General features: G+C 64.6%; 53 protein-coding genes, 1 tRNA gene and 1 pseudogene (2 of these 55 only partly in view). 32 read left to right on the top strand and 23 right to left on the bottom strand.

The window, feature by feature from the left end; genetic code table 11:
• The 3 genes from glmM to ACEN2S_RS16535 form a co-directional block, all read left to right on the top strand.
• Nucleotides 1–992 carry the 3' portion of a phosphoglucosamine mutase gene (gene glmM / locus ACEN2S_RS16545; protein WP_441867907.1) on the top strand. Its footprint begins 352 nt before the window's first position, so only the last 992 of its 1344 coding nucleotides appear in the window; its start codon lies off the left edge, out of view; the stop codon is at nt 990–992.
• A gap of 152 nt (nt 993–1144) precedes the next feature.
• Complete coding sequence (locus tag ACEN2S_RS16540) at nt 1145–1516, top strand: hypothetical protein (protein WP_441867905.1); 372 nt, start codon at nt 1145–1147, stop codon at nt 1514–1516.
• A gap of 58 nt (nt 1517–1574) precedes the next feature.
• On the top strand, nt 1575–2288 hold the full coding sequence (locus ACEN2S_RS16535; RefSeq protein ID WP_441867903.1) for a L,D-transpeptidase: 714 nt from the start codon (nt 1575–1577) through the stop codon (nt 2286–2288).
• Between the two features lie 72 nt (nt 2289–2360).
• Here ACEN2S_RS16535 and ACEN2S_RS16530 read toward each other — a convergent pair whose 3' ends face one another.
• Nucleotides 2361–2792, bottom strand: a complete 432-nt coding sequence (locus ACEN2S_RS16530) for a hypothetical protein (RefSeq protein WP_441867901.1) — start codon at nt 2790–2792, stop codon at nt 2361–2363.
• A 36-nt stretch (nt 2793–2828) separates the two neighbouring features.
• Complete coding sequence (locus ACEN2S_RS16525; RefSeq protein WP_441867899.1) at nt 2829–4031, bottom strand: pyridoxal phosphate-dependent aminotransferase; 1203 nt, start codon at nt 4029–4031, stop codon at nt 2829–2831.
• Between the two features lie 89 nt (nt 4032–4120).
• On the opposite strand from ACEN2S_RS16525, the gene ACEN2S_RS16520 reads away from it, so the two are divergent.
• The 3 genes from ACEN2S_RS16520 (at nt 4121) to ACEN2S_RS16510 (ending at nt 5539) form a co-directional block, all read left to right on the top strand.
• Nucleotides 4121–4597, top strand: a complete 477-nt coding sequence (locus tag ACEN2S_RS16520; protein ID WP_441867897.1) for a helix-turn-helix domain-containing protein — start codon at nt 4121–4123, stop codon at nt 4595–4597.
• A gap of 59 nt (nt 4598–4656) precedes the next feature.
• Complete coding sequence (locus ACEN2S_RS16515) at nt 4657–4899, top strand: succinate dehydrogenase assembly factor 2 (protein ID WP_441867895.1); 243 nt, start codon at nt 4657–4659, stop codon at nt 4897–4899.
• Between the two features lie 142 nt (nt 4900–5041).
• Nucleotides 5042–5539, top strand: a complete 498-nt coding sequence (locus ACEN2S_RS16510) for a MarR family winged helix-turn-helix transcriptional regulator (RefSeq protein WP_441867893.1) — start codon at nt 5042–5044, stop codon at nt 5537–5539.
• Nucleotides 5540–5678: 139 nt separating this feature from the next.
• Here the strand turns inward: ACEN2S_RS16510 and ACEN2S_RS16505 are convergent, their stop codons facing one another.
• The 6 genes from ACEN2S_RS16505 to ACEN2S_RS16480 all read right to left on the bottom strand — a co-directional run bounded on the left by ACEN2S_RS16505 (nt 5679) and on the right by ACEN2S_RS16480 (nt 11216).
• Nucleotides 5679–6107, bottom strand: a complete 429-nt coding sequence (locus tag ACEN2S_RS16505) for a VOC family protein (RefSeq protein WP_441867891.1) — start codon at nt 6105–6107, stop codon at nt 5679–5681.
• 120 nt (nt 6108–6227) lie between these two features.
• Nucleotides 6228–7613: a tetratricopeptide repeat protein gene (locus tag ACEN2S_RS16500; protein ID WP_441867889.1), complete on the bottom strand. Its 1386-nt coding sequence runs from the start codon at nt 7611–7613 to the stop codon at nt 6228–6230.
• A gap of 44 nt (nt 7614–7657) precedes the next feature.
• Complete coding sequence (locus tag ACEN2S_RS16495) at nt 7658–8629, bottom strand: thymidylate synthase (RefSeq protein ID WP_441867887.1); 972 nt, start codon at nt 8627–8629, stop codon at nt 7658–7660.
• 251 nt (nt 8630–8880) lie between these two features.
• The gene (locus tag ACEN2S_RS16490) at nt 8881–9852 is read right to left on the bottom strand and encodes a threonine ammonia-lyase (protein WP_441867885.1); all 972 of its coding nucleotides are present in this window, start codon (nt 9850–9852) and stop codon (nt 8881–8883) included.
• Nucleotides 9849–10673 (bottom strand): alpha/beta fold hydrolase, encoded by an 825-nt coding sequence (locus tag ACEN2S_RS16485; protein WP_441867883.1) that lies wholly within the window; start codon nt 10671–10673, stop codon nt 9849–9851. The genes ACEN2S_RS16490 and ACEN2S_RS16485 overlap by 4 nt, the downstream gene beginning before the upstream one ends.
• 111 nt (nt 10674–10784) lie before the next feature.
• Nucleotides 10785–11216: a VOC family protein gene (locus tag ACEN2S_RS16480; protein WP_441867881.1), complete on the bottom strand. Its 432-nt coding sequence runs from the start codon at nt 11214–11216 to the stop codon at nt 10785–10787.
• 98 nt (nt 11217–11314) lie between these two features.
• Here ACEN2S_RS16480 and ACEN2S_RS16475 point away from each other — a divergent pair, with 98 nt between their 5' ends.
• Nucleotides 11315–11977 (top strand): winged helix-turn-helix transcriptional regulator, encoded by a 663-nt coding sequence (locus tag ACEN2S_RS16475; RefSeq protein ID WP_441867879.1) that lies wholly within the window; start codon nt 11315–11317, stop codon nt 11975–11977.
• An 86-nt stretch (nt 11978–12063) separates the two neighbouring features.
• The gene (locus ACEN2S_RS16470; RefSeq protein WP_441867877.1) at nt 12064–12759 is read left to right on the top strand and encodes a DUF7662 domain-containing protein; all 696 of its coding nucleotides are present in this window, start codon (nt 12064–12066) and stop codon (nt 12757–12759) included.
• Nucleotides 12760–12854: 95 nt separating this feature from the next.
• Here ACEN2S_RS16470 and ACEN2S_RS16465 read toward each other — a convergent pair whose 3' ends face one another.
• From ACEN2S_RS16465 to fabA, 3 genes are read right to left on the bottom strand one after another with little or no spacing between them, the layout of a single operon-like run.
• On the bottom strand, nt 12855–13643 hold the full coding sequence (locus ACEN2S_RS16465; protein ID WP_441867875.1) for an enoyl-ACP reductase FabI: 789 nt from the start codon (nt 13641–13643) through the stop codon (nt 12855–12857).
• Between the two features lie 7 nt (nt 13644–13650).
• Entirely contained in the window at nt 13651–14880 is a 1230-nt protein-coding gene (gene fabB / locus ACEN2S_RS16460; protein ID WP_441867873.1) for a beta-ketoacyl-ACP synthase I, read from the bottom strand.
• A 25-nt stretch (nt 14881–14905) separates the two neighbouring features.
• Complete coding sequence (fabA, locus tag ACEN2S_RS16455; RefSeq protein ID WP_441867871.1) at nt 14906–15415, bottom strand: bifunctional 3-hydroxydecanoyl-ACP dehydratase/trans-2-decenoyl-ACP isomerase; 510 nt, start codon at nt 15413–15415, stop codon at nt 14906–14908.
• A gap of 231 nt (nt 15416–15646) precedes the next feature.
• Here fabA and irrA point away from each other — a divergent pair, with 231 nt between their 5' ends.
• Nucleotides 15647–16069, top strand: a complete 423-nt coding sequence (gene irrA / locus ACEN2S_RS16450; protein ID WP_441867869.1) for an iron response transcriptional regulator IrrA — start codon at nt 15647–15649, stop codon at nt 16067–16069.
• Nucleotides 16070–16290: 221 nt separating this feature from the next.
• Here irrA and pth read toward each other — a convergent pair whose 3' ends face one another.
• Together pth and ACEN2S_RS16440 are read right to left on the bottom strand one after the other, a co-directional pair.
• On the bottom strand, nt 16291–17019 hold the full coding sequence (gene pth / locus ACEN2S_RS16445; protein WP_441867867.1) for an aminoacyl-tRNA hydrolase: 729 nt from the start codon (nt 17017–17019) through the stop codon (nt 16291–16293).
• Nucleotides 17020–17320: 301 nt separating this feature from the next.
• Complete coding sequence (locus ACEN2S_RS16440) at nt 17321–17932, bottom strand: 50S ribosomal protein L25/general stress protein Ctc (RefSeq protein WP_441867865.1); 612 nt, start codon at nt 17930–17932, stop codon at nt 17321–17323.
• A 324-nt stretch (nt 17933–18256) separates the two neighbouring features.
• Here ACEN2S_RS16440 and ACEN2S_RS16435 point away from each other — a divergent pair, with 324 nt between their 5' ends.
• Nucleotides 18257–19393 (top strand): MFS transporter, encoded by a 1137-nt coding sequence (locus tag ACEN2S_RS16435; protein ID WP_441867863.1) that lies wholly within the window; start codon nt 18257–18259, stop codon nt 19391–19393.
• Between the two features lie 15 nt (nt 19394–19408).
• Here ACEN2S_RS16435 and ACEN2S_RS16430 read toward each other — a convergent pair whose 3' ends face one another.
• Complete coding sequence (locus ACEN2S_RS16430) at nt 19409–20572, bottom strand: alpha-hydroxy acid oxidase (protein WP_441867861.1); 1164 nt, start codon at nt 20570–20572, stop codon at nt 19409–19411.
• 223 nt (nt 20573–20795) lie between these two features.
• Entirely contained in the window at nt 20796–21587 is a 792-nt protein-coding gene (gene trpA / locus ACEN2S_RS16425; RefSeq protein ID WP_441867859.1) for a tryptophan synthase subunit alpha, read from the bottom strand.
• 270 nt (nt 21588–21857) lie between these two features.
• On the opposite strand from trpA, the gene ychF reads away from it, so the two are divergent.
• From ychF to ACEN2S_RS16395, 6 genes are all read left to right on the top strand, one after another.
• Nucleotides 21858–22955, top strand: a complete 1098-nt coding sequence (gene ychF / locus ACEN2S_RS16420) for a redox-regulated ATPase YchF (protein WP_441867857.1) — start codon at nt 21858–21860, stop codon at nt 22953–22955.
• Nucleotides 22956–23297: 342 nt separating this feature from the next.
• On the top strand, nt 23298–23651 hold the full coding sequence (locus ACEN2S_RS16415) for a hypothetical protein (protein ID WP_441867855.1): 354 nt from the start codon (nt 23298–23300) through the stop codon (nt 23649–23651).
• A 54-nt stretch (nt 23652–23705) separates the two neighbouring features.
• Entirely contained in the window at nt 23706–25229 is a 1524-nt protein-coding gene (locus ACEN2S_RS16410; RefSeq protein ID WP_441867853.1) for a multicopper oxidase family protein, read from the top strand.
• Between the two features lie 307 nt (nt 25230–25536).
• Nucleotides 25537–25794, top strand: coding sequence for a hypothetical protein (locus tag ACEN2S_RS16405; protein ID WP_441867851.1), 258 nt, complete (start codon nt 25537–25539; stop codon nt 25792–25794).
• 200 nt (nt 25795–25994) lie between these two features.
• Nucleotides 25995–26915, top strand: coding sequence for a hypothetical protein (locus tag ACEN2S_RS16400; RefSeq protein ID WP_441867849.1), 921 nt, complete (start codon nt 25995–25997; stop codon nt 26913–26915).
• A 55-nt stretch (nt 26916–26970) separates the two neighbouring features.
• Complete coding sequence (locus ACEN2S_RS16395) at nt 26971–27621, top strand: acetyltransferase (RefSeq protein WP_441867847.1); 651 nt, start codon at nt 26971–26973, stop codon at nt 27619–27621.
• On the opposite strand, the gene ACEN2S_RS16390 is transcribed toward ACEN2S_RS16395, so the two are convergent.
• Both ACEN2S_RS16390 and ACEN2S_RS16385 read right to left on the bottom strand, forming a co-directional pair.
• Nucleotides 27616–28635 (bottom strand): DegT/DnrJ/EryC1/StrS family aminotransferase, encoded by a 1020-nt coding sequence (locus ACEN2S_RS16390; protein WP_441867845.1) that lies wholly within the window; start codon nt 28633–28635, stop codon nt 27616–27618. The two genes, ACEN2S_RS16395 and ACEN2S_RS16390, sit on opposite strands and share 6 nt — an antisense overlap.
• Nucleotides 28636–29215: 580 nt before the next feature.
• A pseudogene (locus ACEN2S_RS16385) lies at nt 29216–29882 on the bottom strand (IS110 family transposase); the annotation flags it as partial.
• Between the two features lie 673 nt (nt 29883–30555).
• Between ACEN2S_RS16385 and ACEN2S_RS16380 the strand changes: the two are divergent.
• Both ACEN2S_RS16380 and ACEN2S_RS16375 read left to right on the top strand, forming a co-directional pair.
• A tRNA-Ser gene (locus ACEN2S_RS16380) sits at nt 30556–30645 on the top strand.
• A gap of 349 nt (nt 30646–30994) precedes the next feature.
• Nucleotides 30995–31831, top strand: a complete 837-nt coding sequence (locus ACEN2S_RS16375) for a DUF3883 domain-containing protein (RefSeq protein ID WP_441867843.1) — start codon at nt 30995–30997, stop codon at nt 31829–31831.
• A 176-nt stretch (nt 31832–32007) separates the two neighbouring features.
• Here the strand turns inward: ACEN2S_RS16375 and ACEN2S_RS16370 are convergent, their stop codons facing one another.
• Nucleotides 32008–33060, bottom strand: a complete 1053-nt coding sequence (locus tag ACEN2S_RS16370; protein WP_441867841.1) for an OmpA family protein — start codon at nt 33058–33060, stop codon at nt 32008–32010.
• 224 nt (nt 33061–33284) lie between these two features.
• On the opposite strand from ACEN2S_RS16370, the gene ACEN2S_RS16365 reads away from it, so the two are divergent.
• Nucleotides 33285–34616, top strand: coding sequence for a caspase family protein (locus ACEN2S_RS16365; protein WP_441867839.1), 1332 nt, complete (start codon nt 33285–33287; stop codon nt 34614–34616).
• 6 nt (nt 34617–34622) lie between these two features.
• Here the strand turns inward: ACEN2S_RS16365 and ACEN2S_RS16360 are convergent, their stop codons facing one another.
• The 5 genes from ACEN2S_RS16360 to ACEN2S_RS16340 form a co-directional block, all read right to left on the bottom strand.
• Nucleotides 34623–35984: a DUF4384 domain-containing protein gene (locus ACEN2S_RS16360; RefSeq protein ID WP_441867837.1), complete on the bottom strand. Its 1362-nt coding sequence runs from the start codon at nt 35982–35984 to the stop codon at nt 34623–34625.
• A gap of 38 nt (nt 35985–36022) precedes the next feature.
• Nucleotides 36023–36439: an ExbD/TolR family protein gene (locus tag ACEN2S_RS16355; protein ID WP_441867835.1), complete on the bottom strand. Its 417-nt coding sequence runs from the start codon at nt 36437–36439 to the stop codon at nt 36023–36025.
• 79 nt (nt 36440–36518) lie between these two features.
• On the bottom strand, nt 36519–37028 hold the full coding sequence (locus ACEN2S_RS16350; RefSeq protein WP_441867833.1) for an ExbD/TolR family protein: 510 nt from the start codon (nt 37026–37028) through the stop codon (nt 36519–36521).
• Nucleotides 37029–37033: 5 nt separating this feature from the next.
• Nucleotides 37034–37657, bottom strand: coding sequence for a MotA/TolQ/ExbB proton channel family protein (locus ACEN2S_RS16345; RefSeq protein WP_441867831.1), 624 nt, complete (start codon nt 37655–37657; stop codon nt 37034–37036).
• Between the two features lies 1 nt (nt 37658).
• Entirely contained in the window at nt 37659–38150 is a 492-nt protein-coding gene (locus tag ACEN2S_RS16340; protein WP_441867829.1) for a hypothetical protein, read from the bottom strand.
• A 492-nt stretch (nt 38151–38642) separates the two neighbouring features.
• Here ACEN2S_RS16340 and tssA point away from each other — a divergent pair, with 492 nt between their 5' ends.
• From tssA to ACEN2S_RS16275, 13 genes are all read left to right on the top strand, one after another.
• Complete coding sequence (tssA, locus tag ACEN2S_RS16335) at nt 38643–39683, top strand: type VI secretion system protein TssA (protein WP_441867827.1); 1041 nt, start codon at nt 38643–38645, stop codon at nt 39681–39683.
• 85 nt (nt 39684–39768) lie between these two features.
• Nucleotides 39769–40281, top strand: coding sequence for a type VI secretion system contractile sheath small subunit (gene tssB / locus ACEN2S_RS16330; protein WP_441867825.1), 513 nt, complete (start codon nt 39769–39771; stop codon nt 40279–40281).
• 3 nt (nt 40282–40284) lie between these two features.
• Nucleotides 40285–41778, top strand: coding sequence for a type VI secretion system contractile sheath large subunit (gene tssC / locus ACEN2S_RS16325; RefSeq protein WP_441867823.1), 1494 nt, complete (start codon nt 40285–40287; stop codon nt 41776–41778).
• 182 nt (nt 41779–41960) lie between these two features.
• Entirely contained in the window at nt 41961–42485 is a 525-nt protein-coding gene (locus ACEN2S_RS16320; RefSeq protein ID WP_441867821.1) for an Hcp family type VI secretion system effector, read from the top strand.
• Nucleotides 42486–42578: 93 nt separating this feature from the next.
• On the top strand, nt 42579–43409 hold the full coding sequence (locus ACEN2S_RS16315; protein WP_441867819.1) for a type VI secretion system accessory protein TagJ: 831 nt from the start codon (nt 42579–42581) through the stop codon (nt 43407–43409).
• Nucleotides 43399–43896 carry a type VI secretion system baseplate subunit TssE gene (gene tssE, locus ACEN2S_RS16310; protein WP_441867817.1) on the top strand — a complete coding sequence of 166 codons (498 nt, stop codon included), beginning with the start codon at nt 43399–43401 and terminating at the stop codon, nt 43894–43896. Before ACEN2S_RS16315 ends, tssE begins: the two co-directional genes overlap by 11 nt.
• A gap of 6 nt (nt 43897–43902) precedes the next feature.
• On the top strand, nt 43903–45780 hold the full coding sequence (gene tssF / locus ACEN2S_RS16305) for a type VI secretion system baseplate subunit TssF (protein WP_441867815.1): 1878 nt from the start codon (nt 43903–43905) through the stop codon (nt 45778–45780).
• Complete coding sequence (gene tssG, locus ACEN2S_RS16300; protein WP_441867813.1) at nt 45744–46805, top strand: type VI secretion system baseplate subunit TssG; 1062 nt, start codon at nt 45744–45746, stop codon at nt 46803–46805. Before tssF ends, tssG begins: the two co-directional genes overlap by 37 nt.
• Before the next feature lie 36 nt (nt 46806–46841).
• On the top strand, nt 46842–49559 hold the full coding sequence (gene tssH, locus ACEN2S_RS16295; RefSeq protein WP_441867811.1) for a type VI secretion system ATPase TssH: 2718 nt from the start codon (nt 46842–46844) through the stop codon (nt 49557–49559).
• Nucleotides 49560–49683: 124 nt separating this feature from the next.
• Nucleotides 49684–50922 carry a hypothetical protein gene (locus ACEN2S_RS16290; protein WP_441867809.1) on the top strand — a complete coding sequence of 413 codons (1239 nt, stop codon included), beginning with the start codon at nt 49684–49686 and terminating at the stop codon, nt 50920–50922.
• A gap of 45 nt (nt 50923–50967) precedes the next feature.
• Nucleotides 50968–51810, top strand: coding sequence for an ion transporter (locus ACEN2S_RS16285; RefSeq protein ID WP_441867807.1), 843 nt, complete (start codon nt 50968–50970; stop codon nt 51808–51810).
• 162 nt (nt 51811–51972) lie between these two features.
• Nucleotides 51973–53790 carry a type VI secretion system contractile sheath domain-containing protein gene (locus tag ACEN2S_RS16280; protein WP_441867805.1) on the top strand — a complete coding sequence of 606 codons (1818 nt, stop codon included), beginning with the start codon at nt 51973–51975 and terminating at the stop codon, nt 53788–53790.
• 55 nt (nt 53791–53845) lie between these two features.
• A protein-coding gene (locus ACEN2S_RS16275; protein WP_441867803.1) for a type VI secretion system Vgr family protein crosses the window boundary here: on the top strand, nt 53846–55435 show its 5' portion. It continues 495 nt past the right edge of the window; only the first 1590 of its 2085 coding nucleotides appear in the window; its start codon is at nt 53846–53848; its stop codon lies beyond the right edge, outside the window.

Below are 55435 nucleotides of genomic sequence, written 5' to 3'. Positions count from 1 at the left end.
ACGGGTTCAAACTCTCGGATGAGGCCGAAGCCGAGATCGAGGCGCTCCTCGGCACCGAGATCCGTCTGGCGCAGCCGCAGAATATTGGCCGCGCCAAGCGGATTGATGACGGGCGCGGGCGCTATGTCGAATATGCCAAGACCACTTTTCCGGGAAAGGGGCGCCTCTCGGGGCTGAAGGTCGTGCTCGATTGTGCTAATGGCGCCGCCTACAAGGCCGCGCCCGAGGTGCTGTGGGAGCTGGGCTGTGAGGTGATCCCGGTGGGCACCACGCCCAACGGCTTTAACATCAACGACAACTGCGGCTCGACCCATACCGACACCGCCGCCGCCGCCGTGGTCGCGCATGGGGCGGATCTGGGGATCAGCCTTGATGGCGACGCCGACCGGGTGATGATCCTTGATGAAACCGGCCGGGTGGCGGATGGCGATCAGATCATGGCGCTCTTTGCCGCACGCTGGGCCGCCGAAGGGCGGCTGAAGGGCGGCGCGCTGGTGGCCACGGTGATGTCGAACCTCGGGCTGGAGCGGTTCCTGACGGGCAAGGGGCTGCGGCTGGAGCGCACGGCGGTGGGTGACCGCTATGTGGTCGAGCGGATGCGCGAGGGCGGCTTTAACCTGGGCGGCGAGCAGTCGGGCCATATCGTGATGACCGATTATGCCACCACCGGCGACGGGCTGATCGCGGGCCTGCAGTTCCTGGCCGCGATGTCGGAATCGGCTGAGCCTGCCAGCGCGCTGGTGCAGCAGTTTGAGACCGTGCCGCAAATGCTCAAGAATGTGCGCTACGGCGAGGGGCAGGAGCCCCTGAAAGTGGCCGCCGTGCAGGCGGCGATTGCGCAGGCTGAGGCGGATCTGCGTGGCAACGGCCGGCTCCTCATCCGCAAATCGGGCACCGAACCGCTGATCCGGGTGATGGCGGAATCCGAGGATGCGCAGGTGCTCGAAACCGCTGTCGGCTCGATCGTCGCGGCGGTGGAAGCGGCGGTCTGATCGCGCCGGTGCAGGCCGTCGTGGCGGTGCTGCGGCGGCCCTGCGATGCCGGGGCTGCTCACGAAAAAGGGGCCTCGGTCTCACGAAGAGTTGCCCGTGGCCGCGGCCCTTGCGCCTCGACAGTGCCTGCCGCCTTTGGCACTAACGGGGACATGCGTGTCATCCGGTTGATCTTCACCACATTTTTGCTGCTGGCAGTGCTCCCCTGGGGGGCCTATGCCGCGCGTTTCCCTGTGAACCCGACGACCGTTGAGGCGCAAAACACGCTTTCTGGTGGGGCCTGCGGCGCGGTGGCCGCGACGGAATGCCTGTCTGCGGCGCGCGACGCCACCGTGATGCCGCCGCCGCGCCGTTGTCACGGTCCGGCCTTGCCGGGGGCGCCCTGCGGTCCCGATGCGGTGCTGGGGCAGGCGGCGGTGACGCCGCAGGCGCATCACACCACGGTGCCTGCGCCGCGCGACACCACGGTCGCGCTGAGCGGGCGGGCATTGCGCCCCAATCTGGGACCACCCCGGATCAGCTGATGGTGCCGCCGCAAGGGTTTGCGGCTGTTTTCCCTCAGCTTTTCCAAGGATCCCTGACATGATTTCCCGACGTTCCTTCGTCGCGGCCGCTGCGGTGGCCTCGCTTTCGGCCTGTTCGCGCCCGCTCGCCCCCGATCTGCGCCCCGACCTCAACACCGCAACCCCGCCGGTGCCAGAACCGATCCCGCCCTTGCCCGCCTTTTACGGCGCAGTGCTGGATGAACCCTTTCCGGTGCCCGCAATCCCGGAAGGGGTGGTGGCTCAAAGGCTCTGGCGGCAAGAGGTGCCCAACCCGTTCCCCGATCAGCCGCAGGGCACGATCATCGTGAACCCCGACGCCGCCAACCTGCACCTTGTGGGGGCGGATGGCACGGCGCTGCGGTACGGCGTCTGTGTGGGGGCGGATGGCTTTGCCTGGAACGGCGATGCGGTGGTGCAGTTCACCCGCGCCTGGCCGCGCTGGAAGGCGCCCGACAGCATGGTGGCGCGCTGGCCGCAGTTTGAGCCCTATTCGGTGGCGAATGGCGGCATGGCGCCGGGGCCGGGCAATCCTCTGGGCGCGCGGGCGCTTTACCTCTTTCAGGATGGCAAGGACACGCTCTACCGCATCCACGGCGCCTGTGAGCCCGAACATCTGGGGCAGGCGGCCTCCTCGGGCTGTATCCGCCTGCTGGATCAGGACATCATCGATCTGGAAAAGCGCACGCGGCATGCGGCCAAAGTGGTGGTGCTGCCCTCGGTGCGGCGCACGCAGGTGGCCAGCCTCTATTGACCGGGACTGCCGGATGAGAAAAGGGCCGCCCCCGCGCATAGGGACGGCCCCGGTCGCGCGGGCAGAGCGGCCCTAATCGTCGCTGTCGTCCGCGCCCTGCGGCATGTTCTTCAGCAGGCGGTCGGCCTTTTTGCGCACCAGAACCGAGCGCAGATCATGCATGGCAAGCAGGAGCGCGTCGGTGACATTCTCCAGCTGCTCATCGCTGGCCTTCGACTGCACCCATTGCGTGGTCAGGTTCAGGTAATCCACCGCACGGTGGATATCGTCGATGTCGCGCTGCGCCAGCAGCGCCACCCGGTCGCGCAGCCAGCGGCGGATCTCCAGCAGATCCGCCTCTGACAATTGCCGGTCGCCATGGGCTTTGATCTCGCCGTTCTTGACGTTGACGAGGGCGATCTGGTCCATCTCGATCCGCCGCTGGCGGTTCTCGGTGTCCACCCGGAACACCGCCGCCCCGTTTTCACGGATGCGGAAGTAATAGTCGGGCAGATCGCCTGCCATGATGCCCCCGTCTTCCCGGCGCTCTGGCCGATGTTGTTATTTAAGCTTGCTGCAGAACGACTTGATCCGTGCGCAGGCCTCGGTCAAAGCCGCGTCCGAGGTAGCGTAGCTGATGCGGAAATTCGGCGAAAGACCGAAGGCCGCGCCAAAAACCACCGCCACCCCGGTTTCTTCCAAAAGCGCGGTGGCAAAGGCTTCGTCATTCGCAATCAGCGTGCCGCCTTCCGAGGTTTTGCCGATGCAATCGGCGATCGAGGGATAGACGTAGAACGCCCCCTCCGGCACCGGGCAGACGATGCCCGCGCAATCGTTCAGCCCGGCCACCACCAGATCACGGCGGCGCTCAAAGATCGCACGGCTGGACGTGACATAGTCCTGCGGACCGTTCAGCGCGGCGACCGCGGCCCACTGGCTGACCGAACAGGGGTTCGAGGTGGATTGCGACTGCACCTTGCCCATGGCGCGGATCAGCGTCTCGGGGCCCGCCGCATAGCCGATGCGCCAGCCGGTCATCGCATAGGCTTTGGAGACGCCATTGCAGGTCAGCGTGCGGTCATAGAGCGCGGGTTCCACCTCGGCCGGGGTGCAGAATTTGAAATCGCCGAACACCAGATGCTCATACATGTCATCGGTCATCACCCAGACATGCGGATGCCGCATCAGCACATCGGTCAGCTCTTTCAGCTCATCCCAGCTGTAGCCCGCGCCCGAAGGGTTCGAGGGCGAGTTGAACATGAACCATTTGGTTTTCGGGGTGATCGCGGCTTCCAGCTGTTCGCCGGTGATCTTGTAGCCGGTCTGCATCGGGCCTTCGACAAACACCGGCTCGCCGCCCGCCAGCAGCACCATATCGGGGTAAGAGACCCAGTAGGGCGCCGGAATGATCACCTCATCGCCGGGGTTCAGCGTGGCGACCAGCGCGTTGTAGAGGATTTGCTTGCCGCCGGTGCCCACCGAAACCTGGCTCGGTTTGTAGGTCAGGCCGTTCTCACGGGCGAATTTCTCGCAGATGGCTTTCTTCAGCTCGGGGATGCCGTCGACGGCGGTGTATTTCGTCTTGCCGGTATCAATGGCCTCTTTTGCCGCCAGCTTGATATGCTCGGGCGTGTCGAAATCCGGCTCGCCGGCGCCAAGGCCGATGATGTCACGGCCCGCGGCCTTCAGTTCGGCGGCTTTTTGCGTCACCGCAATCGTGGGCGAAGGTTTGACGCGCGCGAGCGTATCCGAGAGGAAAGCCATGGTGGGGGAACTCCGGTTTGTATCTGCCGGACCCATGTCTTAGGCTGCACCTTGCACCCGATCAAGCGAGAAGCAGAGCAGGAGGCACGATGGACGCCGAAAAACCCGAAAGCTGGTACAGCGAAGAAGCCGCAACCCTGGGCGACCGGCTGGCCGCCGCGCGCGAGGCGGCGGGGCTGAGCCAGAACCAATTGGCCACGCGGCTGGGGGTTCGTCTGAAAACCCTGAGCGGCTGGGAGAATGACAGCGCAGAACCCCGCGCCAACCGTTTGCAGATGCTGGCAGGGATGCTGGGCGTCTCGATCATGTGGCTGTTGACCGGCCGCGGGGATGGCGTGGAGGCGCCCGAAACCGCCGAGGCCGCCCCGCGGGCATCGCAGCAGGGTGTGATGGCGGGCGCAGAACCGGGCCGGGGGGCGGCTCCGCAGGGCCAGACGGGGATCAGCCCGGCGCAAGCGGCGGTGCTGTCAGAAATTCGCAGCATTCGCGCGCAGGTCGTTGATCTGGACGCGCGCTTGGGGCAGTTGGAGAAGCAGCTGCGCCAGTTGATGAAGGAACCGGTATGAATCCCCCGATCGAGGCCCCCCGAGACCCCTCTGAAAGCCAGGATGCCCGGCTGAAACGCATGCGGATGCGCAGCTGGCGGCGGGGCATCAAGGAAATGGATCTGATTCTCGGGCCGTTTTCGGATGAACATCTCGTCAATCTGACAGAAGAGGATCTGACCCTTTATGATCAGCTTTTGACCGAAAATGATCAGGAAATCTACCCGTGGATCACCGGTTCTGCGGAAACTCCCGTTAAATATCAAGAGCTTCTTGGCCGAATTGGTCAATTCGCACGCAACCGGCACACGCCCGTGCGTTGATCCGCCAGGGGCCGTTCTCGCGCGGGGAGCGGCCCATTACGCGAAGTCATTTTTGTAAATTTGATCCGCATTTTCGGCGCTTAACCGAAACTTTGGCTTTTGACGTCACATTCAGCCTCGGGAAGCGATTGCGGAGATTGGAATGACGATACAAAACGCGATTACCGATGCGCCACGCGCCGGGTTCATGACCTCCTATCTGGAGAGCCTGGCTTTGGTCGAGCGGCTGCACCGGCTGCTTCTCGATGTGGTCAAGGATGAGTTTGAGCGTCTGGGCGTGCTGGAGATCAACCCGGTGCAGGCGCTCTTGCTGTTCAACGTCGGCGAGAATGAGGTGACGGCGGGCGAGCTGAAGACCCGCGGCTATTATCAGGGCTCGAACGTCTCGTATAACCTGAAAAAGCTGGTTGAAACCGGACATATGCACCATCAGCGCTGCGAGATTGACCGCCGTTCGGTGCGGGTCAAGCTGACGCCGAAGGGCCGGGCGCTGCGTGATGCGGTGGGGGCTTTGTTCCAGCGGCATGCCGAGGGTATGGAAGCGCGGGGCGTGATCGGCGCCGATGGCATTGAGGATGTGAACCAGACGCTGCGCCGGCTGGAGCGCTACTGGACCGATCAGATCCGTTACATCTATTGACCCGCGACCGGGATCAGCAAACAGGGCCCCGGCAGCGATGCGGGGCCCTTTTCAATGGCGCGGGGTCTTTTTCAACGTCTTTTCAACGGGGCAGGGGCGGCCGAAAGCGGGCTACCGCCCCTGCCGCCCGGCCGTCGCTTCACCAGATCCCGGTGTTTTCCATGCTGGCCCAGGGTTCGGCCGGGGCTTTCGCTTCGCCGATTTGCAGCAGTTCCACCGAGACATTGTCCGGGCTGCGGACAAAGGCCATATGGCCGTCCCGCGGCGGGCGGTTGATGGTGACGCCATTGTCCATCAGATGCTGGCAGAGCGCGTAAATGTCGTCGGTGCCATAGGCCAGATGGCCGAAATGGCGGCTGTCCGCGGGCAGGCCGGTGTCGCCATCCCAGTTATAGGTCAGCTCGACCGGGCATTCCGGCTGTCCGGGAGGGGCCATGAAAATCAGCGAAAAACGCCCTTTTTCATTGTCGATGCGGCGGGTTTCTTCCAACCCGAGCAATTTGTAAAACGCCATGGATTTCTCCAGGTCGAGAACCCGGACCATCGTGTGCAGATATTTCAATGTCATTTTGCCTCTCTTGCGCCAGAAGGGATTGGGCGGCGCCTGCGGTTTGCTCTGGTCCAGACCATAGCGCGCCGCGCAGGGAAGGCCAGCCCGAAGCGGGCGCAGAGGTCGGATGGGGGGACGCTAAAAGGCCGAGCGCAGCCCGAAATTCACCGAGAATTCCGAATGGGAAAACCGGCTGACATTGCTCTCGACGTTCAGGGCACGCAGTTTGACGCGGGGCTGGAACCCGGCAAAGGCCAGCGCGGGGTTCCACAGGTCGAGGTCGGCCCAGAGGGTGCGGTCCTGCCGACCGCCCGGCACCGCCCCCAGTGCCAGTTCGATGTAATCGGGGTAATCCGTCAGGCTGCCGCCCAGCGACAGCGCCCCGGAGAAGGGACCCACGGGGCGTGCAGGTTGCCAGGTCAGCTGCACCGTCGAGCTGAGCGAGCGCAGGTTGCTGGCCCCGGCGTCCGCCTGACGCAGGGCCACGCCCGCGGCGAGGATATCCCCCTTGGGCAGGGCGTGGCGCCATTGCGCCTGCAGCCCGAACAGCCTCTGATCCTGATCTGCCCGCCGTTCAGACCAGCGGTATTCGCCGCTGGCGCCAAAGGACAGCAGATCACGCGCGCCGAGCGTATGGCTCTGGCTCAGCGCCACTTCACCATAGTGAAAGGAGCGGTTGCCCGCTTCCCAGCTCTGGCCGCCGGTCAGTTGCACGACACGGCTGCCCCGGGGGCGGGGCTGTTGCCAGCGCAGTGCCAGTTCGGCATTGGCGCTGTCAAAGGCATCGCTGGGGGGCGGCGGCAAAACGCCACTGCCGCCCGGGGCTTGCGTCGCCTGCTGCCGCGCCGAGGCACTCAGCGCGACACCTTTGAGATAGAGGCGCGCATCCAGCCACAGTTGACCGCCCGGCCGCGTCAGCAGCCGGCGGTTCACCTCGGCGTTCAACGTGGCCACCGTGCCCGAGAGCGCCTGCGCAGAGCCGCTGAGAAGGCCGACGGCCGGCATGCCATCGACCGTGTTGTAGCGGCTGTCTGCGCCCGCATTGACATTGGACGAGGGCGAGAGGCTGAACCGGGCCGAGGCGCGCCAGTCCGCCGCCTCCTGTAGGGCGCGCAGGGCGGCCAGGCTCTCCTGCCGCGCCGCCCGGGTGGGGGCCGCCTCAACCGCGCGGCGCAGCCAGAACCGCGCCCATGCCGGTTGATCGTTGCGCAGCGCCGCGCCTGCGGTCAGCCGCGCCGCCTGATGGCGTTGCAGGTCCGATCCGCTGCTGCGAAAGGCCAGCCGTCCTTCGCGCGATGCCGCCGGGGCATCGCCCAGGCGGAAATAAACCATGCCGCGCAGATAATGCGCCAGCGCGTCCCGGGGGTCAGCTTCGATCAGCGTGCGGGCGATCTCGTCGGTGAGCGGCAGATCTCCGGCCGCCAAAGCCGTCACCCCGGCCTGCCGCAGCTGGTCCGGGGTCAGTGTCTCGGCCCGCAGCGCGATGACCGGAAGCGCCAGCGCCAGCGCCATCCCCAACGCCATGTGCCGAATGATCTGCGGCCGGACGCGCCGCGCCCGGCGCAGGCTCATGGTGTGACGGTGGGCGCGACGTCGTCGCAGATGCTGGACGCACCGGAATTGCCGCATTGGCCGAGCACGAAGATGCCGTATTCCTCTTCGTTGTCAAAGGCATCCTCAAATCCGGAGAGATGCGTGGCACCGGCAACCGAAGCGGCGTTCGTGCCGCCGAAAACGCCTCCGAAATCACCGACGACCGTGCGATCTGCCAGATTGATCTCGCCGCTGAAGGCACCGTTCGCGTCGATCGTCCCATCGACCAGAAAGATCGTGGCGAGGGCCATATTCGTGTCAACGATCTCGCGGTTGTAGACCGCGCCGTTGACGAGGTTGTCGGCAAAATTGGCGTTCAGGAAGACGTCACCCGAGACGCGGGCTGCCTGATGCGGAACTAGCGATTCATCCGTGCCCGCAGGAATGTCCAGCGTCTGATCCGAGCTGATGGTGTGGGCGCCGGTCACGGGGTCGCGCGCCAGACCCAGATTGGTCAGGCCCGCATAGCTGCCCGCATAGCTGACCTGCCCGGTCCCGGGCGCGGGATCGGTCAATGGCGGGGCATCAAAGCCCCCGGTGCGGCTGTAATTTGTCCCGGCATAAAAACGGGTGAACTGCCCGCCATCGCCTGCAACACCTGCCTGCACGCTGCCATCCGCGCTTTCGGCGGCAAGGGCGATGAAGAAGCGATCCAGCGCGTCTTCCTGCACGGTGAAGGCCTCATAGCCGGGTACATCCAGCGCGGCATTGCGCACAAAGCTGGCGGCGGCCGGGGTGGAGTCGAGGCCCGTCATCGTCACATTGATCGTCTGATTGCGGGCGCTGTACAGAATGCTGTCGACATTATGGGCCAATATGCTGGGCACCACGATGGCCGCCGTACCGCCACCGCCGCCATTGCCGCCGGAATTGTTTCCGACCACCGCCGCTCCGCCACAACCGCAGAGCATCCCCGCCGAGAGCAACGCGCCCATAAACCTGGTCATTCGATCTCTTTCACTAAAATTCTCGCGGAAACGTGACGAAAGGGGCTGCCAAAGTCAATCAGCCGCACGGGGCGCCCTGCAGCGCCGGCGCCGAGCGTTGCACTTCTGCCCCGCCCATCTTCTTCGTCCGTCGGCCCCGCTTCCGGGCCGATGCCGGTGTCGGCCGGGGCGGCCGCGTCCGGACCGGCGGGCGCGCCGCGCTTTGCCATTGCGCTGGTTATCGGCTGTCTCCGGGGCGCGGACAATTGGCCTCAGCCGGGAAACCGCGCGAGGGCTTCGGCAAAGATCGCCTCATCCACATTGCCGCCCGAGCCGATCACCACCACCTCCTCGCCCAGATCGGGGCGGAAAAGGGCGGCGGCCAGCGCCACGGCGCCGCCGGGTTCCAGAACCACCCGCAGATGGCGGAAGGCAAGCACCATCGCCTGCAGCGCCTCGTCATCGCTGACCACCAGACCGGGGCCGCAGAGCCGTTGCAGGATGGGAAAGGTGATCTGCCCCGGCTCCGGCGTCACGATGGCATCGCAGACCGAGCCGCCAAGGGTCGCGTTGCGCTGAACGCTGCCGCTGGCGAGGCTGCGGGCGGTGTCGTCAAACCCCGCCGGTTCTGCGGGCCGCACCCGCATCGCGCTGCCCTCCAGCGCCAGCGCAATGCCCGCCGTCATGCCGCCACCGCCACAGCAGGTGATCACCTCACCGGCCCAGCCCGCAGGCATGTCTTCCAGTATTTCCAGACCGATGGTGCCCTGTCCGGCAATCACCTCCGGCTCGTCATAGGGTTTCACCAGCGTCAGCCCCCGGCTTTCCGACAGGGCGGCGCCGATCACCTCGCGCTGTTCGGTCAGCCGGTTATAGAGCACCACTTCGGCCCCCAGCGCGCGGGTGTTGGCGATCTTCACCTGCGGCGCATCGGCGGGCATGACGATCACCGCAGGCACGCCGTAGGCCGCCGCCGCCCGCGCCACACCCTGCGCGTGGTTGCCTGAGGAAAAGGCGAGGATGCCGCGCGCCCGCACCGCCTCGGGCAGTGCCGAGAGGGCGGCCCAGGCGCCGCGCGCCTTGAACGAGCCGGTGGGCTGCAGGCATTCCGCCTTGAGATGGATCCGCCGTCCGGCCAGCGCATCAAGGGCGGCGGAATTCAGCAAGGGCGTGCGCAGCACATGGCCCTTGATGCGGGTGGCGGCAGCCAGAACATCGGCGCGGGTGGGCAGGGGCAGGCTCATGCAAGGGCTCCGATCCAGCGGTGGAGGACGTCGAGAGAGGCGGGCTCATCCAGCCAGGGGATATGCGCGCGGTCCGGCACTTCGGCAAAGATCATATCCGGGCGGCGCGCCTGCATGCCCGCCACCGTGGCCGGGCTGAGCAGGTCGGAATTGGCGCCCCGCAGCAGCGCCAGAGGCAGGCCTGCGCAGGTGCCAAACAGCGGCCAGAGATCCACCTCCGGCCCCTCGAATGCCTTGAGAAACGACGCGCGCAGCGCCGGATCATAGTTGATCTTGAGCCCCTCCGGCGTCTCGCGGTAATGGCGGCGCACATCCTCGCCCCAACGCCCCTCGGGCACATGGTCAAAGCCGGGCATCAGGCTGGGCAGTTTGGCCGCCAGCTCATCATAGCTCTGGGCGCGCGGGTTGCGGCCGACATAGCCAAAGATCTTCTCCAGCCCCGCCCGCTCGATCACCGGCCCGACATCGTTCAGCGCAAGCCCCAGAAGGCGCGGCTTGGCGGTGGCGGCCAGGAACATGCCGATCAGCCCCCCGCGCGAGGTGCCGAGGACGGCCGCCTGCGCCAGCCCGAGATGATCGAGCAGCGCCAGCGCATCCTCGGCCTCCTGCGGCACGGTATAGCTCGCCTCGCCGGTGAAATCCGAGTCGCCACGGCCCCGGTAATCGGGGCAGATCAGCTGCACGCCAGAGAGATGCGGCGCGACATAGTCAAAATCGCGGTGCGTGCGGGTCAGGCCCGAGAGGGCCAGCACCGGCAGCCCGGTCCCGTGCACGCGGTAGGCCAGACGGGCGCCATCACGGGCGGTGAAAAATTCGGTCATCGGTCTCTCCGGCTGGGCGCGCGGCGCACGCGCGGGGCGAAGAGTGGCCCGGGGCGCGCCCTTGTGCAAGGGGGCCCCGGGATCGGTGGGGTCTTTGCGCGGTTGCCGGGATCAGCCTGCAGGCGGCGCCCAGGCCTTCATCGCCGCCTCGACATCCATCCACATCGGCTCGAACACATGGCCGTCGGGGTCGGAAAAGCTGCGGCCATACATGAAATCGCCCATCTCGGTCACCTTGCCCGTGTCGGTGCCGCCCGCCGCAATCGCGGCCTCGGTGATCGCATCCACCTCGGCGCGGCTGTTGCGCGAGAGGCAGATCAGATGCTGGCAGCTTTTCGCCGCATCGCCCACCGGCAGCGGCGCAAAGCTTTGAAATTTCGCATGCTCAAGGATCATCAGATAGATGGTGTCCGAGATTTTCACGCAGGCCGATGTGGCGTCGCAAAACCGCTCGTCAAAGGTAAAGCCGAGCGCGGCGTAAAAATCGCGGCTGCGGGCGATGCTGGTGATCGGCAGGTTGAGGAAGATAAGTTGTGGGGTCATGACGGTCTCCTCCGTGGACTGCTTGCAGGATGGCCATATTGGTACTATATTGCAATTGAAAAGTATCAAAATAGTACTAAAAATGGCGGGCCATTGAAATGTCAGAAAAAAAGCGCGAGTATCAGGATGGCTGCGCCTTTGCGCAGGCGCTGGACATGCTGGGCGAGCGCTGGGCCTTGCTGGTGGTGCGCGAGCTGGTGTTTGGCCCGCGCCGGTTCACCGATCTGAAAACGGCACTGGTGGGAATCGCGCCGACCATGCTCTCGGCACGGCTGTCGGATCTGGAGGCGGGCGGGGTGATCTGCCGGACCGAACTGCCGCGTCCGGCGCGGGGGCAGGCCTATGCGTTGACCGACTGGGGGCAGGAGCTGGCGCCGGTGTTCACCGTGCTGGGCCGCTGGGCCGCCCGCAATCCCCGGCTGCGCTTTGGGCTGCCGCTGACGGTCTCGGCGGCGGTGCTGAGCCTGCGCGCGATGTTTCGCGGCGATCTGGCGGCGGGCGTGGCGCTGGAGATCGGGCTGGAGCTGTCGGGCGAGCCGTTTTGCCTGCGCATCGCGGCGGGGGAGCTGACGGTCGAGCCGGGCCGCGCCACGGCGCCAATGGCCGGGGTGGCGGGCGATCAGAACCTGCTGCTGGGCGTGCTCTATGCGGGCCAGAGCTGGGCCGAGGCGGAAGCGGCGGGGCTTGCCCTCTCGGGTGACAGTGCGGCGCTGGAGACCTTGGCGCGGCTTTTCCCGATGCCGGAGGCGGCGGGGGCGTGAGGGCGGGCGGCAAACGCATTGCGCGTTGGTATTCTTGCGGCGTTGTGTTTCCCTGACTTGGCTGGTTTTACATCAAGAGAGTTTCAATGAGCATTTACGACCCCTTGCGCGACCGCCTGTCATCTCTCCGCGTCACCAAGGTCAGGATGAGTTTCGTGGATATTGAAGAGATCATCGGCCGCGATTTGCCTGCGAGCGCCCGAAAATATCAAGCGTGGTGGGGAAACAACGACGAGGGAGGCAAACGGCATTCGGCTGCCTGGATGCACGCTGGATGGCGTACGGAAGATCTTGCTCTGGAGATGGAAGAAGTTAGTTTCGTGAGGGATGTCGGGGCACGGCCATCGGCGATCTTCGGTGCCGCGATCGCGACCTCGCTCGATGCAAGTTGGGTTGCCGCGGGAGAAATTACTCTTTCTCAGGAGGGGGTGCTGTGCTTCCCGCACGCACCCACAGATGCGGGCATCTACCGTTTCCGGTTTTCAGGAGGGGAAGGGTTTCGCTGTTATATCGGCGAAAGTGCGAACTTGAACAGACGCTTTGGCTTTTATCGACGCCCAGGTTCGACGCAGGCGACGAATTTGCGTCTGAACGCACTGATGATCGCCCATCTTGCGGATCTCGGCAAGATTGCGGTGGATATCATCACCAAGATTGGCACCTTGCAGCTGGGCGGTTTTGCTCATCAGAGCAACTTCACAGACAAGGCGGTCCGGAGGCTGTTTGAGCAAGCTGCGATCGTGGCAGACGGCGCCACCGAAATAGAGTCACTTAATCGCTGATCAAACGTCCGCGCTGCCAGTTCCCCCCCCCCCTCACCAAAAAGGGCGCCCGAAGGCGCCCCATTCCGTAACCCCACAGGGCCATGTCCCAACACTCAGAGGTTTTCCGACTGCGGCATCCCCAGCACGTGATAGCCGCAATCCACGGTGACAATCTCGCCCGTGGTGCAATTGCCGTAATCCGAGGCGAGGAACACCGCTGCACCCCCCACGGCCTCCAGCGTCGCATTCTGGCGCAGGGGGCTGTTGGCTTCGGTATGGCGGAAAGTCTTGCGTGCGCCGCCGATGGCGGCACCGGCCAGTGTCTTCATCGGGCCCGGGCTGACCGCATTCACCCGGATGCCTTGCGGCCCGAGGTCATTGGCCAGATAGCGCACCGAGCTCTCCAGCGCCGCCTTCGCCACACCCATCACGTTGTAGAACGGCGTCACCCGGTTCGAGCCGCCATAGGTCAGCGTGATCAGACTGCCGCCCTCCGGCATCAGCTCGGCGGCGCGGCGCGACACGTCGATGAAGCTGAAGCACGAGATGTTCAGCGCCGTCGCGAAATTCTCGCGGCTGGTGTTGCTGAAGCGGCCCGCCAGCTCGTTCTTGTCGGCGAAAGCAATGGCATGCACCAGAAAGTCGATGCTGCCCCAGCTGTCCTTCAGCGTCGCAAAGGCCGCATCCATGCTCTCGTCATTGGTCACATCCACATCGACCAGCAGCGAGGCCCCGACCGAGGCCGCCAGCGGCTCCACCCGTTTGCCAAAGGCCTCACCCTGATAGGAAAAGGCAAGCTCGGCCCCCTCCGCATGCAGGGCCTTGGCGATGCCCCAGGCAATCGAGCGCTCATTCGCGACGCCCATCACGAGCCCGCGCTTGCCCTTCATCAGATCGGCCATCGCGCCCTCACCCGTTGAATTTGGAGAAGGCGAGGGAGGCATTGGTACCCCCGAAGCCAAAGCTGTTCGACACAACCGTGTCCAGATCGACGCCATCGCGCATCGTGGTGACGATCTCGGACGGGTCGAGTGCCGGGTCGAGCGTGGTGACATTGGCCGAGGCGGCGATGAAGCGGTGCTGCATCATCAGGAGCGAATAGATCGCCTCGTGCACGCCGGTGGCGCCCAGGCTGTGCCCGGTCAGCGATTTCGTCGAGGAAATCGGCGGGGTGTTGCCCTTGCCAAAGATCCGCCGCGCGGCTTCCACCTCGGAGATATCGCCCACCGGGGTCGAGGTGCCGTGGCTGTTGATGTAGTCCACATGGCGGCCTTCGCCGAGCGTGGACATCGCCAGCCGCATCGCGCGCTCGCCGCCCTCACCCGAGGGGGCGACCATGTCATAGCCGTCGGAGGTGGCGCCATAGCCGGTCAGCTCGGCATAGATCTTCGCGCCCCGGGCCTTGGCATGCTCCAGCTCTTCCAGAACCAGCACACCGCCGCCGCCCGCGATGACGAAACCGTCGCGCGTCGCGTCATAGGGGCGCGAGGCGGTCGCCGGCGCGTCGTTGTATTTCGACGACATCGCGCCCATCGCATCGAACAGACACGACAGCGTCCAGTCGAGTTCCTCGCCGCCACCGGCAAAGACCACATCCTGCTTGCCCATCTGGATCAGCTCGGCGGCATTGCCGACGCAATGCGCCGAGGTCGAGCAGGCCGAGGTGATCGAATAGTTCACGCCCTTGATCTTGAACGGCGTGGCAAGGCAGGCCGAATTGGTCGAGGACATGCAGCGGGTGACCATGAAGGGGCCCATCCGCTTCGGGCTGCCCTTTTCCAGGGTGATCCGGTGCGCCTCAAAGAAATTCGAGGTGGAGGGGCCGCCCGAGCCCATGATCAGCCCGGTGCGCTCATTCGAGACATCCGAAGGCTCCAGCCCGGAATCGGCAATCGCCTGTTCCATCGCCAGGAAGTTATAGGCGGCACCCGGCCCCATGAAGCGCAGGTTGCGCTTGTCGATATGGTCCTCGAGCACGATCTGCGGCATGCCGTGCACCTGGCTGCGGAACCCGCGCTCGGTATATTCGGGGGCGGCAACAATGCCCGACCGGCCTGCCTTGAGGCTGGCGGTGACTTCTTCGGCTGAATTGCCGATGGGCGAGATGATGCCCATACCGGTGATGACGACGCGCCGCATGGGGGCCTCCTGTTCGTTAGGGGGGTCAGCTCTCGGAGAGCGCGACCTTCATGTCTTTGACCATATAGATCACTTCACCATCAGCCTCGACGATCCCGTCGGCGACGCCCATGGTCAGGCGGCGGGTCGAGAGGGCCTTGGTGAAGTCGACCTTATAGGTCAGCATCTTGCGGTCCGGGCGGACCATGCCGGTCAGCTTGACCTCGCCCACGCCCAGAGCATAGCCGCGCCCCTGCCAGCCGCGCCAGCCCAGATTGAAGCCGGTCAGCTGCCACAGGCCATCCAGGCCAAGGCAGCCGGGCATGATCGGGTTGCCGGGGAAGTGGCAGTCAAAGAACCACAGATCCGGGGTGATGTCGAATTCGGCCACGACATGGCCTTTGCCGTGCAGGCCGCCATCTTCCGAAATCTCGGTGATGCGGTCCATCATCAGCATCGGCGGCGCTGGCAGCTGCGCATTGCCGGGGCCGAACAATTCGCCCCGTGCGCATTTCAGCAGCGCTTCCTTGTCAAAGCTCGTCGGATACCCCGCCATCGACCGGCCCCCTTGTTTCGGCATGTAATTGGCACCCCCTCTAGCAGAGGCGGGCGCGCGAGAGCAAGGGCCGCGGGGCAGGAGCCTTGACGCGCGGGGCAGGGCCGCCGCCGGGCGCATTCCCGGCGCATCCGGGCTGCATTCCGGGCCGTGCCCGCGGCCGGCGTCTGGCAAGGGGCATTGAAAAGCGTGGCGCGCGCGGCATATACTCAGCCTATGGATCACACAGAGATGACGCAGAACGCAGAAACCGGCGACCGGGTGCAGCAATGGCTGGCGCAGGGCCAGTTGCGGCCAACGCGGCAACGCCTGTCCCTTGCCACTTTGTTGGTGGGCGACGGGATGAACCGCCATGTCACGGCCGAGGGACTTTATGCCGCCGCCGCCGAGGCGGGCGAAGCGGTCTCTCTCGCCACGGTCTACAACACGTTGCGCGCCTTTTGCGAGGCGGGCCTGATGCATGAGATCACCGTGGACGGCGCGCGGTCGTATTTCGATACCCGCACCGATGATCACCCGCATTTCTTCTGGGAAGACAGCTCCGAGCTGACGGATGCCCCCGCCGAAGATCTGGAAATCGCGCGCCTGCCGAAAGCCCCCGCCGGGGCCAGCATCGCCCGCGTGGATGTGGTGATCCGGCTGAAGCGCCTCTGACCTGATCGCATTCATGCGTGCCGGGGCGTCTCCGAACTGTGGGGACTGCGGGGTGGGCGCGCCCGCAGTCTGGCCGCAAGCCCTGTGAGATTCCGCTCCCGCGCCTTTGCCTGATCGCAAATATCCTCGGGGGGAGCGTCGCGTTTCCCCCCATTGAGGGGAAACCGCGTCGCCGGGGGGCAGACAGCCCCCCGTTCCGCCGCGCGTGCCGGGCCCGCCGCTTATCGCTTGAACCGATCCGCCAGTTTCTCCAGCGCCGAGCGGGTATCTTCCGCCGGTGCCGCCTCCGGCAGTTTCGCGAGCTTTTTCTCAACCGGTGCGCGCGGTGCCTCTGGCGAAGGCGAAGGCGCAGGCGCGGGCCGGGTGCCGGTGGAGGCACGGGGCGGCGCGGTGCGCAGCGCCACCGCGTTCAGAAACTTCGCGTCATCCCCTTCCGCCAGTTTCGCCGCCCCATCCGAGAGGCCGCGCAGCAGATCGTCCAGCCATTCCGCTTCGGCCTTGGCGAAATCCGAGAGCACGTAATCGGCCACCCGGTCCTTGTGCCCCGGATGCCCGATCCCCAGCCGCACCCGGCCATAGGCCTCACCCAGATGCTGATGGATCGAGCGCAGCCCGTTGTGACCCGCATGCCCGCCGCCCGCCTTCACCCGGCATTTGCCGGGGGCCAGATCCAGCTCGTCGTGGAACACCACCACATCCGCGGGGGTCAGCTTGTGAAACCGCACCGCCTCGCCCACCGATTGCCCCGAGAGGTTCATGAACGTGCCGGGCTTCAGCAGCAGCACCTTTTCGCCTCCCAGCATCCCCTCGCTGACCAGCCCCTGAAACTTCGCCCGCCAGGGGCCAAAGCCATGATCCGCCGCGATCCGCTCCATCGCCATAAAGCCGATGTTGTGCCGGTTGCCCGCATATTTCGCGCCGGGATTGCCCAGCCCCACAAAGAGACGCATCGCCTGATCCTCAACCGCCGTTTCATCCATCTCGTCGCGCGCAATCTAGGGGGCCGCGCCAGCAGGCTCAACCACCCGTGTTGGCGCCGGCCCGATCTGCAGGGCGCTGGCCCGATCCTCAGGGCACAGGTCTGGCAAGCAGGGGGCTGCTGCGGCGCCTTGCCCGCCGCCCCGCGCGCAGCAAAGCCCGCCGCCTTGGGGGCTGGGGCCGCGAATTGCCCGCCGCCCCCGCCGTTGCAGGCATGAAAAAACGCGGAAGGTTGCCCCTCCGCGTTCACTGGTCTTCACCAAAGGCGAAAGATCAGGCTTCTGCCGCTTCGTCTTCGTTGTCGGCCGAACGCAGACCCGAGGGCGCCGCGATGTTGGCCACGACGAAGTTCCGGTCGATCGTCGGCTTCGCGCCTTCCGGCAGCGGGATGTCTTCGATGTGGATGACATCGCCGATGTTCTTGCCGGTCAGATCCACGGTGATGTGATCCGGGATGTCGCCTGCCAGAACTTCCAGCTCGACTTCCTGACGCACCACGGTCAGCGTGCCGCCGCGCTTCAGGCCGGGCGAGGCTTCGTGGTTCTCAAAGGTCACGTGAATGAACAGGTTCACGCGGCTTGCACGGTGCAGACGCATCAGGTCGATGTGGGTCGGCAGGTCTTTCACGACGTCGCGCTGAACGCCACGGCAGATCACGCGGACGTCTTCCTGACCTTCGACCTGCAGGTTGAACAGGGTCGACAGGAAGCGGCCTTTGCGCAGACGGGTCAGCAGCTTGTTGTAGTCAAAGTTGACAGCCAGCGGTTCTTTGCCGTCGCCGTAAACGATGCCGGGCACGAAGCCCTCGCGGCGTGCTTGACGAGCGGCCCCCTTGCCTGTCCCCGTACGCGCCACGGCGACAAGAGTTTCGATCTCTTTTGCCATTGGTTTTCTCCAAAATCCAAATGTTAGACGGGCACCCTCCAAGGGTGCGTGCCCGCAAGGGCGTCGCTATAGCGGCGTTTGCCCGAAAAGAAAAGCCCTTAGCCAAATGCCCGTGCCGCGGCACCGGAAGCGCGCCAATTTGCCCGCACAAGACCCCCGTCGCGCGCGCCGGGGGCAGGGGGGCCGCAGAGATGACGCAATGTTACACCGTCGCGCGAAAACCCGCCAGCCTGAGGGCTTAGGCCATATTTTGGCGCTGTCGGGCCTTTGGGGGCCGTGATACCAGCGGTAACCGGCGCTCAAAGCGCTTTGGAGGGGGATCTCATGCAGTTTTGGCAAAGCTTGCAGGCATCACGCGCGACGGGCGCCGCCCTGGTGTCCGTGGGCGTGTTCTGGGGGGGATTTGTCGCCTATCTGCCCGTTTACAAACTGCGGGCCGGTGTCTCGGATGCCGCCTTGGGGCAGGCGCTGATTCTCGCGGCCGTGGGCGGCATCGCGGCGATGACATTTGCCCCGCGGCTGGCCCGCGGCCTCGGGCGCTGGCTCTTGCCGCTCACGACGCTGGTGCTGGCGCTGGCGGCGCTGTCGCCTCTGGCCATCTCCAGCCTTGCCACGCTGGCAGGGGGGATGCTGGTCATGGGCGCGGCAATGTCCTCTGTGGACATTGGGTCGAATGTGCGGATCTCGATGAATGAGGCGCGGTTGAACCTGCCGCTGATGAACCTCAACCACGCGTTGTTTTCCTTTGGCTTTGCGGGGGCGGCGGCGTCGATGGGTCTGGCGCGACATGCGGGCTGGCCGCCGGAGACGGCTCTGCCGTTGCTGGCACTGGTCCTGCTGGCCCTGGCGGCGCTGACCTATACCCGCGCAGACCCCGTGATGGCGGATGCACCGCCGGTGGCGGCGGCGCAGTCCCCCTGGGGGGCCATTCTGCCCGCGGCGGCCATCCTGTTCGCGGCCTTCATCAGCGAGAACGCCACCGAAACCTGGTCTGTCCTGCACATCGAGCGCAGCTTGGGCGGTGCGCCGGGCGAGGGTGCCTTTGGGCCCGCCATGCTGGGGATCACGATGGGCATCGGCAGGATGGCGGGGCAGGCGCTGGCGTTGCGGCTGGGATCCGCGCGGCTGGTGGCCTATTCTGCCTGCCTCGGCGTGCTCGGGGCGCTCACACTGGCGCTGGCCCCGGTGCAGGAGGTCGGGGTGCTGGGGGTGGCGCTGATCGGGTTGGGGGTTGCGGTGGTGGTGCCGTCGGCCAATACCCTGCTGGGGGCGGCGGTCGCCGCCGATCAACGCGCCTTTGCGATTTCGCGGGCCTGGATGCTGGGCTTTGCCGGTTTCTTCATCGGCCCGGTCACGATGGGGCTGCTGGCCGAAGCGGTCGGGCTGCGCTGGGCCTTTGTCGGCGTCGCGCTGATGCTGGCCGCGATATTGCCCGGCCTGTGGTGGCTGGTGCGGCGCTGAGGCCGCACCAAACCTTCACTTATACTGGCCGGTGAACCCTTCTGGCAGCAGCACATTGTGCCGCCCGAGATCCTTCACATCCCGCTCGCCACACAGCGCCATGGTGATGTCCAGCTCCTTGTGGATCACCTCCAGCGCGCGTTTGACGCCCTCTTGCCCCATCGCGCCCAGCCCATAGATGAAAGCGCGGCCGATAAAGGTGCTTTTCGCCCCGAGGGCCAGCGCCTTCAGCACGTCCTGACCCGAGCGGATGCCGCTGTCCATGTGGATCTCGATCCGGTCACCCACCGCCGCCACAATCTCGGGCAATATGCGGATCGCCGAGAGCGCACCATCCAGCTGCCGCCCGCCATGGTTCGAGACGATGATCGCATCCGCGCCGAAATCTGCCGCCATCCGCGCATCTTCGGCATCCAGAATGCCCTTCAGGATCAGCTTGCCGCCCCATTTTTCGCGGATCCGCGCGATCTTGTTCCAGTCAAGCTGCGGGTCGAACTGCTCGGCGGTCCAGCTCATCAGGCTCGAGGTATCCCCCACCCCCTTGGCATGGCCGACGATATTGCCAAAACTGCGTCGCGGCGTGCCGAGCATCTCCAGCCCCCAGCGCCATTTCGTCGCCAGATCCAACAGCACCGGCAGCGTGAATTTCGGCGGCGCCGAGAGGCCGTTCTTCAGATCCTTGTGCCGCTGCCCGAGGATCTGCAGATCCAGCGTCAGCACCAGCGCCGAACAGCCCGCCTTTTTCGCCCGCTCGATGATCGCATCCACGAAATCCTCGTCGCGCATCACATAAAGCTGGAACCAGAACGGCGCCTTGGTATGGGTTGCCACATCCTCGATCGAGCAGATCGACATGGTCGACAAGGTGAACGGCACCCCAAAGGCCTCTGCCGCCCGCGCCGCCTTGATCTCGCCATCCGCGCATTGCATGCCGGTCAGCCCGACCGGCGCCAGCGCCACCGGCATCGTCACTTTCTGGCTGATCATCTCCGTCGCGGTCGAGCGTCCGGACATGTCCACCGCCACCTTCTGGCGCAACCGGATCTGCGCGAAATCCGAACTGTTCTCGCGAAAGGTCTGCTCGGTATAGCTGCCCGATTCCGCGTAATCGTAGAACATTTTCGGTGCCCGGCGCTTATGGATCCGCTTCAGATCCTCGATGCAGGTGATCACAGCCATCCGGTCCCTCCCGACGAAATCTCAAAATTGGTTAGGATCCATTACCAATGTCGCGCTTTTCCGGCAAGGAAAAATCCCCCGGAACGAAAAAGCAGGCCCGCAGGCCCGCTTTTGCATTCTTCTTGGTCCAAATACCTCGGGGGAGCCCGCAGGGCGGGGGCAGCGCCCCCTCTTCCTTTCAGCCCATGCGCCTTCAGCCCATGCGCCTTCAGTCCGCGATACCTCAGCCGCGATGCGCGCCCGCCGCCAGCTCGGCCACCCGGCCCAGCACCTCGGCCGGGGCGCGTCCCTCGCCGATCAGCTTGACGATGGCCGAGCCCACAACGCAGCCATCCGCGACGCTTGCGATGGTTTCAGCGGCTTCCGGCGTGTTGATGCCAAAGCCGACGATGACCGGCAGATCGGTCGAGGCCTTGATCCGCGCCACTTCCGGTCCAACCTCGCCCGCCTGCGCGGCGGCGGCACCGGTGATGCCGGTGACCGAGACGTAATAGACAAAGCCGGAGGTGTTCTGCAGCACCTTCGGCAGGCGCTTGTCGTCGGTGGTGGGCGTCGCCAACCGGATGAAGTTCAGCCCGGCGGCCTGCGCGGGCAGGCACAGCTCACTGTCTTCCTCGGGCGGCAGATCGACCACGATCAGCCCGTCGATCCCGGCGGCCTTGGCATCGGCCAGAAACTTCTCCACGCCGCGCGAATAGATCGGATTGTAATAGCCCATCATCACGATCGGGGTGGTGTCGTCGGATTTGCGGAATTCAGCCGCCATATCGAGGGTTTTTTGCAGGGTCTGGCCGCCGTCGAGCGCGCGCTGACCGGCCAGCTGGATCGTCTGACCATCGGCCATCGGATCGGTGAAGGGCATGCCCAGCTCGATGATATCGACGCCCGCCGCGGGCAATCCCTGCATCACCGCCAGCGAGGTGTCCAGATCGGGGTCGCCCGCCATGATATAGGCGACAAAGGCCTTTTTGCCTTCGGCTTTCAGTGCGGCGAATTTCGCGTCGATGCGAGTCATGGCGTCCCCTTTGGCAAATCCAATAGCGGTGTGCGCGATGAGGGGCGGAAAATCAATGCCCGGCTGCGGTTTTCGGCCCGGCTTCCGGGCGGGAGCGGGAAAGATGTCGCCCGCGCGCAATGTTGGGTCGTGGATCGCCCGCGATGCGCCTGTCGACGGCGCCCCCGCCTGCCGGATTGCCGCGAAAATGCCTGTACCCACAGCCTCCAGCTTGCCTTGCAGCGCCCCCCCGCCTATGAAGCGCCGAAGATTCAGCGCAGGAGAGAGAGCATGGGTTTCAAGATGGGTATCGTCGGTCTGCCGAACGTCGGCAAATCCACGCTCTTCAACGCATTGACCAAGACGGCTGCCGCGCAGGCCGCCAACTTCCCCTTCTGCACGATTGAGCCGAATGTGGGCGAGGTGGCGGTGCCCGACAACCGTCTGGACAAGCTGGCGGAAATCGCAGGCTCCAAGCAGATCATCCCGACGCGGATGACCTTTGTCGACATCGCCGGTCTGGTGAAGGGCGCCTCGAAAGGCGAGGGGCTGGGCAACCAGTTTCTGGCCAATATCCGCGAATGCGACGCCATCGCCCATGTGCTGCGCTGCTTTGAAGACGGCGATGTGACCCATGTTGAGGGCCGCGTTGATCCCCTGGCCGATGCCGAGACCATCGAGACCGAGCTGATGATCGCCGATATGGAGAGCATCGAAAAGCGCATCGCCAACCTGCAGCGCAAGCTGAAGGGCGGCGACAAGGAGGCGGCGGCGCAGGAACGTCTGCTCAAGCAAGCGCTGGCGGTGCTGGAAGCGGGCAAGCCCGCGCGCACGGTGAAAGTGGCGGAAGACGACGCCAAATCCTGGGACATGCTGCAACTGCTGACCGCGAAACCGGTGCTCTTTGTCTGCAATGTCGAGGAAAGCTCGGCGGCCACCGGCAACAGCCAGTCGGCCCGCGTGGCCGAGATGGCGGCGGCACAGGGCGCCGGTTCGGTGGTGATTTCGGCGAAGATCGAAGAAGAGATCAGCCAGCTCGACGCCGAAGAGGCCGAGATGTTTCTGGGCGAAATGGGTCTGGAAGAGGCCGGTCTCGACCGTCTGATCCGCGCGGGCTATGCCCTGCTGGGGCTGCAGACCTATTTCACCGTCGGCCCGAAAGAGGCGCGCGCCTGGACCATCGGCGAGGGCACGCTGGCACCGCAGGCGGCGGGGGTGATCCACGGTGATTTCGAGCGTGGCTTCATCCGCGCCGAGACCGTCGCCTATGAGGATTACATCACCTATAAAGGTGAGAGCGGCGCGAAAGAGGCGGGCAAATTCCGCGTTGAGGGCAAGACCTATCTGGTCAAGGACGGCGACGTTCTGCATTTCCTGTTCAACGCCTGACAGCCTGACAGCCTGACAGCCTGGCCGATGGCCTTGCCCGTCAGGGCACGCAGATTCGATTTGGGGCGCTGCCGCGACATGCGGGGGCGCCCTTGCTTTAGGGCCGTCCCGAACTTCGTGGGTTGTTTTCGGCAACCCCGGGCGGCCACAGGCTGCTGCGCCCGCATCTACTTGTGTCGCGCGCACCGTGTCCCCTGTGCCCTGTCCCCTGTGCCCTGTCCCCTGTGCCCCGCGGCTCATCGGGGCAATCGCCGGATGCCCCTGCGCATAGCTGGGGCCGTTGCCGTTATGGTCAACGCAACGTCAGGTGACAGGCTGATCGCCGCGGGCTAAGCTGCTGCCATGACCCTGCTGCTTGCTTTCCTTCGTACGCTGCTGCTGACCGCCGTCGCGGTGGCCTTTGCCGTGCCCGCAAGCAGTTTCGCATCTGCCGTGGCGGGCGGCGCGACGCAGCACGCCGGGATGATGACAGCCGCAACCGCTGACGATTGTGCAGATCATACCGGCGGCGGTCCGGTGACGGATCCCGCGCATGAGGCGGGCTGCCGCGCGCATTGTCTGGGGTTGGCGATGGCGCCGGTCCCGCCGCGGGTGACGCCGCGGGTGATGCGGGCGGCGCGCGCGGTCGCGCCGGTGTCCGCGCGCGCGGCGCTCTCCTTGAGCCCCGAGCCCGAGGGACAGCCGCCGCGCCCGTGACTCTGTGAACCCGGCGCCCCGGCGCTGTTTCCCTCAAAAGTCACGGAGATCATGATGACGACATTCACCCGTCGCGGCTTTTTGGCCGCTTCTTCGGCTGCAACCGCGGCCTGGATGGTGCCGGCCCGCGCCCGCGCCGCCACCGATCGCTTTGCCCTGACCGCCACCACCCGCGTGATTGAGGTGGCCGGGCGCGCCGCCACGGTCATGGGGCTGGTCAATGCGGGGGGCGGTCTGGGCCTGACGCTTGACCCCGGCCAGCGGTTTCGCACCGATCTGACCAATGCGCTGGACAGAGAGACCATCATCCATTGGCATGGCCAGATCCCGCCCAATGCGCAGGATGGCGTGCCCAACACCAACCCGATGCTGAAACCGGGCGAAACGCGCGCCTATGATTTTGACGCGCGGCCGGGCACGTTCTGGATGCACAGCCATATTCCCGTGCATGAGATCGGGCTGTTGGCCGCCCCGCTGATCGTGCGCCGTCCCGAGGATCTGACCGAGGACCGGCAGGAGGTGGTGATGTTCTTGCACGACTTCTCCTTCCGCACGCCGGAGGAAATTTTGGCCGGTCTGACCCATGGTGCCGCGATGGATCACAGCACGATGAACCATGCCGCGCCCTCGGCGGGTCTTGGGGCAGGGGGCATGGCCGCAATGCCCGGCGGGCATGCGATGCATGGCAGGCCGGATCCGGCGGGGATGTCTGGTCAGCATGAGATGCCAGGTATGGGCGGACTGATGACCGGCGGCATGGTCATGGATCTGAACGACCTCAATTTCGACGCCTATCTGGCCAATGACCGCACGCTCGACGATCCGGAGGTGGTCGTGGTTGAACGCGGCGGACGCGTGCGCCTGCGGGTGGTCAATGGCGCGGCGATGACGGCGTTCTGGATTGACACCGGCACGGCTGCCGCGCGTCTGGTGGCGGTTGATGGTGAGGCGGTGGTGCCGGTCCCGGGAAGCCGCTTTTCCGTGGCCCCGGCGCAGCGGCTGGACATCGAGGTTGACCTGCCCGCAGATGGGGGGGTGCTGCCGGTTCTGGCCCTGCGCGAAGGCGCGCGCGAGCGCACCGGCATCCTGTTGGCACCGCGTGGCGCGCCGGTGCTGCGGCTCGCCGGGCTTTCGGATGCGGCGCATCCGCCGGTCTCGGGGGACATGGCGCAAGAGCGTCAGTTGCGCGCGCTCGCCCCGCTGCCAGAGCGGGCGGCGACGAACGCGCAGATGGTGATGCTGGAGGGCGGCATGCAGCCCTATCGGTGGACGATCAACGGACAGGTCTGGGAGAACCGCCAGCCGGTTGCCGCCAAAAGCGGCGAACGGGTTGAGCTGATGTTCCACAACATGTCGATGATGGCGCATCCGATGCATCTGCATGGGCATGTGTTTCAGGTGGTTGCGGTGGGGGGCGCGCGGTTTGCCGGGGCCGTGCGCGACACGGTGCATGTGCCCGCGATGGGCAGCGTCACCGTCGCATTCGACGCGGGTGAGCCTGCGCCCTGGATGCTGCATTGCCACCACATGGGCCATTTGGCCACGGGCATGATGACCGAACTGGCTGTCAGCGCCTGAGCCTGCTCGCGGGGGCAGGGGGCAGCCTCTGCCTTCGCCCATGTTACCAACCTCGCGGGCCGCGCGGCCCGCGGGCGATGGCCCGGGCCGGGGCTGTCTGCAGCAGATCCAAGACCGGTGCGGCGGCTCAGCTGCGTCCTGCCTTTGGCAAGCCGCTTGTCGAGCAGCTCACCACGCCGGAGATTGCCGAGTGGTTACCGCTCTTCGCGCCGCCGTCCCGGCGGTGCCAATCAGGCGCTGGGGTTGCTGGTCACAAAGCTCAATTTCGCCCGCGTCAAAACCTCGTGCCACGCACGATGCCCAACCCTTGCGCGCCGATCCGCCGCAACCGACGGCAACTGGCCGCTTGCTCTCTGCCGCGCAGATCACGGCACTGGGCAAGACCCTCGACAGCGCAACGCCGCAGCATCGCGACGCTGCGGATACGATCCGCTTGATCCCGCTGACCGGCTGCCGCTCCGGCGAAATCCTGCAGCTGGGCCGGAGCGAGGTATTGGCTGACAAACTGGCGCTGGAGACGACCAAGACCGGGCCGCGCACCGTGCATTTAGCGGTTTCGCCCTGATTGCGTTCGGTCGATCTGGCATGCTTTCCGGTCACGTCAGATACCTGCTTTGTGCCGTCTTCTCGCAGCAGGTATCTGCCCCTTTACGGGACGACTATGGGCCGTGCGAGTGACTCCGCAAAAGGATGCTTCCTGTCCACCGACGACATGCGTACAACCAAGGTCGAGACGCTCGCGACACCGTGCCCCAGAGAGATCATATGACCCCCGAAAGCGCATCCGTCCTTTTGCCCAAGCGACCAATCGTCGTGATGTGCAGCACTTTCGATGAGAACAGCGGTGGTGTGATTGTGCTTCACGCGCTTGTTGACCGGCTGCGTGCGCTGGGCGCTGATGCATATGCCTATCAAAACTCCAAGGACTATGCCGAAACCAGGTCCGCTTGGATCCGAAGAATTAAACGCTGGAACCAGCGCCGCCGACAAGCACGCTTTCAAACCCATCCGTCAATGGACGTGCCGCTGGCACCGGAGAAGCTTCTGGGGGAGGCGATCATCGTCTATGCCGAAACCATTGCGGGAAATCCCCTGCAATCGCCGCGGGTGGCGCGATGGCTGCTTCACCGGCCGGGATTTTTACGTGCGGGCACCAAGATCGGGATCGGCGAAGAGATTTTCTTTTACCAAGAGGCTTTTGCGGAAGGCATTGAGAGCGTTACTGCCGACAGATTGTTGCAGTTGCGGTGGCTGCGTGACGATATCTACCGTGATCTGGGGCGCCCGAGAAGCGGTTCCTGTCGGATGATCCGCAAGGGCACCAATACGGCAGAACAGATCCCGAAACCCGACCCGGCCATTTTGCTGGATGGCAAAAGCCATGCTGAGATGGCCGAGATATTCAATGCAACTGAGATCTTTTATTGCCATGACCCCTATACGATGTATGCCTATTACGCGGCGCTCTGTGGCTGTTTGCCGGTGGTTATCCCGCAGCCAGGGCTAAGCGCTCAGGCGTGGCGCGCGGGCTTTGAGCTCAAGCATGGCGTGGCCTATGGCGAGGATGAGATCGATTGGGCACGCGCGACGCGTGGGCAGCTGATCGCGGATATGCATGCCGCCAAAGAGCGCGAGACAGACATGGTTGTGCATTTCCTCGCGACGCTTCAGGCACGTTTCGGCTAGGCCGCACACCGGGCGGATCACTGGGTAAGACTTTCATTCAATACGGAGCGGGCGAGTGCGGGACATTGCCATTTACGGATGCGGCGGATTCGGGCGCGAGGTGTTGCAGATCATTCATGCGCTGAATGCGCAGGTGCCGCAGTGGAACTGCATCGGCTTTGTGGTCGATCCCGGCATTGCGCATCCTGAGACGGTGCATGGGCTACCCGTGGTGGATGATGTCGCACGGATTGAGCGCGGTACGCGTGCCGATCTTGCGATTGCGATCGGTGCACCTGCCGTCCGGCGACGTATTGCCGAACGGATGGGCGCGCTCGGCCATGCTTTCCCGGTATTGGTGCATCCACGCGCCTGGATCGGCGCGCAGGTCGACCTCGCTGAAGGGGTGCTGATCTGTGCGGGGGCCTGTTTGACCACCGACATTACCGTCGCGGCACATGTCCACATCAACCTCTGCGCAACCGTCGGCCATGACGCTGTTCTTGGCGCCTATTCGACGATCAGCCCCGGCGCGAATATTTCGGGCTATGTCGCCTTGGGGGAGGGGGTCGACATCGGCACGGGCGTGACGGTCATTCAAGGCGTTGCCATTGGCGAAGGCGCCGTCATCGGTGCCGGGGCGGCGGTCGTCCGCACATTGCCGCCCCATTGTACTGCTGTCGGCGTGCCCGCCAAAATCATCAAAACCGGCGCGGACCGTTCATAGCAGACGCGCGATCTCGTCCTCGAGCATGCCATCGGACAGCTGCGCGACATCCGGATGTGTCGGGATGTTCACCAGATGCGCGTAAAGCGCCCGCGTCTGCGGCAAATCCGCAAGAGGCTTGTAATACTTGCCGAAGGTCAGATGCCGGGCCTGCGTGATCCGCTCAAGCGGGATTTCCTGAGGTCCGAGGTAACCCCAGCTCATCGCCGGTGCTGCCGGGCCGAAGGGACGCAGCGGCGCGAGGCCAAGGCCGGTTGCGATCCGGTGCACGCGTTCCGCCTGTTCAAGATACAGGGGCTCCCATTCCGAAACCGTCTCCAGACGCTCGATCAAAAAGGCGCAGGCGATGTCCGAAATCTTACCGTTATTGAGCCAGCAGGCCGGGTCTTTCGGTGCGGGGCCATAGTTGAGCAGGCCATAAAAGTCTTCAGCTGCATCGGCCGGTGTCAGCGCCAAGCCACCTTCGCCCATTCCATAGGGCTTGGTATGGTGCAGGCTGAGCGCCTGCCACGGCCAATCTGGCATGGTGCGGCTGATGCCTGCCGCATTGTCGATCAGCAGGAACTTTCCGGTTTCACGCGCGAAGGCGATGTACTCGGCGAAGTCCTGAAAAAGGCCAAACGGGTTGACCACGATGATGCCATCAAAGCTGTCCGGCGGCAGGGCCCGCACAGCGTCCATATCCAAGAGCCCCTGTCGGGTGCAATCGACCAGCGCCATATCTGCAAAATACCCGCGCCCCAAATTCTGAAAGCTGAAGGCCGAGCCTGCCCATTTAAGCGTGCGACCCTCGCGCAAGGAGAGCAGCTTGGCCATGGCCTCCAAAGCGATCCCGGCATTGGCGCAGGGGGTCACTTTGCAAGCGCTGTCCAGCCCAAAATGCGCCGCGTAATTTTCTTCAAGGAGCGTGTACAACGGCCCTCTGTTCGCCCAGATGTTTTGCGCCGCGCACAGCTCAAGCAAGGTCGCAACGCGGTGCATATTGGGAGATTTTTGGTTCACAAATTTGATCATTGTCGAGCGCTCTTTGTAAGGCTCCAAACCTATTAGTCGGTTCGATGCAGCGAGGCCATCAATATTCACAGCGTGCCACCCAAGCCTGAATCTTATCGCAGAACGGCGCAGCGAGCGGACTTTTCCTCGGCACCAGACCTCGGAAACGGGACCGCCCCGATCAAGGGGTTTTGTGCATGCGAGATCGGCCGCCGGGGTGCGGATCTGAACATCTGTTCTTTCCAGACCGTCCTGCTGTCACTGCCGCCTTTGGCCGAGATCACCCCGGCTGCATGCTTCGGTCCGTGGTCAGCGCGGGGGCTGCCAAGATGATGCCGGTTCCATGCAATGCCGATGTGCCCATCTCACTGGCGTGCTTCGTGTTGCGGGCAACAATCCTGACCACCGCCTCATCGGAACCGCGTCCCGGGGGAACCTCGGAAGCCTGCGTTTCGGCAGGAACGGGTGGTAGCTCGGGTCGTCAGGCCGCATGCGGCCTGCGATGCCGGACCGGAAGGCGGTGTCCTCACCCCCCATTCGGTGAAGAATCACCCCGATGCGCCTGGCCAGGGCGAGCATGGCGCGCGTTGCGCCACGGCGGCGCGCCGATCCCGGGCACAGACAACAGCCGGCGGCATCGCAGGTCATCCTGAGCCAAGTGGCGGACACGGCGCTCCGGTCCCGGCAGGTCTTGCCGCCAGCATGCCCGCGCCCGGCGCATCGGTTCTGTCGTAGAGCCACGCATGGGATTGCCCGTGGCAGTTCTCGGATGCGAAGGCCGAACCTGCCGCGGGATAGGGCGCCCCCCGTGAGCCCGAAGTTTCGCAGCAGCCCGCGCAGTCGCATTTCCAGGGCGATCATGCCTTGCGGGACGGTCTTGCGCGCCGCAGGCACGGCGCCGACCTCTTGCGCCGAGACCGATTTGCCGTGAACAGGCCGAAACCAGCCGAGGTGAAGCAGGCGGGCGATGCCTTCGGCGTCACGACGATCCGTGTTGATCGGCATGGCGATCAGGGCACCTTTGAGCTGCCGCGTCTCCATCCGCACGACATCCGGACCCGCGATTGAGAGGCCGTGGTGCAACCGGTGTGAGAGCGGGTCTGCCTCGAAACCGATGGCCGCCACCGCGCCATCTGGCCCCCCAATCCTGTCCAAAAGCGCCTCAGGCGCGCTGGCTGCCTGCGCCTTCCTCACAATCTGCCCTGTTCGCGGATCACGCAGATCGCGGTTTTTGCCCGCGACACAACCAATCCGATACACGGTCTCATCCCGCAGTCTTCCCTATGGATCCGATACGGGACTGGCGCCAGCTTACCCGCCATTTTGCAACGGTATCGGGTGGATCGCGACGCAGGCCCCGTTGCGGCATCTCGGTAACGGGCACGTTCATAACGTGAGACGACAGGTCTCATTGGCACAGAACTTACATCACGCAGAGAGATTTCGCGGGGGCAGCGCAGTGGTGCCCAATCCGCCGACGGCTGACATGATATGGCCTCGCATGTTGTTTCGCCGAACGCCGCGCTCCCCCCTGTGTAACCAGCCGCTGATGGCAATGGTCTGATCGAGAACTGAGGTGCGTCGCCAAGCAAAGTTGCAGTACCTTCGTCCTTGGGTTTGCTCACATAATTTTCGCCATAATGATGTGGCGCGCATCCAAAGCTCTGTTCCAGAGGACGTTCTGTTGCTCCTTTTTGATGAGTTGCCGCAGTGCCTGCTGCGTTAGGCGCGCAGCAATCCGGCACAGGGGAACCTCGCTGAGAATGCGAGGCGGAGAGGCAGGCAGCGCAGACCGCAAGTCGCGCCGCATGGTGCTGACTTCGATGGGGATTGCGAGCCTAAGTCTCCGACATCTCAGTAAAATTGTGGGTTACTGCTGCGGCCGAACTTTTTCCAGAATACAGCTTGTTTTCCGATACCTTGCCGAATATACCGCTCAGCGGAGCGGTGGCCGAGTGGTCGAAGGCACACCCCTGCTAAGGGTGCAGACGGGGAACCGTCTCGAGGGTTCGAATCCCTTCCGCTCCGCCACTTGCACATTGCAAACCCGAAAACAGGTCCCTCGCGGGGCCTTTTTCTTTATGTGACAAAGGGGTTTGCAGGGACCATCCGCCCTTCGGAGACTGGCCGACTGCGCAAGATCGGTCTCCGAACGCCCACCGTCTCTTTCCACCCGCCCTGCGCTCTTGGCGAGACGGATTCAAAACACCAAGACAATTCAATGAACTGATGGGATCGCGTTGCGCCCGTGTTTCGCTGGTTCCGGCTTGTCTCAAAGCAGACGGAGATGCGACACGGGCGGCGTGGTGGATGGTATGTCTTGGGAGTTTTGCGCGAAGTCTCTGATGACAAACGCAGTTTCCGCCCCTAGCCTGGCGCGATGTCAAACGGGGCCTGGACAGATCAAGAAAACGACCTGATCGTCGCGGATTACTTCGCGATGCTGGCCGACGACGTCTCAAGTCGTCCCTACAACAAGGCCGAGCACCGGCGCGGGCTCCTGCCGTTGTTGAATGATCGGTCCGAGGGATCGGTCGAGTTCAAGCACCAGAACATCAGCGCCGTGCTGAAGGGGCTGGGTGAGGATTGGATCCCGGGCTACAAGCCTGCCTTCAATTTCCAGATGACGCTGGTGGATGCCGTGGCGCGTTGGCTGGCGCTGAACTCGGCGTGGCTCGGCCGCCATTCGCGTGCAGGAGCGCCGACTGGCCTGGCGGAGGCACGGCCGATCTGGATCGGGCCGCCGCCCACGTTGTCGAACCAGCTGCCGCCGCAGGAGCTGGAGCAGATGCTGCACATCGCCCGCAAATTCGATGTCGCGACGAGAGACGAACGAAACCGGGCCCTCGGCCGTGCCGGTGAGGAACACGTCCTGGCGCATGAGCGTGCCGCCCTGAAATCAGCGGGCAGAGACGATCTTGCGCGCAAGGTCCGGTGGGTGTCGGAGGAGGATGGCGATGGTGCCGGCTACGATATCGCGAGCTTTGCACCCGACGGCCGGCCGCGCCTGATCGAGGTGAAGACGACGAATGGCTGGGAACGCACGCCTTTTCATATCAGCCGCAACGAGCTGGCCGTGGCCGAGGAGCGGCGTTCGGAATGGTCCCTGTTCCGGCTCTGGAACTTCGCGCGCGAGCCGAAAGCGTTTGAGCTGCACCCGCCGCTGGACGCGCATGTCTCGCTGACCGCGACGTCCTTTCAGGCGAATTTTCACTGACAGCGGCGCAGGTGTCAGACGTTTCAATTGGGGAACCATGCCGCACCAGATGACGCCAGGCTCCCCCCGCGGTCAGCGGTTTTCTGGCCACCGGGGCCGTCAGCCCCGCGGCCAACGGGCGCGGCCCCGGAGGGCAGGGACGGGCGCCCCGCCATCGCGGTTGAGGGCCCCGGCGCTCAGTTTCCGATGGCCACGAATTCAATCCGGCGGTTGCGGCCTTTGTTCTCCGGGGTGGAGTTTTCCACCACCGGGCGCGCCTCGCCATAGCCTACGGTGGCCAACCGGCTGGCGGCGATGCCCTTGGCCAGAAGGTAGTCGGTCACCGCCTGTGCGCGCCGCTGGCTCAACCGCTGATTTTCGCGATCACTGCCGTCACTGTCGGTATGGCCGCCCACCTCGACCCGCAGATCGGGGCAGCGGCGCACAATGTCGAAGAGGCTGTCCAAGAGCGGCGCGGATTGCGGGTCAAGCCGGGCACTTCCGGCGTTGAAATAGATATTGCCGGTGCGCGACAAAATCTCGAACCGGCCGACGCAGGCGTCATGGTCCAGATCGCCCTTGGTTTCCAGCGCGGCAGCGCCGGGCGCCACGGCGGCGGTCGGCAGGGGGGCCATCGGCGTGCCGGGTTGGTTGCGGTCAAACAAGAAATCGAAGTTCACAAAGCCAAAGGGGAGGATGTCGACCCCGGCGGCATCTTGCAGTTTGGCGCGGCCTTCCTCGAGGTTGTATTCCGCCAAGGGCAGGATCAGCGGCGCGGAATTGTTCACCGCCACCCGGTCATTGTCGAGAAGGGTGACGGTGACCTGCGCGGTCAGCGGCACCTCCACCCCATGCAGGGTCAGCACGAGAGGCAGATCCAACACCTTGCGCCGCAGTTGCGGCAGATCGCGGAGCTGCTCCGCCTCCAGATGCGCGGTGATCGTTGCCTCCGGGAACTTGAAGGTTTCAAAAAACAAAAAGCGCATCCGCACATTGCGCAGATCAATCTTGGTATCGACGGAATCCATCAAAATCTGCAGTTTCGTGCTGCCATCCGGGCCGATCACCCCCGAAAATGTTGCAAAAGTGCTGCTCTCGGCAATCGAGTTTTTCTTGACCGAGAGGAAACGGATCGCCGAAGCCGCCGGGTCCAGCGTCCAGCCATGCTCGAACGGGTCCAGGGTCTGGGCAAACCCGCCGCCACAGCTCAGCGCCAGTGCTGCCACGGCGGACAAAATGCGATGACGCATGACAGGCGACCTCCCTCAGTGGCGGGGGGCAAGGTCCCGCATCCGGATTGCCCATGCTGAGTACAGGCGGTTTCGGGGCTTGTGGCAAGCCTGATCGCAGCCGCGCCTGCAATCGAGGGCGAAAATGCCCGATCCCAGGTGAAATTAGCACTGTTAACCTGTCGGGGCGACGGGCATGCTAATTTCAGCCGATCTGGTTCCCGAACTGCGAAATGGTCCGAAAATTGCGCCTTTTTTCTGTTGCTCTTCGTGGTCTGACCCAACTGTCGGGCGCGCTTTTGGTCGTGCTGGCCTGCGGGTTGGGCATGGGCCGCGCCGAGGCCGAGCCGCGCATCGCGCTGGTCATCGGCAATTCCGGGTATGAGGCCGTCTCGTCGCTCGACAATCCCACCCGCGATGCGGCGGCCATCGGACAGACGCTGGAGGGGCTTGGGTTCAAGGTCACCTTGCTCAGCGACAGCTCGCTGGTGCAGATGCGGCGGGCGATCACCGATTTTGGCCGCGATCTGCGCGAGGCGGGGCCAGAGTCGACGGGGCTGTTTTACTATGCGGGCCACGGCGTGCAGAGTTTCGGCTCGAATTATCTGCTGCCGGTGGATGTGGCGCTCAGCGATGCCGCCGATCTTGATCTGGTCGCGGTCGAGGCGCAATCGGTGCTGCGGCAGATGTTTTCGGCCCGCAACAAGGTGAACATCGTCCTGCTGGATGCCTGCCGCAACAACCCCTTCTCGGATATTCCCGAGTTCAACGACAATGGTCTGGCCGAGATGAAGGCCCCCACCGGCACCTATCTGGCCTATGCGACCGCGCCGGGGGCGGTGGCCATGGACGGGCTGGACGGCAACAGCCCCTTCACCGCCGCTCTGGTCACGCAGATGACCGTGCCAGGGCAGGCGATTGAGCAGACCCTGAAAAATGTCCGCGTGGCGGTGATTGAGGAAACCGGCGGACGGCAGACGCCCTGGGACAGCTCGTCCCTGACCACCAATTTCATCTTCACCCCGGCACTGGCCGTCGCCACTCCGCCCGCCGAGCCGAGAGGCGCGGAAAAGCGCCTGTATGAAATGGCGCAGCGCGAAGGCTCGCAGGCGGCCTATGCGTTCTACCTTGAGGCTTATCCCGCGGGCACTTTCTCCGAGATTGCGCGCGAAGAACTGGCGGCGATTGCGCTGAACGCCAGCAAGGATCCGGTGGGCTCGGGGGTCACCCCCGCCACGACCCCCGAGCCGCCCGCGCCGCCGCCGGTGATTGACGCGGGCGATGTCACCTTCCGCTCGCCGCTGACCGTCGGCAATGCGGAGGTTCTGGGCCACAGCATCGCGGATCTGATCGAGGGCGCGCCGCTCTATGCGCCAATCGAAGGCTTGCCGGATGAGTTGTGGAAGGGGCAGAAATGCGCCACCTGCCACAGCTGGACGCAAGAAGCCCTGTGCGCGCAGGGCAAAGTGTATATGTCGCAAAACGCCACCCGGTCTTTGGCCAAGGAGCATCCTTTGGGCGGCGGGCTCAAGCTGAACCTGCGGGCCTGGGCGGCGGGGGGCTGCCGCGCGGAATAGCGGCACTCAGCGCGGGGTGCTTTCGACCAGAAAATACACCCATTCGCCTTTGAAATCCGGGTCTGCGGCGCGGGCCTTGGTGATGCTTTGGCGCAGCCAGTCCAGATAGGGTCCGGCGGGTTCGCTCAGCGGACGGTTGCGGGTGTCTATGGGGCTCGAGCTGGCAAAGGCCACCGCCAGCTCCTGCCCGAAGGGCGGCGCGATCTGGATGAAGAGACCGGGCGCGCCCGCGGGCAGCGGTGCGGGCGCGCCGATGGTCAGTGCCGCATGGGCCGGGGTTTTGCTCAGTCCTTCACCGGGGGCAGGGGCCAGATGCAGCACCTGACCGGCGGCGTCGAAATAATCCACCTGCACATAGGCATCGTAGTCTGCGCCCTGCAGCGCCAGCACGAGGGCCTCCCCTTCGGTGAAGTGAAAGCTGCGGGTCTGGGTGCTGTCGCCGAGCAGCAGCGGATTGGTGATCTGATCGGTTGAGGGTGGCAGCCCAACCGCCGCCATCCCGCTCAGATTGCTGCACAAGGGGGGCGGCAGGATCTGCAGCTGATCGCGCACCTCTATGTTCTGACCCATCTGCGCCTGCAGGGCCTGCATCACCGGCAGCGCGGCGCCCGGTTGCGGGACATGGCCGGTCAGGGTCAGAGTTGTGGTCGCGGGGTCAAAGTTCAGCTGAATCCGCGCGCAGGGCACGGCGGCGAGCAGGGTCGTCAGCCTGTCGCGCAGATCGGTTGCCGCCGCGCCCGCATCTTGCGGCGCGACAAAGCTCTGATAGGCGGTGACCGAGAGGGGATCGACCGCCGCCGCCCCTGCCGCATCAAAGGCAAGTTCCGCGCGGGCATGGGTTGAGGGCGGTTGCAGCGGTGCCGCGCTGGGCGGTTGTGGCACCGGGGCAGCTTCCACGACAGCGTTTGGCAATGCGCTCGCGGCGGCGGCAAGGGTGCTGGGCAGAGCCGCGGTGGCCAAAGGGGTGGCGGAGGGGGGCAGGGCCGCCTGTGTCGGGGCGCTTGGGGCGCTGAGACGCAGCGTTTGTCCCGTGGTTTCCGCCGCTTGCGTGGCCACCTGCGGCAGCGGGTCGGCGGTGGCGCGCGATTGCCGGATTTCGCGCTGGGGAAGGGCGGTGGCCTCTGCCGCGCGGGGGCGGGCGGTCTCCGTCTCGGGCGCGGTTGGTTCGGCGCGGCTTTCCGGCACCGCGTAGCTTTGCAGATTGATCTGGCTTGCGGGCGGCGGTTGTACCGCAACCGGGCGGGGGGCGGTCGCCCACAACAGCCCCGCCAGCGCGCCGCCATGCAGCATCACCGAGGCGCCGAGCCCCAGCGACCAGCGGGCGGCGCGTCCGGCGGGCGTGGCGTCTGGCGCCTCACGCGCTCGCACCGCGTGCCCGGCCGCCGTGCCGCTTATCTGCCCCCCGCTCATGGTGTCCCCGGCAGGTCGCCCGGGGTGACCACCAGCGCCACATCCCGCGCGCCGAGGGCTTCGATCTGGTCCATCCAGGGCAGCACGTCATGCAGCTGCGCCGCGCGATGGGCATTCACCCGGATCGGCAGCGCCGGATCGGCCGCCAGCCGCGCGCGCAGGGCGGGCAACAACGCCCCCGGCAGGATCGCGGTGCCATCGAGCGCCAGATCGCCATCCGCCGCGATCGCCACAATGACGCCGCCTGCGGGCAGATCGGCACCACTCACCGCCCGGGGGGGCAGCACTTCGAACGGGGCCGAGGCGTCCATGCGGCCGATCAGCATGAAAAAGATCAGCAAAAAGAACACCACATCAATCAGCGCCACGATGGTTTCGGGCGGATGCCGGGGCAGGGGGCGGCGGATTCTCATGCGGTGGCCCTCGCCCGCAATAGGGTGACCCGCAGACAACGCAGCGCCGCTTTTGTTTTACCTCTCAGTCGTTTGCGTGTCATGGACGCACCGTGGGGTCTGGGGGCCCTGCGCCCTGCGGCGGTGCATCCGCGGCTGCCGCTGTCGTTGCCGCCAGCCGCACCACTTTCAGGTTCCGCACACCCGCCGTGCTCGCCATGTCAAGCAGGCTGACGAGCGCCTGCATATCGGCCGCGCCGGAGGGCAGGATCAGCACCTCTTGCGCCGGGGCGGCGGCCAGACGGGTTTGCAGCAGCGCGCGCAGGGCGTCGGGCGTCAGGCTTTGCCCCTGCACCGCGGGCATTCCATCCGCCCCCAGCCGGATCAAGAGCGGCGGCGCGGCCCCGTCCGTGGCGGTGATGCCAGGTGCAGGGGCTTCGGCCGCTGCCTCTGCCGGGCTGACCGAGGGGATCATGTCGAGGTTCAGATAGGTCGAGGTGACCATGAAAAACACCAGCAGGATCAGCATCACATCAATCATCGGCACCAGCGAAATCAACGCTTTGGGCGCGCGGGGCCGTTTCAGGATCAGGGGGCTGGCGCTTTGCATCGGGATCAGCCGCCCGGTCGCTCTTCGATCAGCAGAAGCTGCCCCACCGCGCTTTCGATCATCTGCGCGCCGCTTTCCGCCCGCCCGGCCAGAAGCGTCGCCGCCACCGCCGCCGGAATGGCGACCAGAAGCCCCGCCGCCGTGGTCAGCAGCGCCTGCCAGATCCCCCCCGCCAGCACCGAGGCATTCGCCGCGCCCGAGGCCATCGCCAGCGCCTGAAACGACTGGATCATCCCCAGTACCGTGCCCAAAAGCCCCAACAGCGGCGCGATCATCGCCACCAGTTCCAGCAGCCGGATCATCCGGTTCATCCGCGCCAGTTCCTCGTTGCCGCGCCGGGTCAGCTCGTTCACCAAAGGCGCGCCCCGATAGCCCGCCACCAGCGCGCTCATCGCATAGCCCATCACCCGGTCGGCCGGGGCCTTGCCCGCCGCCAGACGGGACTGCGCCGCGTCGCGTGCGCCCGCCGCCCAATCGGCCAGCGCCGCCACCCGCGCCGCCTCGCCCGAGCGCACCGGCCAGAGTTCGAGGATTTTGACCGCGGTGATGGTCAGCGAGGCCAGCGACAACACCACCAGCACCAGAATGATCGGCCCGCCCGCACCGACCATCGACATCAGGCCCGACACGCTAGCGCACCAGGGCGGCGCTGGCCTTGCTGTCCAGCGCGAGGAAGGGGAAGCAATCCGTCTCTCCCTCATTCTGCGGACGGCAGGCGGCCATGTCATGCAGCAGGATCTCGGAGATGTTGTCACAGGCGAGTTCGGGGATCGCAAACAGCTTCAGCGTGGTGCGCTGGACCGGCAGGGGAGCCGCATCGACCGTGAGCAACCGGTCGATCACTCCTTTCGCGTCCAGCACGGCGAGGCTCATTTCAAAGGCCTCAAAGCTTTTGCCGGTCTCGTTGCGAAAGAGGAAATAGGCCTGACAGCCACCGCCGGTCGCGGGCTCCAGCTTGTTGAGCTCAACCCCCAGTTTTCCCGACATTTCCTCACTCTGCCCCGTCTGCGGCGCGGCGGTCAGGGCGAGGCCGAGGCAGAACAGGGCGGCAAGCGGATGCCGCCATCGGGGCGCGGGACTCCGGCCAGGCATCTGGCCCTGACGGGCATTGGCGGCGTTCATGCGGATTTCCCCCCTCGCACTGATCTCGTGAACGGATGCTAGCGCGCCCGGCGCAGAACGGGGGATATTTTTGTGATACCTCCCTCCGGTTGTTTTGTGTCGGCAGATGCCCGAAAACCGGGCATGTTCGGGCGGTTCCGGCTGTGATGCCGCCGGCGGCCGAAAATTAAATGCATCGCATCTGACATAACCGCCCGCGCCGCTTTGCGTCAGGCCGGGCTGACGCATCCGTGCCGCTTGTGCCCTCCGGGCCTGCGGAACCTGCCCCGGCCTGTGGCCGCCGCAGACGCATTCCCTGAATAAGAATTGACACCTTAAATTGTTGGAGCTTTACTTCGCGTAATGTAATTTTTTGATCTGGCAAATTGACCTTCGTGTGCCCGTTGAAGGCGATTGTCAGAAAACCGGTGTGTCCTCGGGCCTTGGCCCGCAATGAAGAGCCCGACTTGTTCAAGTCACGGAGAGGGCGAGGGACATACTTCGGGGGGGGATATGGATTTTAGTGCGTTGCTGGTGCCCATCAGCGCCGACGTTCCGAGTGGGGAGAACTTGGAATATGATCCGGCGTTCATCGAGCTTGAGCTGACCGCTCAGCACGGGGAAGAACGTCAGGTCGGTGATCAGATCCAAAAAGGCGAAGATCCGGATTATCCGGCCGTCGTGAAATTGTCCCATGCCATCTTGCAGCGCAGCCATGACATCCGCGCCGCGGTGTTTCTGGCCGAGGCGGTGCTGAACACCAAGGGTCTGGTCGCTTTTGGCGAGGTGCTGGGCTATGTGCGGGCCCTGTTGCAGGACTATTGGCCGACGGCGCATCCCGAGCTGGATGAGGATGATGGCGATGCCACCATGCGGATCAATGCGGTGCAGGGGCTGGCCAATCCCGACGGTGTGTTGCGGGCGCTGCGGCGCGCACCGCTGACCGACAGCCGGACCTTCGGCAAGATGAGCCTGCGCCATGTCGAAGTGGCCGAGGGCAATGCCACCGCGGCGGCCGATATGGAGAATGTGCCGGACGCCTCGGCGCTGGCCGCGGCGTTTCACGACAGTGACGCTGCGCGGCTGCAGGCTTTGGCCGCGGCGGTGACCACGGCGATTGCCGATGTGCGCGCGATCGATGCGGTTTTCGTCGAACACACGCCGGGCGAGGGGCCGCAGCTTGACCGGCTGACCACCACCCTGCGCGCGATCAGCCGCGTCTTGACGCAATATGCCGACGCCGGGGAAAGCCCCCTGGCGGATGCGCCTGACGATGACAGCGATGCCGCGGCCCCCGCAGGCGGCGGCACGGTTTCGGGGGCGGCGCCCGCCGCTGCCGGGACCGGGGCCATCAACACCTCTGACGATGTGATCCGCATGCTGGACCGGATCACCGCCTATTATGCGCGCTGTGAGCCCTCAAGCCCGGTGCCCATCCTCTTGGCGCGGGCCAAACGCCTGGTGAATGCCGATTTCCTGACCATCATTGCCGATATGGCGCATGACGGGCTGGATGAGGTCCACCGCATCGGCGGCATCAAGGATGACGACTGACAGGTAATATTCTTCTCCAAACCGGGCGCCCCGCGGCATCCGGCCCTTTCTCAACCGAAACTGGTGAAACCCCGAGGGACAGAACATGGCCGACAGCTCACAGAAATTCATTGCACGAAACAGGGCCCCGCGTGTGCAGATCGAATATGACGTCGAACTCTACGGGGCAGAGAAAAAGGTGCAGCTGCCCTTCGTGATGGGGGTGATGAGCGATCTCGCCGGCAAGTCCGAAGTGGAACAGCCCGCGATTGCCGACCGCAAGTTTCTGGAAATCGACGTCGACAATTTCGATGACCGGATGAAATCAATGGCTCCGCGTGCCGCTTTTACCGTGCCCAATACGCTGACCGGCGAGGGCAATCTGGCGGTGGATATCACCTTTGAAAGCATGGACGATTTCTCGCCTGCCGCGATTGCCGCCAAAGTGGCGCCGCTGCGCGAGCTTCTGGATGCACGCACCCAGCTGAGCAATCTGATGACCTATATGGACGGCAAGACCGGCGCAGAAGAGCTGATCAACAAGATCATTCAGGATCCTGCCTTGCTGAAGACCCTTGCCGCCCAGCCGAAGCCGGGCGCCGAATCCGAGCAGGAGTAAGACATGGCCGAAGAACAAACTCAGGTCCAGACGGCGCAAGGGGCCACCGCTTTCGGCTCATCCGAGTTCGAGAGCCTGCTGCAAAAGGAATTCCGCCCGAAATCCGATCAGGCCAAATCGGCCGTTGAATCCGCGGTCAAGGTGCTGGCGCAACAGGCGCTGGCCAACACACAGCTGATCTCGGATGACGCGTTGCGCTCGATCGAGAGCATCATTGCGCAGATCGACAAGAAACTGACCGAGCAGGTCAACCTGATCCTGCACCATGCCGAATTCCAGCAGCTCGAAAGCGCCTGGCGCGGCCTGCACTATCTCGTCAACAACACCGAAACCGACGAGATGCTGAAGATCCGCGTGATGAACGTCTCGAAAAAGGACCTGCACAAGACCCTGCGCAAGTTCAAGGGGGCGGCCTGGGACCAGTCGCCGATCTTCAAGAAAATCTACGAGGAAGAATTCGGTCAGTTCGGCGGTGAGCCCTATGGTTCGCTGGTGGCGGATTTCCACTTCGACCATTCCCCGCCCGACATCGAACTGCTGAGCGAGATGGCCAAGATTGCCGCCGCCGCCCATGCGCCGCTGATCACCGGGGCAAAACCGACGCTCTTCCAGATGGACAGCTGGTCGGAACTGGCCAATCCGCGCGATCTGAGCAAGATCTTCTCGACGCCGGAATATGCCTCGTGGCGCAGCCTGCGCGACAGCGAGGATTCCAAATACATCGGCCTCGCCATGCCGCGCTTTCTGGGCCGTCTGCCCTATGGCGCCAAGACGGAACCGGTCGAGCAATTCGCCTTTGAGGAAGACACCGAGGGTGCCGACAGCGAGAAATACAGCTGGGTCAATGCCGCTTATGGGATGGCGGTCAACATCAACCGGTCCTTCAAGGAATATGGCTGGTGCTCGCGGATCCGCGGCATCGAATCCGGCGGCGCGCTGACCAATCTGCCCTCGCATACTTTTGCCACCGATGATGGCGGGGTCGATCAGAAATGCCCGACCGAAATTGCCATTGGCGACCGGCGCGAGGCGGAACTGGCCAAGAATGGAATGATGCCGCTGATTCACCGCAAGAACTCGGATCTGGCGGCCTTCATCGGCGCGCAATCTTTGCACAAACCGGCGGAATATGACGATCCGGATGCCACGTCGAATGCGGCGCTGGCGGCGCGTCTGCCCTATCTTTTCGCCACCTGCCGCTTTGCGCATTACCTGAAATGCATCGTCCGCGACAAGGTCGGCTCGTACAAGAGCCGGGACGCGATGCAAAGCTGGCTGCAGGAATGGGTCAGCCAATACGTGGATTATTCGGCGGCCACGTCGCCGGATGAGGAAAAGGCCCGCCGCCCGCTGGCGGCAGCCGAGGTCATCGTCGAAGAGGTCGAAGGCAACCCGGGGTATTACACCTCGAAGTTCTTCCTGCGGCCGCATTACCAGCTTGAGGGGCTGTCGGTCTCGCTGCGGCTGGTGTCGAAATTGCCCTCCGAAAAGGGGTAATCCCGATCTGCACGGAGGGTGGGCCCGGCCTGCTCTCCGTCGTTCGGGCGTGAAGACGGCGTCTCGGCTGAGGCGCAGGCAGATCTGGCATCCCGTGGGGGGTGTCTTTGTCGCGGACCACCGGGAGGGGTCCGTTCGGGCAGCGCGGTTTGGTCCGCATTCCTCAACCATGGAGACTTTACATGTCGTTTGACGCATTCCTCTATTCGAAATCCCACGCATCCAGCATTCCGGGCGAGACCCAGGATGACGATATGGCCAAGCTCAAGGCCTGCGAGATTCTCTCGTTCGAGCTGGGCGCGCAGAACGTGATCAACATTGGCTCGATCACCGGCGGCGGCGGCGCGGGCAAGGCGACGTTCAAAGAATTCACCGTCACCAAAAAGACCGACACCGCCTCGACCGGGCTGTTCCAGGCCTTGGTCACCGGCCAGCATTTCGACGACATGTTTATCGAATTGCGCCGCTCGGGCGGCGCCGGGGATAAATCCGGTGCCACCTTCATGAAGTTCGAATTCCGCATGGTCATGGTGCAGGACATCAACTGGTCGGGCTCGGATGGCGATGACGTCTGCAATGAGACGGTCGTGTTCCAGTTCGGGGCGATCGAAATCTCCTATTTCGCGCAGGACAAAACCGGCAAAATGGGCACCCCGAAAGTCACCCGCTGGAGCCGCGTCAAGAACACGGCGTCGCTCTCGGTCTGACGCTGAGATCGGGCGCCAAGGGGATATTTTGGCGCCCGGCTTTGCTTGCCCTGTGCGGCAAGTCTTTGAAATCCGACGGTTGGGGTAGATTCCATGAGCGCTGAAGATCTGTTGAAATCCGGCGATCTGGACGCCACGCTGGCGGCCTTGCAGTCACAGATCCGGGCCAAACCGGCGGATGCCAAGCTGCGGATCTTTCTGTTTCAGCTGCTCTGTGTGCTGGGCGACTGGAAGCGGGCGATTACCCAGCTGAAGCTGAGCGCCGAGATGGACCCTGCCGCCGAGCTGATGGCCAAGACCTACCGCGAGGCGATCATCTGCGAGGTCTACCGCGAGAAGGTTTTCGCGGGCGAGAAAGCCCCCCTGGTGTTTGGCGAACCTGCCGAATGGCTCGCCTTGCTCATTGAGGCGCAAAAGCTTCTGGCGCAGGGCAGCACCGCCGAGGCCGCCGATCTGCGCGCCCGTGCCTTTGCGGCGGCGCCCGCCAGTTCGGGCCGGGTGAATGGCACCGCTTTCGCCTGGATTGCCGATGCCGATATGCGGCTGGGGCCGGTGCTGGAGGTGGTGGTGAACGGCCGCTATTTCTGGCTGCCCTTCGCGCAGATCCAAAAGCTTGAGATGGACCCGCCCAGCGATCTGCGCGATGCGGTCTGGACGGCGGCGACGCTGACGCTGGCCAATGGCGGCGAGGTGGTGGCGCTGATCCCCACCCGCTATGCGGGCACCCCGAAATCCGGCAGTGCGGCGGCAAAGCTCGCCCGCGCGACGGATTGGGCGGATGCCGGGAATGAGACCTTTACCGGCCTTGGCCAGCGCCTGTTGACCACCGATCAGGCGGATGTGGCGCTGCTGGACATCCGCAGGCTGGAGTTTGACCCGCCCGCCGGAACCGGTGCGGGGGACGGGGCGCGGCATGGCGAATAACACGCTGATCGAGCGGTTGCAGCCCTCGCTGCTGGACCGGCTGACCGACACGGACCCCGGCAATCTGAAGGAAACCCGCGAGTCGCGGGTGATTGATGTGGTCCGGCTGCGGGAAATCATCCAGCGCGATCTGGCCTGGCTGTTGAACACCAACAGCATCGAAAGCCTGCTGGAGACCGATGAGAACCCGCATGTGCGCAAATCGGTGCTGAATTACGGCGTGCGCGAGGTCTCGGGGGAATTTGCCACCGGATTGCGCGCCGAGCTGATCGGGCGCTCGATCGAGCGGGCTATTCTGGCGTTTGAGCCGCGGATCATCCCGGGCTCGCTGCGGGTGGAATTGCACAGCGAGGACAAGGGCAGCGACAGTCAGGTGGCCTTTGATATTCGCGGGGATATGTGGGCGCAGCCGATGCCGCTCGAGCTCTATCTGCGCAGCAAGATCGACGTGACCACCGGACAACTCGACATCGAGCGGAGGATCTGACCGCCGATGGACACCCGCCTTTTGCAACATTACGAACGCGAGCTGGCCTTCATGCGCGACATGGGGTCGGAGTTTGCGCAGGCCTATCCGAAAATCGCCGCCCGGCTGGGGATGGAGGGGATCGAGGTGCTCGACCCCTATGTCGAGCGGCTTCTGGAGGGGGTGGCCTTTCTGGCAGCGCGTGTGCAGCTGGAACTGGAGATGCAATTCCCGACCTTCACCAGCAATCTGCTGGAGATCGTCTATCCGCATTACCTCGCGCCGACGCCCTCGATGATGATCGCGGCCTTTACCCCCGATGCCAGCAATGCGGCGCTGAACGACGGCTATCTGATCCCGCGCGAAAGCACGCTGCGCAGCCGCCTGCTCGAGGGGGAACAGACGCCTTGTGAATTTCGCACCGCCGCCGATGTGACGCTCTGGCCGGTGGAAATTGTCGAGGCGGAATATATCGACGGGCGGGGCGAGCTGGTGGCCGCTGGCGTGGCGCGGGATGTCGAGGCGCGGGCCGGGATCCGGCTGCGCCTGCGCCGCAGCAATGGCGAGAAAATCTCGGAACTGTCGATGGACCGGCTGGTGCTGCACCTCGACCGGCAGGCGGGCAATGCCTGGGCCCTGCATGAGCTTCTCTGCACCGAGACCCAGGGGCTGACCGCACGCTCCAGCGACCGGCGCGACGATTGGGTGATGTCCTTGCGGCAGGGTGCGGTGGTGCCGAAAGGGTTTGAGCGCGAAGAGGCCTTGCTGCCCACCCCGCGCCAAAGTTTCGACGGCTACCGCCTGCTGCAGGAATATTTCGCGATGCCCGAGCGGTTCCTGTTCGTGGAGTTGCAGGGGCTGCAACCGGCCTTGAAAAAGGCCAAGGGCGCCGAGGTGGATATCTATATCCTGCTGCGCGACGGGCGGCGGCAACTGGCGGCAGCGGTCACGCCCGAGGCCTTTTTGCTGCATGCGGTGCCGGCGGTGAACCTGTTTGAAAAGCGCTGTGACCGGGTGCATATCACCACCCGTGATACCGAGCAGCATGTGGTGCCCGCCCGCACCGCCGGGCTCGATTTCGAGATTTATCAGCTGCAAAGCGTGCTGGGGATCAGCGGCGAGGGCGAGGAGGATGTGGTCTTCCGCCCGTTTTACTCGGCCACCGATCTGACGGCGGCGGGCGAAAATCATCCGGCCTATTACACGATCAGCCGCAAGATGCGGCAGCGCACCGAGAAAGAGCGGTTGCGCGGCGTGCGCACCTCCTATCTCGGCTCCGAGGTCTATCTCACGCTCGTGGACCGCAAGCAGGTGCCCTATTCGGCGGGGCTGGGGCAATTGGCGGTCAAGGCGCTCTGCACCAACCGCGATCTGCCGCTGCTTCTGAGCATCGGCGATGCGGACACGTTTCAACTTACGTCCGGCGGGCCGGTCAGCGGCGTGCGCACGCCGGTGCCGCCGACGCGACCACATTCGACGCTGGCGCAGGGCGATACCGCCTGGCGCCTCATCAGCCATCTCAGCCTGAATTACCTCTCCATCGCCGAGACCGGGCAGGGAAATGCCGCCGAGGCCTTGCGTGAGCTGATCGGCATTTATGCCCCCCTGGGCAACCGGGTGACGGAAAAGCAGCTGGAGGGGATCGTCTCGGTCTCAAGCCGCCCCATCGTGCGGCGGATGAGCGATGAGGTCCTCTCGACCGCCGTGCGGGGCCTCGAGATTTCCATCGGCTTTGACGACAGCTTTTTTGAAGGCACCAGCGTCTACGTCCTTGGCGCGGTGATGGAGCGGTTCTTCCGCAAATATGTGACGATCAACAGTTTTACCGAAACCGTCATCAAGACGGAACGACGGGGGGAAATCGCACGATGGCGACCACAGGCGGGCCTCGCCCGGATGATCTGAGCCTGTTCGCCCGCTTGGCGGAAAAGCCTGAAGAACATCACGTTTTTCAGGCCCTCAGGATCATTGAAGCCGAATATTCCGGGGCACCGCGCCTGGGAACCTCGCGCCGCCCGCGCGAGGATCGCGTGCGGTTGGGGCAGGCGCCGGAGCTGGCGTTTCCGCCCTCGACCCTGCGCAGCTTCACCCCGCCGACCGAGGCGGCGCCGGGGCGGCTGACCAACCGGTTCTTTGGCCTGTTTGGCCCGCATGGCCCGCTGCCGCTGCATCTGACGGAATTTGCCCGCGACCGGCAGCGCAACCACCGCGACGGCACCTTTGTTGGCTTTGTCGACATGATCACCCACCGGATGATGGGGCTGCTCTATCGTGCCTGGTCCTCGGCGCGTCCGGCCCCCAGTTTCGACCGTGGCGATGATCCGTTTGAACAAAAGGTGGCGGCCTTTGCGGGCTACCGCGGCGCGGGCTTTGCGGATCGCGATGCGATGCCCGATCTGGCGCGGCGGCATTTCACCGGGCTATTGGCGCAGGGCACCCGCACGCCCGAGGGGCTGGTGGCCATCGTCTCGGCTTTTCTGGAAGTGCCGGTGCGGGTGCAGCAATTCGTCGGCACCTGGCTCGAGCTGGAGCCGGGCGACACCTGGCAACTGGGCCGTCCGGCGGGGCTGGGGCAGGGCACCAGCATCGGCACCCGGGTCTGGTCGCGCACCGCGAAATTCCGGCTGATCATCGGCCCGGTCTCGATGGCCGATTATCAGCGCCTGTTGCCCGGCGGTGACGCGCTGGCGCGGCTGACGGCGGTGGTGCGCAGTTATGTGGGCGATGCGCTGGAATGGGACATCAATCTGGTGTTGGCGGGCGATGCGGTGCCGCGCGCCTGCCTCGCGCGCGAGGGGGCGGAAAGCGCAGGGTTGGGGGGCGCGACGCGGCTTGGTCACACAAGCTGGATACGGTCGCGGGATGACAATGATGGGCCAAGGCCGGATGCGGCGGATTTATATCTCTATCCGGTGATTGGCGCACAGTAACCGGCCCAAAGGGCCGAACAGGGAAGTGAGAAAGAGATGACCGAGATCAGTCGCGTGGCTCTGTTTGGCAAGTTGAACAGGCTGGGATATCAAGGTGTTGAAAGCGCTGCCGTGTTTTGCAAAATGCGCGGCAATCCCTATGTCGAGCTGGTGCATTGGCTGCATCAGATCCTGAACCTGCAGGACAGCGACCTGCACCGGATCATTCAGCATTACAAACTCGACCCCGGCCGTATCGCGAGTGAAATGACCCGGGCGCTGGATGCTTTGCCGCGCGGGGCCAGCACGATCTCGGATCTTTCGGACCATCTGATGGATGCGATGGAGCGTGGCTGGGTCTGGGGCTCGCTGCTCTATTCCTCGTCGCAGGTGCGCACCGGTTATCTGATGCTGGGCATGCTGAAAACCCCGGCGCTGCGCAACATCCTGCAAACGATGTCGCCCGAACTGGCCAAGGTGGGGGCCGATGATCTGGCGGATAACTTCCTGCGGGTGGTTGATGGCTCGCCCGAGGACAATCTTGGCGCGCAGGACGGCAGCCATGTTGGCGGCGGCGGCTCTCCGGGCGAGGCGAGCAGCGCCATGGCGCCCGGCGCGATGGGCAAGGGCGAGGCTTTGGCGCAATATTGCACCGATCTGACCGAACAGGCCCGCAAGGGCGAGATTGACCCGATTGTCGGCCGCGATGAAGAGATCCGGCAGATCGTGGATGTGCTGATGCGGCGGCGGCAGAACAACCCGATCCTGACCGGTGAGGCGGGGGTGGGCAAGACCGCGGTGGTTGAGGGTTTTGCGCTGCGCATCGCGCGGGGCGACGTGCCGCCCGCGCTGAAGGATGTGCGGCTTTTGGTGCTGGATGTCGGCCTGTTGCAGGCGGGCGCCAGCATGAAGGGCGAGTTCGAGAACCGTCTGCGGCAGGTGATCGATGAGGTGCAGGCCAGCCCGACGCCCATCGTGATGTTCGTCGATGAGACGCATACTTTGGTGGGGGCCGGCGGGGCGGCGGGCACGGGTGACGCCGCCAATCTGCTGAAACCGGCGCTGGCGCGCGGCACTTTGCGCACCATCGGCGCGACGACCTGGGCCGAGTATAAGAAATACATCGAGAAAGACCCGGCGCTGACCCGCCGCTTTCAGGTGATCAAGGTCGAAGAGCCGGATGTGCCGAAAGCAATCCTGATGATGCGCGGCATCGCCTCGATGCTGGAAAAACACCACCGGGTGCAGATCCTCGATGAGGGGATCGAGGCGGCGGTGACGCTCTCGGCGCGCTATATCCCGGCGCGGCAATTGCCCGATAAATCGGTCAGCCTGCTGGATACCGCCTGCGCGCGAGTGGCGGTCAGCCAGCATGCGGTGCCCGCCGAGGTGGATGATTGCCGCCGCCGGATTGAGGCGCTGAACACCGAGCTGGAGATCATCGGCCGTGATGAAACGGCGGGCTACGAGGTGGACGACCGGCGCGAAGCAGTGGGCCTGGCCAAGGCGCATGAGGAAGAGCGGCTGCTGGGCCTGACCGCGCGCTGGGAGCAGGAAAAGGCGGTGGTCGAAAAGATCCTCGATCTGCGGGCGCAATTGCGCGCGGGCGGGGCGCCGGTGGATGCGACCAGCACCGCGCCCGTCGTGGCGGGTGAGGCGGCCAGCCCGCTGACGCCCGAGGCGCGGGCCGCGCTGATGGCGGCGCTAAAGGCGGCGAATGCCGAGCTGATTTCGGTTCAAGGCGACGCGCCGCTGATCCTGCCGATCGTCGATCATCAGGCGGTGGCAAGCGTGGTGGGCGACTGGACCGGCATCCCGGTGGGCCGCATGGTCAAGGATGAGCTGGAAATGGTCCTCACGCTGGAGGACCATCTGGCCAAGCGGGTGATCGGTCAGGATCACGCGATGAAGATGATCGCCAAGCGCATCCAGACCAGCCGTGCGGGGCTGGATAACCCCAATAAACCCATCGGGGTTTTCATGCTGGCGGGCACCTCCGGCGTTGGCAAGACCGAGACGGCGCTGGCGCTGGCCGAGGTGCTTTATGGCGGCGAGCAGAATGTCATCACCATCAACATGTCGGAATATCAGGAGGCGCATACGGTCAGCAGCCTGAAAGGCGCGCCGCCGGGCTATGTCGGCTATGGCGAGGGCGGGGTGCTGACCGAGGCGGTGCGGCGCAAACCCTATTCGGTCGTGCTGCTGGATGAGGTGGAAAAGGCGCACCCCGATGTGCATGAGGTCTTCTTTCAGGTCTTTGACAAGGGCGTGATGGAGGATGGCGAAGGCCGGGTGATCGACTTCAAGAACACGCTGATCCTGCTGACCTCGAATGTCGGCTCGGAGATGATCATGGATCTGTGTTCCGACCCCGACCTGATGCCGGAGCCCGAAGGGATCGCCAAAGCCCTGCGCGAGCCGTTGCTCAAGGTCTTTCCGGCGGCGCTGTTGGGGCGGATTGTCACCATTCCCTATTACCCGCTCAGCCCCTCGATGATCGCCGACATCACCCGGCTGCAGCTGAACCGCATCAAGAAGCGGGTGAAAGAGGCGCATGGCGTGCCCTTCACCTATACCGATGCCGTCGTCGATCTGATCGTCGAGCGCTGTCAGGAGCTGGAAAGCGGCGGCCGGATGATTGATGCGATTGTCACCAACACCATGCTGCCGGACATCTCGGGCATGTTCCTGCGCCGCCTGATGGAGGGGCAGGAGGTGACGGCCGTCGGCGTCGATGTGGCCGAGGGCAACTTTACCTATGCGCTCAGCAGCTGAGCCGGAGTGATCAGACGCCCGCGGCCGTGACAGCGGTGGCGGGCGAAGACAAGGAGGCGTTTCCCGGCAACCGGGATGGTTTTGGTGTCCGCAATGCGGGCCAGCGTATCAGGGAGTAGCGATTATGGCGAAGACAACGGTCACCACGGCGACACTGCCGATTGTGGATCTGATCCGCAGCAAGCCGAAGCTGAAATACCTCGATATCCCGAAATACCGGGCGGATGTGGTGATTTCGGTCACCACTTCTGGCATGCTCACCGCGCCGAAGCCGGTGCCGAGCACCGCGATGGACCGGCTGAAGAGCGCCGCCGACAAGGTGATGCTCGACTACGAGAAGATCATCACCGAAGAGGCGATCCGCCTCGACGGGAAAATCGACGCGCTGATGAAACAGCCGACGAAAAAGAACCTCGCGCTGGCCGAGCAGATGCTGCGCGACGCGAACATGAGCATCAAGAATGCTTTGGCCTCGGCCGAGCCTGCCGCGCAAAAGGCGGTGGAGAAACGGCTGAAGGAAGAGGGCCAGAAGGACAAGCTGCTGAAAGAGGCGCGGGTCAAGACGGCGGTCAAGGTCACCGTCGGGGTGATCAAGATCGCCTCTTCGGTGGCGGTGCTGGTGGCCAGCCACGGGGCCGAGGTCACCTCGTACAAGACCATCGTGATGGAAGTTTACAAGCTGGGGATGGAGGTCAAGCAGCAGCTCAAGGATGAGGCCAAGCTGCGCAAGGATCTGGAAGCCGCGCTGAAGGCGTTCTTGAAGCTGCGCGAAAGCGCGCTGCAACAGGCGCTTGCGCGCGAGGGGCTGGATGACCTCGGCAGCAAGATCGACTTCAAGGCGCCGCTGGAGGCGCTGAGCAAGCTTGGCAAATCCATCAAGGCGGCGGGGACGGAAGTGACCAAGGGCAAGGACCCGAAGGCCATTCTGGGCAGCATCGTTGATTTTGCGGTGAAAAAGATCAAAAGCGGGCTGGCCGACATTGAAAAGGCCCGCAAATTCTACCGCGAGCACACGACCAAGACCATGCACCGGGCGGATGCGCTGGGGGCGGCGGCGGACAAGCTGATGAAGGCGATGCGCGCGAACAAGACGCTGAAAGAGGGCGTCAAGATCGGCGCGGAATGCATGAACCTCAAACGGCAGGGCGCGCTGCTGAACAAGAAGCTCGCGGAGCGCGAGGCGTTCTTGGCCGAGATTCAGGCGGTGATGGAGGGCAATGGTCTGAAAATTGATGACCGTACCACGCTGCAAAAGATTGCCGAACTCGACAAGAGTACCCTTATGGAAGAAGGCAAAGGGCTGATGGACATCATCACCACCGTCAAGGATCTGGTGGAGAACGTGGCTGATGCCGTTGCCTGAGCTTTTTTGACATCATGGGAGTAAAACCACTTGGATACGGCGCGCATGACCCTGGAACCCGGCCTTCGGCGCAAAGCACAGTCGTTTGTCGAAAGGGAGGTGGTGAAAAACACCATCATGGGGGTTATCATCTTCAACGCGATCACGTTGGGGATGTCGACGTCCTCGACGATCATGGACAAGATCGGCCCAGAACTGCTTTTGGTCGATCAGATCGTGCTGGGCATTTTCGTGTGCGAGCTGTTGCTCAAGGTCTTCGCCTACCGGCTGAAGTTCTTCAGCAATCCCTGGAACATCTTTGACCTGATCGTGGTCGGCATCGGCCTGATGCCGGACCGGGGCCAGTTGTCGGCCTTGCGCGGGTTGCGGGTGATCCGGGCGCTGCGGCTCTTGTCGGTGGTGCCGCAGATGCGCTCGGTGGTGCAGGCGCTGCTGGATGCGCTGCCGGGGATGGGCGCGGTCATCATCATGCTGTCCATCGTCTATTACGTCTTCGCCGTGATGGCGACGCTGATGTACGGCCCGAGCTTTCCCGAATGGTTCGGCACGCTGGGCCGTTCGTTCTACTCGCTGTTTCAGATCATGACGCTGGAAAGCTGGTCGATGGGGATCGTGCGGCCGGTGATGGAGGTGCATCCCAATGCCTGGGTGTTCTTTGTGCCCTTCATCGTGCTGACGGCGTTTTCGGTGCTCAACCTGTTTATCGGTTTGCTGGTCAACACCATGCAATCGGCGGTGGAGGTCGAGACCGAGGCCGAGATTGAGAAACTGCATGAATTTGTCGAGCGCGAGTCCATCGCCTCGGCAGAGCGTTTGGAGGCATTGCTCGCCGAGATGCGGGCGCTGCGGAGCGAAGTGGCAGGCCTGAAATCGCAGGCGCGCGGATGACGGCGGCGGGCCCGGGCTTTCCGGCGCAAGGCGGTCTCCGGTGGGGACGGCGGGGCGCTGGGGGTTTGGGTCAGCCTTCCCTTGCGGGGGCGGGTCCGGCTCTTTGGGCTGGCACGCAGCATCCGGCCCGCGGCACGGCCAGGGCAACAGGGAGGGCACGACATGGGTGATGAGGACAAAGGGCACATCAGGCTCAGCGACCGCGGCACGTTCAGCTTTGGCCGCGCCAGTGCTGCCCGCCCGGCGCCGGAGGGGCTGCACCGCAGCCGTTTCCGGATCGCGGTGTTTGGCGATTTCACCGGGCGCGCGGCCCGGGGCGCGGTGGAGGCGGGCGCGGCACTGGCGGCGCGGCGCCCGATCCTGCTCGATATCGATACGGTCGAAGAGGTCATTGAGGGCTTTGCCACCCGCCTTGTGCTGCCGATCGGCAAGGATGGGGCGGGGATCGCGGTGGATCTGCGCGGTCTGGATGATCTGCACCCGGATGAACTCTTTGACCGGGTTGAGATTTTTGCGGGCCTTTCTGCGCTCAAACGGCAGTTGGCCAATGGCGCCACCGCGCAGTCGGCGGTGCGGCAGCTCGAGGCCTGGGGGGCAGCCTTCGGGCGCAAGGTCACACCGCCCTCGCGGCTGTCGGGCGGCGCCAGCCTGCGGGCTGACCTGCGGCTGAGCGATTTTCAGCGGCTGATCGGCGACACTTCCGGGCATTTGCAGCAGGCCTCGCCGCTGGATGATCTGTTGGCGCGCATCGTAGGGCCGCATGTCCGTGCCTTGCCCGACCCCAATGTCGCGGCCCTGCAAAAGGCGGTGGATGCCACCCTGTCCGAGGCGATGCGGCTGGTGCTGCACCATCCCGATTTTCAGGCGCTTGAGGCGCAATGGCGGATGCTCGACCTTCTGGCGCGGCAGGTGGAAACCGACGACAGCCTCGAGATCATGCTCTATGACATCTCGGCCGAAGAGATCGCCGCCGATCTGGCCGCGGCGGAGGATGTCACCGACAGCGGCCTTGCGCAGCTGCTGACCGGCGCGCCGCTGGCGCCGGGCGGGCGCGGCGGCTATTCGGCGCTGATCGGGCTCTACAGCTTTGAGGAAACCCCGCCGCATGCCGAGCTGCTGGGCCGCATCGCGCGGCTGGCGGCGCATGTGGATGCGCCCTTTGTCAGCGCCCTCTCGCCCGCCTATCTGGACATTCCCAAGAAAGAGCGGCACCCGCGGGTCGCCGAAAGCTGGGACGCGCTGCGGGCGCTGCCCGAGGCGGGCTATCTCGGGCTGGCGTCGCCCCGGTTCTTGCTGCGCCGGAGTTATGGCAAGGTCTCGGATCCGATCTCGGCCTTTCCTTTTGAGGAATTCACCCCGCAAGAGGGGCTGCGCGGCATGCTTTGGGCCAATCCTGCGGTGCTGGTGGCCATCCTGCTGGCGCGGAGTTTCCGCCTGAACGGGCCTGCGATGCAACTTGGCACGCAGATGGTGCTGGGCGATATGCCCTATGAGATTATGCGCGACCGTTTCGGCGATCAGCTGGCCTTGCCCTGCACCGAACGCAACATCAGCCTTGCGCTGCATGAGCATTCCCTCCAGCGTGGGGTTATGCCGGTGCTGGCGATCAAGGGCCGTGATGAGATCCGCTTGGGCAGCTTTAACGGTCTGAACGGCGCAACATTGCTGGGGCGGTGGTCCGGGATCAGGCCGCCCGCCTCTCCACCCGGCGCCGGGCCGGGCGCTGTGACATTTGTTGCGACACCAGCTCTGGCGGCGGAAGATGACGAACCGCAAGAGGATGCGGCCTTTGCGGAAGAGGCAGCCGATCTGGATGCCGATCTCGCGGCGTTTCTGGCAAGCTTCGGGCCCGACGATGCAGAAGCCGATGATGCTGAAGCCGATGATACGGAAGCCGACGAGACGCAGGCAGAGGGCGCGGAGGAGGATGGGGCGGAAGAGATGGATCCCTATCTGGCCGCCCTGCTGGCCGAGATGTGATGCGCAGCTGTGACGACCCGGGCGTGGCACACGCCGTGATGAGAAAGGACATCTGATGGCACCGAAAAAGGCTGAAAATCCGCTGTCGCTCACCGGTGGTTTCGACACGTCCAAGATGGAGATGCAGCGCGCGATCATCCGCGAGCGTCTGAGCACGCTGACGGAGATGCAGGTCGAGATTTTGTGGAACGACCGCACCGTCGATATTGCCAAGGTTCTGGGCCAGATCATGGTGATCGAGGTTGAGGTGCAGCCGGGCAAGACGCGGTCCTTTCGCGGCATCGTGATTTCGGTCGAGGACCGCGGCCTGCAAAAGGGCATGCGCCATATCGTGCTGGAGCTGCGCACGCGCATGTGGATGCTGACCCGCAACCGCAACAGCCGGATCTTTCAGAGCAAGACCACCCGGCAGATCATCGAGGAGGTGCTGCGCGATCATGGTCTGGCGGATTTCAAGATGCGGCAGAGCGAAACCGGCCCGCTGCGCGACTATTGCGTGCAGTACCGCGAGTCTGACTTCGACTTTATCTCGCGCCTGATGGAGGAAGAGGGCTTTTACCACTTTGTCGATTTCGATGAGGCAAGCGGGGATGGGCTGGGCACCCTGGTGCTGGCCGATGGCAAGGGGGCGCATAAGCCGATTTCAGCGCCCCGGCAGGTCGATTTCATCGCCGACCGCAACCAGCAGTCGTTGCACGCTGCCGACTACATTTGGGAATTTCGGACGCGGCAGGCGATCACCACCGGGCGGATCGAGCTGGCGGATTTTGATTTTCTGCAGCCAAAGCCGAATACGGTGCGCAAAAAGACGACGCTGACCGCGCAGCATCCTTATGGCGACTACGAGATTTATGATCATCCGGGCCATTTTGGTCAGGATATGGCGCTGGGCGGTTTGCGCGCACAGGTCCGGCTTGAGGCGCGCAATGCCGCGCATCGGGTGATGCAGGGGGTTGGCAACCTGCGCGATCTGGCGGCGGGGCGGACCTTTACCTTTGCCAAAGACGGTCTTTACAGCCATGCGCAATATGGCGGCAAAGAATATCTGGTGACGGGCGTCGTGCATTACATCCAGAGTGCGGCGGGGTTTCAGTCGGTGGACGGGCCGCCGCTGCAGCCGGCGCTCGACGTGCTGCTGGACGCGCGCGAGACCTATTGCGCGCATTTTGAGGCGGTTGAAAGCACCGTGCAGTTCCGGGCACCGCTGCGCACGCCCTGGCCGGAGATTCCCGGCCTGCTGACCGCCATCGTGGTGGGCAAGGCGGGCGAGGAAATCTGGACGGATGCGCAGGGACGCATCAAGGTCAAATTCCACTGGGACCGCACGGAAACCAGGGATGAGACCACCACCTGCTGGGTGCGGGTCGTTACCCCTTGGGCGGGCAAGGGCTGGGGCATGGCGGCGGTGCCGCGCATTGGCCAGGAGGTGGTGATCCAGTTCGAGGAGGGTGATCCCGACCGGCCGATCTGCACCGGGATGCTGTATAACGGCGACAACAAACCCCCCTATGCCTATCCGGACAATGCGACGCAATCGGGCATGATCAGCAATTCCTCGAAAAGCGGGGGCGGCTATAATGAGCTGATGTTCGAGGATAAAAAGGACGAAGAGCTGGTCCGGTTCCGGGCTGAGCGCGATTATGAA

It is taken from the genome of Phaeovulum sp. W22_SRMD_FR3, assembly GCF_052113705.1.
In the GTDB taxonomy this organism is placed as follows: domain Bacteria; phylum Pseudomonadota; class Alphaproteobacteria; order Rhodobacterales; family Rhodobacteraceae; genus JBGQOG01.
The sequence above is the reverse complement of the archived record's forward strand: the minus strand, read 5'-3'. Positions and strand labels throughout refer to the sequence as shown.

Excerpts from the sequence above, each read along its gene's own strand:
- ACEN2S_RS16540 (WP_441867905.1), top strand. The coding sequence starts at position 1,145 with ATGCGTGTCATCCGGTTGATCTTCACCACATTTTTGCTGCTGGCAGTG.
- ACEN2S_RS16535 (WP_441867903.1), top strand. The coding sequence starts at position 1,575 with ATGATTTCCCGACGTTCCTTCGTCGCGGCCGCTGCGGTGGCCTCGCTT.
- ACEN2S_RS16530 (WP_441867901.1), bottom strand. The coding sequence starts at position 2,792 with ATGGCAGGCGATCTGCCCGACTATTACTTCCGCATCCGTGAAAACGGG.
- ACEN2S_RS16525 (WP_441867899.1), bottom strand. The coding sequence starts at position 4,031 with ATGGCTTTCCTCTCGGATACGCTCGCGCGCGTCAAACCTTCGCCCACG.
- ACEN2S_RS16520 (WP_441867897.1), top strand. The coding sequence starts at position 4,121 with ATGGACGCCGAAAAACCCGAAAGCTGGTACAGCGAAGAAGCCGCAACC.
- ACEN2S_RS16515 (WP_441867895.1), top strand. The coding sequence starts at position 4,657 with ATGCGGATGCGCAGCTGGCGGCGGGGCATCAAGGAAATGGATCTGATT.
- ACEN2S_RS16510 (WP_441867893.1), top strand. The coding sequence starts at position 5,042 with ATGACGATACAAAACGCGATTACCGATGCGCCACGCGCCGGGTTCATG.
- ACEN2S_RS16505 (WP_441867891.1), bottom strand. The coding sequence starts at position 6,107 with ATGACATTGAAATATCTGCACACGATGGTCCGGGTTCTCGACCTGGAG.
- ACEN2S_RS16500 (WP_441867889.1), bottom strand. The coding sequence starts at position 7,613 with ATGGCGTTGGGGATGGCGCTGGCGCTGGCGCTTCCGGTCATCGCGCTG.
- ACEN2S_RS16495 (WP_441867887.1), bottom strand. The coding sequence starts at position 8,629 with ATGACCAGGTTTATGGGCGCGTTGCTCTCGGCGGGGATGCTCTGCGGT.
- ACEN2S_RS16490 (WP_441867885.1), bottom strand. The coding sequence starts at position 9,852 with ATGAGCCTGCCCCTGCCCACCCGCGCCGATGTTCTGGCTGCCGCCACC.
- ACEN2S_RS16485 (WP_441867883.1), bottom strand. The coding sequence starts at position 10,673 with ATGACCGAATTTTTCACCGCCCGTGATGGCGCCCGTCTGGCCTACCGC.
- ACEN2S_RS16480 (WP_441867881.1), bottom strand. The coding sequence starts at position 11,216 with ATGACCCCACAACTTATCTTCCTCAACCTGCCGATCACCAGCATCGCC.
- ACEN2S_RS16475 (WP_441867879.1), top strand. The coding sequence starts at position 11,315 with ATGTCAGAAAAAAAGCGCGAGTATCAGGATGGCTGCGCCTTTGCGCAG.
- ACEN2S_RS16470 (WP_441867877.1), top strand. The coding sequence starts at position 12,064 with ATGAGCATTTACGACCCCTTGCGCGACCGCCTGTCATCTCTCCGCGTC.
- ACEN2S_RS16465 (WP_441867875.1), bottom strand. The coding sequence starts at position 13,643 with ATGGCCGATCTGATGAAGGGCAAGCGCGGGCTCGTGATGGGCGTCGCG.
- fabB (WP_441867873.1), bottom strand. The coding sequence starts at position 14,880 with ATGCGGCGCGTCGTCATCACCGGTATGGGCATCATCTCGCCCATCGGC.
- fabA (WP_441867871.1), bottom strand. The coding sequence starts at position 15,415 with ATGGCGGGGTATCCGACGAGCTTTGACAAGGAAGCGCTGCTGAAATGC.
- irrA (WP_441867869.1), top strand. The coding sequence starts at position 15,647 with ATGACGCAGAACGCAGAAACCGGCGACCGGGTGCAGCAATGGCTGGCG.
- pth (WP_441867867.1), bottom strand. The coding sequence starts at position 17,019 with ATGCGTCTCTTTGTGGGGCTGGGCAATCCCGGCGCGAAATATGCGGGC.
- ACEN2S_RS16440 (WP_441867865.1), bottom strand. The coding sequence starts at position 17,932 with ATGGCAAAAGAGATCGAAACTCTTGTCGCCGTGGCGCGTACGGGGACA.
- ACEN2S_RS16435 (WP_441867863.1), top strand. The coding sequence starts at position 18,257 with ATGCAGTTTTGGCAAAGCTTGCAGGCATCACGCGCGACGGGCGCCGCC.
- ACEN2S_RS16430 (WP_441867861.1), bottom strand. The coding sequence starts at position 20,572 with ATGGCTGTGATCACCTGCATCGAGGATCTGAAGCGGATCCATAAGCGC.
- trpA (WP_441867859.1), bottom strand. The coding sequence starts at position 21,587 with ATGACTCGCATCGACGCGAAATTCGCCGCACTGAAAGCCGAAGGCAAA.
- ychF (WP_441867857.1), top strand. The coding sequence starts at position 21,858 with ATGGGTTTCAAGATGGGTATCGTCGGTCTGCCGAACGTCGGCAAATCC.
- ACEN2S_RS16415 (WP_441867855.1), top strand. The coding sequence starts at position 23,298 with ATGACCCTGCTGCTTGCTTTCCTTCGTACGCTGCTGCTGACCGCCGTC.
- ACEN2S_RS16410 (WP_441867853.1), top strand. The coding sequence starts at position 23,706 with ATGACGACATTCACCCGTCGCGGCTTTTTGGCCGCTTCTTCGGCTGCA.
- ACEN2S_RS16400 (WP_441867849.1), top strand. The coding sequence starts at position 25,995 with ATGACCCCCGAAAGCGCATCCGTCCTTTTGCCCAAGCGACCAATCGTC.
- ACEN2S_RS16390 (WP_441867845.1), bottom strand. The coding sequence starts at position 28,635 with ATGATCAAATTTGTGAACCAAAAATCTCCCAATATGCACCGCGTTGCG.
- ACEN2S_RS16375 (WP_441867843.1), top strand. The coding sequence starts at position 30,995 with ATGTCAAACGGGGCCTGGACAGATCAAGAAAACGACCTGATCGTCGCG.
- ACEN2S_RS16370 (WP_441867841.1), bottom strand. The coding sequence starts at position 33,060 with ATGCGTCATCGCATTTTGTCCGCCGTGGCAGCACTGGCGCTGAGCTGT.
- ACEN2S_RS16355 (WP_441867835.1), bottom strand. The coding sequence starts at position 36,439 with ATGAGAATCCGCCGCCCCCTGCCCCGGCATCCGCCCGAAACCATCGTG.
- ACEN2S_RS16350 (WP_441867833.1), bottom strand. The coding sequence starts at position 37,028 with ATGCAAAGCGCCAGCCCCCTGATCCTGAAACGGCCCCGCGCGCCCAAA.
- ACEN2S_RS16340 (WP_441867829.1), bottom strand. The coding sequence starts at position 38,150 with ATGAACGCCGCCAATGCCCGTCAGGGCCAGATGCCTGGCCGGAGTCCC.
- tssA (WP_441867827.1), top strand. The coding sequence starts at position 38,643 with ATGGATTTTAGTGCGTTGCTGGTGCCCATCAGCGCCGACGTTCCGAGT.
- tssB (WP_441867825.1), top strand. The coding sequence starts at position 39,769 with ATGGCCGACAGCTCACAGAAATTCATTGCACGAAACAGGGCCCCGCGT.
- tssC (WP_441867823.1), top strand. The coding sequence starts at position 40,285 with ATGGCCGAAGAACAAACTCAGGTCCAGACGGCGCAAGGGGCCACCGCT.
- ACEN2S_RS16320 (WP_441867821.1), top strand. The coding sequence starts at position 41,961 with ATGTCGTTTGACGCATTCCTCTATTCGAAATCCCACGCATCCAGCATT.
- ACEN2S_RS16315 (WP_441867819.1), top strand. The coding sequence starts at position 42,579 with ATGAGCGCTGAAGATCTGTTGAAATCCGGCGATCTGGACGCCACGCTG.
- tssE (WP_441867817.1), top strand. The coding sequence starts at position 43,399 with ATGGCGAATAACACGCTGATCGAGCGGTTGCAGCCCTCGCTGCTGGAC.
- tssF (WP_441867815.1), top strand. The coding sequence starts at position 43,903 with ATGGACACCCGCCTTTTGCAACATTACGAACGCGAGCTGGCCTTCATG.
- tssG (WP_441867813.1), top strand. The coding sequence starts at position 45,744 with ATGGCGACCACAGGCGGGCCTCGCCCGGATGATCTGAGCCTGTTCGCC.
- tssH (WP_441867811.1), top strand. The coding sequence starts at position 46,842 with ATGACCGAGATCAGTCGCGTGGCTCTGTTTGGCAAGTTGAACAGGCTG.
- ACEN2S_RS16290 (WP_441867809.1), top strand. The coding sequence starts at position 49,684 with ATGGCGAAGACAACGGTCACCACGGCGACACTGCCGATTGTGGATCTG.
- ACEN2S_RS16285 (WP_441867807.1), top strand. The coding sequence starts at position 50,968 with ATGACCCTGGAACCCGGCCTTCGGCGCAAAGCACAGTCGTTTGTCGAA.
- ACEN2S_RS16280 (WP_441867805.1), top strand. The coding sequence starts at position 51,973 with ATGGGTGATGAGGACAAAGGGCACATCAGGCTCAGCGACCGCGGCACG.